The sequence below is a fragment of the Sphingomonas sp. CFBP9019 genome, from assembly GCF_034045155.1.
GTDB lineage: Bacteria > Pseudomonadota > Alphaproteobacteria > Sphingomonadales > Sphingomonadaceae > Sphingomonas > Sphingomonas aerolata.
This window is the reverse complement of sequence record NZ_JAXCWK010000005.1, coordinates 57672-113893: the sequence shown is the minus strand read 5'-3', so window position 1 is coordinate 113893 and position 56222 is coordinate 57672. Positions and strand designations below refer to the sequence as shown.

Genomic DNA, 56222 nt, shown 5'->3' with positions numbered 1-56222 from the left:
CGGCTGCTGGTCGGCGTCGCGGCGCAGGCGGCGATCGCGATCGACAATGCGCAGCTGTTCAAGGCGGTGCAGGAGGTCAACGACACGCTCGAACAGCGCGTGGCGGAGCGGACCGCGGAGCTGACCCAGGCGCACGAGGCGCTGCGCCAGGCGCAGAAGATGGAGACGCTGGGCCAGCTGACCGGGGGTATCGCGCATGATTTCAACAATCTGCTGACGGTGATCCGCGGATCGACCGACCTGTTGCGGCGTCCCGACCTGAGCGCGGATCGGCGCGACCGCTATATCACCGCGATCGCCGACACCGCCGACCGCGCGACCAAGCTGACCAACCAGCTGCTCGCCTTTGCCCGGCGATCGTCGCTGACGCCCGAGGTGCTCGACGTGCGCGCCGTCGTCAGCGGGATGACCGACATGCTGGCGACGCTGTCGGGATCGTTCATCGACATCGCGCTGAGCCTGCCCGACACGCCGTGCCTGACGCATGCGGATGCGAGCCAGCTCGAGACCGCGATCGTCAACCTGGCGGTCAATGCGCGCGACGCGATGGCGGGGCGCGGCGCGCTGCGGATCGTGGTCGGGCGCGCGGCGCGGATCCCGGCGGTGCGCGGCCATGTCGCGCGCGACGGCGATTTCGTCACGATCGGCGTGCACGACACGGGCAGCGGGATCGACCCGGCGCATATCGAGCATATCTTCGAGCCGTTCTTCACGTCGAAGGCGATCGGCCACGGCACCGGGCTGGGGCTGTCGCAGGTGTTCGGCTTCGTGAAGCAGTCGGGCGGCGAGGTGATCGTCGAGAGCACGCCCGGCGCGGGCGCGACGTTCACGCTGTATCTGCCGCATGACCCGACGGGCGTGCCGGCGGGGGTCGGCATCGCGGCGGAGGCGCGCGGCGACGGGCCGTCGCTGCGGATCCTGGTGGTCGAGGACAATGCCGCGGTCGGCGACTTCGCGATGTCCGCGCTCGCCGATCTGGGGCACGCGATCGTGTTCGCGCGCGATGCCGAGGAGGCGCTGGCGATCCTGGCGCGGGAGGTGGACGCGTTCGACGTGATGTTCTCCGACGTGGTGATGCCGGGGATGAACGGCGTCGCGCTGGCGCAATATGTCCGCCGGGACTTTCCCGCGATGCGTGTGCTTCTGACCAGCGGCTATAGCGACGTGATCTCGAAGGACGGCGCGCAGGGTTTTGCGCTGTTGCACAAACCCTATTCGATGGCGGAGCTCGCGCGGGCGCTGCATGCGGTGATGGAGGCGGACCGGCCGCTGGCGGCGGGCGCGTTCTAGAGCGCGGCGCTGTCGGTGAGGCGGTGGACGTCGCCGAGCAGCCGGTCGAAATAGTCGGTGCGCGGCGCGTCGAAGGTGACGATGTAGAGCAGCCCGGCGACGATCGCCGCACGCGCCTCGCCCCGGCGGGGCAGGTCGTCGGCGTCGACATAGGCATAGCCGAAGCGGATCCCGGCATGGCCGAGAAACGGGTCGGGCGCCGCGGTGGTGAGCGTGAAATCCGCAATCCCGCCCGCGCTGCGATAGGTCGATTCGAGCAGTTCGGGGATTTCGGCGAGCAGCATCGCGTCGCTGTACCGGGGCAGCGTCCTGCGGCGCCGGGGTTCGCGCAGCAGCGGCTCGCCGGGTGCGATCCCGCCGAACCAGGTGACCGCGTTGAGCCGTTCGCCGTCGAGCGTCCAGACCTCCGCCTTGCGGCCCGGTCGGGCGGAGAGCTGGTTCCAGTCGCGCGGCGGGGTGACGGTCATCGTGCGGGCGACGCGGACCGGCTTGCCGTGCGCGCGATAGGCGTTGGCGTCGGCGGGCGCGGGCAGGAGCATGAGGAGGGCGGGGAGCAGCGGGCAGCGCATCAGCGGTCCTCCGGGCGGGCGATCAGGGCGGCGATCATGCCCGCATCGCCGGCGGCGGGGTCGAGCGCGAGATAGCGGCGTAGTGCGGCCTGTCCCTCCGCAAGGCGACCGGTCCGGATCAGCGCCAGCCCCAGCCCGCGCTGTGCGGCGGCGAGGCTAGGGTCGAGCGCGGTGGCTTGCGCGTAGAAGTGCGCGGCGTTGACGAGGTCGCGGGGGTTGCCGCGGGCGCGGTACAGGTCGCCGCGCGCGCGCCAGAGCGCTGCAGTCCAGCCGCGCGCGGCACAGGCGGCGATCAGATAGGCGCTGGCGCCGAAATCGTTGAGCTTGATCTGGTCGTCGAGGAACAGCGGCAGCCAGGGCGCGAGCGCGTCGGCATGACGGTCGGCGCCGTCGTCGCGGTCCGCCGCGTCGGGCAAAGCGAGCGTGGTCAGCGTGGCGGCGCGTTCGGCCTCGGGCGGATGCGAGGCGTAGAAGCCGATGCGGTCGAGCCGCGGGCGGTGCGCGCCGCGCGCGACCGCGGAGGCCCCGGCCTCGGCGATCGCGCTCTGCCACAGCTGCGCGGCGGCCTGCGGGCGGAGGCGGCTGGCGTTGAGATAGCCGATTCCGAGCCGGTCGGCCTCGCGCTCCTGATCGCGCGAGAAGCGATAGAGTGCGCCATAGACCGATCGGCCGAGCGTGGCGAAGCGGCGGCGCACATCGGCATCGGGGGCCATTGCGGCGAGCACCGCGCCCCAGCCGAGCAGGTCGGATCCGGTGCGCTGCGCCCGGAACTGTGCAAGCGTGTGGCGGCGTTCGAAATGGCCGAATTCATGCCCGAGCACCGCGCCGAGCTCCGCCTCGCTGCGGGCGCGGAGCAGCAGCCCGCTGAACACGCGCATCGTCCCGTTCGCCGCCATGCTCGCGTTGAACAAAGGCACGCGCAGGACATAGACGCGCACGCCAGCGCATCGCGCCGCGCCGACCGTGTCGCAGAGCGCGCGGCGGACATAGGCGTCGAGCGCGGCGTCGCGGATCAGCAGCGGCGACGACGCGAGTTGGCGCTCATCCTCGTCCGCCTCGGCCCAGGCGCCGATCTCGTCGACGCCGCGCGGCTGATAGGCGCCCGTATAAGGCGGCGGGACGGGCGCGGTGGCGGCGAGCAGGGCGAAGGCGAGTGCGGTGACGGTCATCGGGGGGCGGGGGTGCTGCCGGGGAAATCGGCGAGCAGCTGCTGGACGCGGCGGGCGGCGCCTTCCGGGGTGCGCAGGTCGCCGCCCATCGCGCGGTCGGCGTTGAGCCAGAGCAGGTCGCCCGTCCGCAGATCGACCAGCCCGGCATAGCCCGCATGTTCGCCCGCGCGGAGCGGGATGCCGGGCCCCAGCATCGCGACGATCTGCAGCAGCTTGCGCCCGGTCGAGCCATAGGCGTCGCTGGTGCTGAGGAAGAGCGCGTAATCGGCGTCGCGCGCGCCCGGCAGCCGGGCGATGCCCGGGCCGAGCGTCCAGTCGAACCGTCCGGCCTGCGTCGCCAGCTTCTTGGTCGGCAGCCGGTCGCCGGCGAAGAACTGATAGCGGATCACCGATTGCGAGACCGCGGCGAACAGCGCGGCATAGTCCGCCACGAGCCGCGCCGCATCGCCGTCCGCTACGGGCGCGGGGATCACACGGTTGCCGAGCGCCTGTTGCTGCGCGGCGAGTGCGGTTTCGATGTTGCGGCGGGCCTGGTCGGTCCAGTCGCCATTGGGTTCGAACATCCCGCCGGTCGAGCGTGCGCCGACGCGGATGCTCGGGCGGATCAGGAGGATGGTCCTGCCGCTGCCGGGGGGCAGCGTGAAGCCGGTCTTCTGCGCGCTTCTCTGGCGGGCGGCGGCGGGTGGCGCGGGCGTGAGGGCCAGCAGCATGATCGCCAGACGCGTCGCGAGCCTTGTCCCCATCGACGCCCCCCAGCGCGCTGTCCCGGCGACCGGGCTAGGCCGCGCGCACGGGGGCGACAAGCCGCAGACCGGCCCGCTTTGGACCTAGGCGGACGTACCCACGAAAAAGCCTGTCGCGCGGGGAGCGCGACAGGCTGTTCGATCAGGCGGCGGGCGGGCTCGCCACGGTGATGGGTCGGGGGCTTACTGGCAGGCGAGGCACTCGTCATAATCCTTCGATTCCACGTCGATCTGACGCAGGTCGATGGTGTTGTCCGCCTCGACCCCGCCCGCAAAGCCGGCGCGCTGCACCGACTTCGAGCGGAGATAGTAGAGCGACTTGATGCCGAGCTCCCAGGCGCGGAAGTGGAGCATCAGCAGGTCCCACTTTTCCACGTCGGCGGGGATGAACAGGTTCAGCGACTGCGCCTGGTCGATGTACGGCGTGCGGTCCGCGGCGAGTTCGAGCAGCCAGCGCTGGTCGATCTCGAAGCTGGTCTTGTAGCAGTCCTTTTCCTCGGTCGAGAGGAAGTCGAGATGCTGGACCGAACCGCCCTGTTCGAGGATCGAGTTCCAAACCGCGTCCGAGTTCTTCGACTTCTCGGCGAGCATCTTCTCGAGATACGGGTTCTTGATCGAGAAGCTGCCCGAGAGCGTCTTGTGCGTGTAGATGTTCGCCGGGATCGGCTCGATGCACGCGCTGGTGCCGCCGCAGATGATGCTGATCGACGCGGTCGGCGCGATTGCCATCTTGCAGCTGAACCGCTCCATCGCGCCGACATCGGCGGCGTCGGGGCAGGGCCCGCGCTCGATCGCGAGCTGCATCGAGGCTTCGTTGGCCTGCGCGTTGATGTGCTTGAACATCCGCAGGTTCCACGACTTGGCCATCGCGCCCTCGAACGGGATGCCGCGCGCCTGGAGGAAGCTGTGGAAGCCCATGACGCCGAGGCCGACCGAACGCTCGCGGCCCGCCGAATAGGCGGCGCGTTCCATGCCGGGCTCGTGGCGGTCGATATAGTCCTGCAGCACGTTGTCGAGGAAGCGCATCACGTCCTCGATCAGGCCCTTCTCGTCCTTCCACTGATCCCAGGTTTCGAGGTTCAGCGACGACAGGCAGCAGACCGCGGTCCGCTCGTTGCCGAGGTGATCCTTGCCGGTCGGCAGCGTGATTTCCGAGCACAGGTTCGAGGTCGAAACCTTGAGGCCCAGTTCGCGGTGATGCTTCGGCATCGCCTTGTTCACGTGATCGGCAAAGACGATGTAGGGCTCGCCGGTCTGGAGACGCGTCTCGACAAGCTTCTGGAACAGCGAGCGCGCGTCGACGGTGGCGCGGATCGCCTGGTCCTTCGGGCTGCGCAGATGCCATTCCTCGCCGTTGCGCACCGCCTCCATGAAGGCGTCGGTGATCAGCACGCCGTGGTGGAGGTTCAGCGCCTTGCGGTTGAAGTCGCCCGAGGGTTTGCGGATCTCGAGGAATTCCTCGATCTCGGGATGCGAGACGTCGAGGTACACGGCCGCCGAGCCGCGGCGCAGCGAGCCCTGCGAGATGGCGAGGGTGAGCGAATCCATGACGCGGACGAACGGGATGATGCCGCTGGTCTTGCCGTTGAGGCCGACCGGCTCGCCGATGCCGCGGACATTGCCCCAATAGGTGCCGATGCCGCCGCCGCGCGAGGCGAGCCAGACATTCTCGTTCCAGGTGTCGACGATGCCGCCGAGGCTGTCGGGGACCGAGTTGAGATAGCAGGAGATCGGCAGGCCGCGGCCGGTGCCGCCGTTCGAGAGAACGGGGGTGGCGGGCATGAACCAGAGCTTCGAGATCGCGTCGTAGAGACGCTGCGCATGGCCGGCGTCATCGGCGTACGCAGACGCGACGCGGACGAACAGGTCCTGATAGCTCTCGCCCGGGAGCAGATAGCGGTCCTTGAGCGTCTCCTTGCCGAATTCGGTCAGCAGCGCGTCGCGGCTGTGATCGACCTCGACCGGGTAGATCTGCGCGCGCACGGAATGGCTGTCCTGCGCCTGGCGCGGTGCCTTGGGGGCCTCTGCTGCGGGCGTGTCGAGGGTCTGTTCGATGGTGTCGGTCGTCATGTCGCTATCCCGGCTGCTGTCTCTGAAATCCAAAAGACCGCTCCTAAAATTCTGTAATCGTTCGAATCGGGAGCATATCCCATGCTATCATCGGGCAGATCAAAAGCAGAACAAAAACTGATCGGCAGCGCGTGGTCACGCCTGTCGACAATCAGGGTGGCAGCCCGAGGGGCGCACCATGTTCTACCAGAGATAGGGCCTGCCGCTGTAAGTAGCCCCCAGATACTGTGCCAATCCCGCAGCGGGTGCAAGCCGCTAGTTGGCCCGTTGCGGCCCTGCCCGGGGTCGATGGGGGTATCGCGAGGCGGCGGCGGCGGCGCGACGCGTGGATCTGCGCCGGGTTCGCGATACGCAAGCGGATTTCGCGCCTTTCGAAATATTTTCGAGCGAGCCGCGCGCGCCCGCGGTCAGCCCGCGCGGCGCATCCCGCGGACCAGCGGCGGGGGGCCGAGCCGTTCGATATCGACCGGATGGTCGAAGGCGAGCCCGGCGCGGCCGTCGCGCAGCCAGCGAATCTGCGCGCCGATCATCTGGCCGTCGACGAGCTCGATCGAGACCCCGGCGCCGGTCGGATCGCCGCGGACCATCAGCCCCTCGACCATCGCGCCGCTGGTCGAGATGTCGCGGACGCGGACATCGACGAGCGTATCCTCGACCAGCAGCCGCGCCGAGCGCAGCATCCGCACGCGCGGCGCACGGCTGGTCTTGAACCCGGCGGCGGTCGCCACCCCCGCGGCGGTGGAAAGCTGTTCCATCACCACCTCGTTGAGGACCGGGCGGCCATAGACATAGCCCTGGATATGGCTGCAGCCGAGATCGCGGACCAGCGCGATCTCGTCCTGCAGCTCGACGCCTTCCGCGGTCGTCTCCATGCCGAGCGTGTCGGCGAGCATGACGATCGCCTTGATGATCGCGGCATTGCGGTTGCCGGGCTCGGCCGCGCCCTTCACGAACGACTGGTCGATCTTGATCTTGTCGAACGGCGCGGTGCGTAGATAGCCGAGCGACGAATAGCCGGTGCCGAAATCGTCGAGCGCAAGCCGGACGCCGATTCCTTTCAGCGCCTTGAACATCTGGTCGGACGATGCGCTCTCGTCGAGGAAGACGCCCTCGGTGATCTCGAGCTCGAGCCGGTTGGCGGGCAGCCCGGACTGGGCGAGCGCGCTGGTGACGAGGGCGGGGAGCGCGGGGTTGGCGAACTGGATCGGCGAGACGTTGACCGCAACGCGGACATCGGCGGGCCAGCGCGCGGCGGCGTTGCACGCGGTGCGCAGGACCCAGGTGCCGATCGCCTCGATCAGCCCGCATTCCTCGGCGATCGGGATGAAGTCGGCGGGCGACACGGGGCCGCGCGTCGGGTGGTTCCAGCGGATCAGCGCCTCATAGCCGACGATCCGCGTCGATTTCGTGCTGACGACGGGCTGGTAGCAGAGGTGGAACGCGCCCTCGGTGACCGCGATGCGCAGATCGTCCTCGAGCTGCTTGCGCGATTTCGCCCCCGCCAGCATGTCGTCCGAATAGAAGCGGTGGACGCCGCGGCCATCGGCCTTGGCCGCATAGAGCGCGAGATCGGCATTGCGGATCAGCGTCTCCGAATCCTTGCCGTGCTGCGGCGTGATCGCGATGCCGATCGAACAGCCGATCGAGACCGACGCACCGCTGATGAAATAGGGTTGCGACAGCGCGAGGATGAGCTCGCGCGACAGGGTGCTGAGCGTGTCGCGGTTGTCGACGCCGGGCAGGACGACCTGGAATTCGTCGCCGCCGAGCCGGCCGACCAGCCCTGCGTCACCGACGACGCGCGTGAGGCGCTGCGCGACCTGTTTGAGCAGCAGGTCGCCCGCCTGGTGGCCGAGCGTGTCGTTGACCGCCTTGAACCGGTCGAGATCCATCAGGAACAGCGCGGTCGGGCGGTAGGGCCCGGCCTGCTGCGCAAGCGTCTTGTCGAGCGACAGCCGCATCCGCTGGCGGTTGGCGAGCCCGGTCAGCCCGTCGAACAGCGCGAGGCGGTTGATCTCGGCATCGGCCTTGCGCTTTTCGGTGAGGTCGAAGCCGGTACCGATAAAGCCCTGGAAGCGGCCGATCTCGTCGATCACCGGTCGGCCCGACATCGACCACCAGCGCTCGGGCGCGGGGTCGGCGGCGGCGCAGACGGAATAGTCCGAGAAGGAGGTGCGCGACGACAAATGGAAGGCGAGCGTGCGTTCGGTGCCCGGCGCCTCGCTGTCCATGCGGAACAGGTCGGTGAGGATGCAGCCGACCAGCCCGGACGACGGGTCGCACCCCTCCTCCGGATCCGAGGGCGGGGGGAGCGCGTGCGCCATCTTGGGCGAAATATAGGTGATGCGGCCGCGCCGGTCGGCTTCCCAGAACCAGCCGGGGCCGTAATTCTCGAACTCCGCCATCAGCTTCATCGCGAGCCGGCCCTCGCTCGACTGGTCGGCATGATCGAGCGCGAGCGCATAGTCGATCCGCGCCATCCGGTAGGCGACCGCGGCAAATCCGGCAAAGGCGGCGATCGCGACGACCGGCGCGATCCCCACGCCCGACAGCAAGGTCAGCATCAGCGCCAGGCCGATGCCGAACCCCAGGGTCGCGGCGCGCACGGCGTAAAGCGTGATCGCGGTGACGCTGATCGCGCCGACGATCGCGACCAGCCCGGCGAGCTCGATCGGCCCGCCCGGCAGCTCGACGGTGACCCAGAGCAAGGACAGGAGCACGGCGGAGAGCCCGGCGGCGCAGGTCGCTAGCACCGCGTTGCGGCGATGGATCGGCCATTCGCGCAGCGTCCTGCTGCGCACCGTTGCAAAGGCCGCGCCGGACAGCAGCGCGATCACCCCCGCATGCACCGCCACTGCGGCGATCAGCGCCGGCCGCGCCGCCAGCGAGACGCCGAAGACGATCGCCGCGGCGACCAGATGCGCAATCAGCGCGACCGGCCAGACCGCGCCGACCTTGGCGAGGCGGACATGCTGCGCGGCGCTCCACGCATCCTCGTCGCTTTCGACGAGCCCGAACAGGATGAGGCTCGTGGCGTCGGGATGATCGCGGAGGGGAATGGCGGGGGAGCGCGAGAACATTGCGCAAGCGTACCGCATCAGCGGTTGCGCAATTGCCCTCCGATCATGCTTAACAGATCGTAAGCGCCTGCATTTATCAGATAAATAGCCCGGTCAGCCAATAGGTCGCCGCCCCGATCGCGGCGGCGGCGGGCAGCGTCACCGTCCAGGCGATGATGATGTTGCTGGCGACGTTCCAGCGCACCGCGGACAGGCGTCGCGCGGCACCCACGCCGACGATCGCGCCGGTGATGGTGTGCGTCGACGAGACCGGCACGCCCCAGAAGGTCGCGGCGAACAGCGTGATCGCGCCGCCGGTCTCCGCGCAGAAGCCCTGCGCGGGGGTCAGCCGGGTGATCTTCGACCCCATGGTGTGGACGATCCGCCAGCCGCCCGACAGCGTGCCGAGCGCCATCGCCGCCTGGCAGGACAGCACGACCCAGAAGGGCACGTGGAACTCGCCGCCGAGCAGCCCCTGCGAATAGAGCAGCACCGCGATGATCCCCATCGTCTTCTGCGCATCGTTGCCGCCGTGGCCGAGCGAATAGAGCGCGGCGGAGATCAGCTGGAGCTTGCGGAAGCGCTTGTCGACGCCGAGCGGGGTGAGTTTCAGGCTGGTCCAGGCGACGAGCAGGACGAGCAGCAGCGCGAGCAGCAGGCCGACCGCGGGCGAGACGAAGATCGCGCTGACGGTCTTGATCACGCCGCTCCAGACGATCGCGCCGAAGCCGATCTTGGCGACGCCCGCGCCAAGCAGCCCGCCGATCAGCGCGTGGCTGCTGCTCGAGGGGATGCCGAGCACCCAGGTGATGACGTTCCACGCGATCGCGCCGATCAGCGCGGCGAAGATCACCTGCGCGTCGATCACCTGCGCATGGACGATGCCGGTGCCGACGGTCTGCGCGACGTGGAGGCCGAAGACGGCGAAGGCGATGAAGTTGAAGAATGCCGCCCAGAGCACCGCATATTGGGGTTTCAACACGCGCGTCGAGACGACCGTCGCGATCGAGTTCGCAGCGTCGTGTAGCCCGTTGAGGAAATCGAACAGCAGCGCGATGCCGATCAGGCCGATGAGGACCGGGAGCGAGAGGATCATACGGCTGCCCCGAACGCGGTGTTACCACCCCGGCGAAGGCCGGGGCCCAGCTGGAGAGGTCGCGGTAACGGTGCGCTGCCCTCGGCCATGGCCGTCCCCCAACTGGGCCCCGGCGTTCGCCGGGGGGGTGTCACGGGGGAGGCTTCGGGCCGAAACGACACGTCACGCATGGTCGATGACGAGTCCCTGGATCTCGTTGGCGACGTCTTCGAAGCGGTCGACGATCTTTTCGAGGCTCGAATAGATTTCGCGGCCGATGATGAAGGCCATCGGGTCGGCATGGCTCTTCGACGCGGCGAAGAGCGCGCGCAGGCCGGTGTCGTGGATGTCGTCGGCATGACCCTCGATCTGGATCAGCCGGGCAGTCAGGTCGTGGAGGCGGCCGGCATTGCTGCCGAGCGAGCGGAGCAGCGGGATCGCCTCGGCGGTGATCCGCGCGGCCTCGACGATGATGCCCGCCATGTCGCGCATCTCGGGCGCGAATTCGGTCACCTCGTACAGCGCGATCGCGTTGGCGGTGCCGTTCATCTGGTCGATCGCATCGTCCATCACGCCGATCAGGTCGGTGATCGCGCTGCGGTCGAACGGCGTCACGAACACGCGGCGGACGTCCTGCAGGACCTCGCGCGTGATGTCGTCGGCCTCGTGTTCGCGGCGCACGATCTCGGCGATCTGGCTTTCGATCGAGCCTTCGCCGTGGAGCAGCCGGGCGAGCGCGTCGGCGCCCGCGACGAGCGTCGCGGCATGCGCGTCGAACAGCTCGAAGAACCGCCCCTGCTTGGGCATGAGTGCCTGGAACCAGCCCAGCATCGGAAAACGCCTCCTCATTCGTGACCGCAGCACCGGCAGCACGCGTTGTTCGAACGCCACCGGGATCGGTGGCTTTCGGAATCCTCGGATCAGAGCCTTGAGTTCGGGCTCGTCGACCGCGGCGGCGGCCTTATCAGGCGGAAACCACCGTGTCTCGCGCTGATCCCGCTCGGGCCAGTCGGCGACCTGTTCGACGACCTGCATCGGATAGACGCTGACGATCATCGGCCGGAGACGCCCGCTGCGGCGCCGCTTGTCGTAGCTAAACTTGCCGACCGCGCTGGGGCAGGGGATGCCGCGAATCCCGGCTTCCTCGAACGCTTCCTGCGCGGCGGCCTCGTGCGAGGCGAGGCCGGCAATCGGATTGCCCTTGGGAATCACCCAGCGGCGCGTCTCGCGCGAGGTGATGAGCAGGATCTCGGCGGATCCGTCGGCGGTGATCCGGTAGGGCAGGGCAGCGATCTGACGGATCGGTCGGGTCCTCGGGCAAGGTCAAACCCGATGTCTGACACGCACCGCGCGCGAGCGCCAGACGCTCCGCAAGGGTGGCGTGGCGGATGAACCGCCACGATCCGCAAGGGGATGGCGTGGCGGGGTTACCGCCACGCCGGCTTTGTCAGCGGAACTTGCCGCTGAGCGAGACGCCGATGATCCGCGGTTCGTTGAACACCGCGGCCATGTAGTTCTCGATCACGCCCTTCAGGTTCTTCTCGCCGGTGATGTTGCGCGCGAACACCGCGAGTTCATAGGCGTCGTCGGGCGCGGCATAGCCGATCTTCAGGCCGCCTTCGAAGTTGCCGTTCGCGGTGAACTCCTTGGTCTTGTAGAGCACGAACTGCGTATAGCCCTGGATGTTGAAGTCGCCCGCGATGAACGCGCGACCGCCATTGCCGAGCGGCTGGTCGTAGCGTGCGGTCAGGTCGACATTATACTCCGGCGCATTGGGCAAAGGCTCGCCGTCGATCTTGACGAGGAAGGTCGTGCCGAACGCGCCGGGGACGGGGCGGACCGCCGCGGACGGCGTGCAGACGACCGCGTTGTTGAGCGCGCAGATCTGCACCTCGGTCGTCTTGTCGCGAATCGCGCTGTGGAGCAGGCTGAGCCCGGCGCCGAGCGTGAGGTTGGGAACGGGCTTCCAGTTCGCCTCGGCCTCCATGCCGTATGCCTCGGCCTTGTTGCCGTTGAACAGGATGCCGTTGCCGTTGAGATCGTTGCCGTTGAGCTGGATGTCGTTGACGCGGTAGCCGAACACGGTCGCGTTGAGGCTGAGCGTGTTGTCGAGCAGGCGGGTCTTGATGCCCGTCTCCCACGACAGGATCGTCTCCGAGTTGGCGGTCGAGAAGTCCGAGTTGAACACCGCCGAGCGGCCCTGGATCGTCGGTCCGCGGAAGCCCTGTGCAATGCGCGAGTAGAGGCTGATGTCGGGGCTCGCCTGGTAGAGGAGGCTCGCGTCCCAGCTCGGCTTGGTCGCCTTCAGCGTGACGTCGGTGCGGAAGTTGGCCGGATACTGGCTGACACCGGCGACGGTCTGGACCGGCTTGAGCAGCTGCGTGCGCTTCTTGTCCTCGGTGATGCGGCCGCCGGCAGTGAGCGTCAGCCGGTCCATCAGCTCGTAGCTGATCTGGCCGAAGCCGGCCCAGGAGGTGTTGACGTCGTGGAGGCGGACCCAGTTGTTCGGGTTGCGCTGTGCGGTCGTCAGGAAGAAGGTCCGCTGGTAGAAATCGGTGATGTCGCGCGTGTCGAAATACAGGCCGCCGACCTGCCAGTTGAAGCGGCCGCCCTGCGTGCCCGACAGACGCAGCTCCTGCGACCACTGGTCGAGATCGCGGATCTGGCCCTGCGACTGGCCGAAGCCGTTCGCCAGGCCGCGGACGGGGAAGTTCGCGCCCGCGCCGCCATCGGTGTCGCCGCGGCTGAACCCCGAGGTCGTCTCGTACGCGGTGATCGAGGTCAGCGCGGCAGGACCGAAGTCGTAGGTCGCGCGGACCGAGCCGCCATAGGTGGTGTAGCTCTGCGGATTGTCATTGCCTTCGTCGAGCGCGACGATGTTGCGCGGTTCGACCTGGACGTCGTTCGAGCCCTTCTTCAGCGCGGCGCGGTGGAACAGCGTCGAGGTGCCGTCATACCAGCGCGCATGGCCCGACAGGTCGAGCGAGAAGGCGTTGCCCGGGGTCAGCGCGAGCTGGACGCGGACGTTGCGGTCGTCGAAGCCGCCCATCGCGTTCTTGCGCGGGGTCGCGGTGCTGTCCTGCGTGACGCCGGCATAGACGTTGTCGACATAGTTTTCGCGGTGCTGGAGCAGCGTCGAGACGCGGATCGACAGCAGGTCCTTGATCAGCGGGCCGCCGACGCCCGCGTCGACGCTGACGCTGCCATAGGTGCCGACCGAGGCCGAGGCGCGGCTGTCGAAATCGTTGGTCGGCTTGATCGTGTCGAACTTGATGATGCCTGCGGTCGTGTTGCGGCCGAACAGCGAGCCCTGCGGGCCGCGCAGCACCTCGACCTGGCGGACGTCATAGACCGGGTTCGACTTCAGCACGACATGCTCGAGGATCACGTCGTCCTGGATGATCGTGACCGGCTGCGACGCGCCGAGGTAGAAATCGATGTTGCCGAGACCGCGGATGTAGAAGCGCGGGAAGATGCGGCCGGTGGTCGTCTCGACATAGAGGCCGGGGACGCGGCCCGACAGCGACAGCAGCGTGTCGTCGCCACCCGCCTGGAACGCACGCAACGCATCGCCCGAGGCGACGCCGACCGACAGCGGCACGCGCTGGAGATTCTCCGAGCGGCGTTCGGCGGTGACGACGATCTCGCCGAGGCCGTCTTCAGCGGGGGCGGCAGCAGGGGCGGTGGTCGTGTCCTGGGCGGCGGCGGGCATCGCGGCGAGCAGCAATGTCGCGGGTGCGATGCCGCGCAGGAGCGACGTGGTCAGACGGGTGCGTGTCACGGTGATATTCCCTGGATGATCTTCTTGGTTTTACCGAAGGGACACCCGACGAGCCGCGCGCGCCGATCGCGGCCACCCCCGTGGACCGTGATCGCCGTCGCGCGGCTCATGCTGTCGCAATGCCCCCCGGCGATGCGCTAGGCGCGGATCATGTTGGAAAAATGACAGTCGGCGCATCCGGCTGCCACGGCGTGACTCTGGTCATGACGGCGGCGAAGAGCGGCGAGGCGAGGTAGCGGCCCAGCCAGTCGTGGAGTGCGGGGAGGGGGAGCGTGTCGAACCAGGCGCGATCGGTCTGCGCGAACTGGCGGACGAACGGTAGGATCGCCATGTCGGTCAGCGTGACGCGGGGGCCGGCGAGGTGGCCGGTGGCTGCCAGCCGCGTGTCGAGTTCGGCGAGGATCGCGGTGGCGGCGGCGCGGTGCTCGAGCGGGTCGGTGCCGTGGCGATCGGCATATTTGTAGCGGTCGAGATGATGCTTGAACGCGCCGTCGTTGGTCGCGATCAGATCGGTGTCCTCTCCGGCGAGCCAGTCGAGCGGATCGGCTGTGGCGAGCGCCCAGTGCATGATGGCGAGGCTCTGGTCGATGACGCGGCCGTCGGGGAGGACGAGGACGGGGACGGTGCCCTTTGGGGAGGCCGCGAGCATCGCGGCGGGCTTGTCGCGCAGGACGATTTCGCGGAGCTCGACCGCGATGCCGCTGGCGACGACCGCGCTGCGGGCGCGGATTGCGTAGGGGCAGCGGCGGAAGCTGTAGAGGATGGGGAGCATGGGTTGGGTATAGGGGGCGGGGGGCGGCGCGTCTCCGGGCTGGTTCGCGCGCCGTCGCTCGCGAGGGTTTCTGCTGGCTCCTTGCGCTCGCCCCACCCCGGCGGAGGCCGGGGCCCAGTTGGTAAGGCGGTCGTGACGGCGGGCTGGGGCTGATTACTCCGGTCCTCCCAACTGGGCCCCGGCCTTCGCCGGGGTGGGGTTGGGGGGGGGCTCGCCTCTGTCTACCACCCCGGCGGAGGCCGGGGTCCAGTTGGGTAGGTTTTCGTGGTGGCGGGCGGCGCGGGGTTACTTTGGTCCCCCCCAACTGGGCCCCGGCTTTCGCCGGGGTGGTGCTCCCTTTCTGGGGGGTGGGGAGCGGCCCCCCCGTTACAGCCCGAAGCGGAGCGTCGCGCGGATGTCGCGGCCGGCTAGGGGGGCGAAGTCCTTGAGGAAGCTGGCGTGGCGGCGGGCTTCGACGTCGAACAGGTTGTTCGCGCTGAGCAGGATCGAGGTCTTGCTGTCCTTGCCGAACGGGTTGAAGCCCAAGGTCGCGTTGACCATCGTATAGCCGTTGGTGGTCGTCTCGAATGCGGCGATGCGGTCCTGGTCGAAGACGTGCTCGACCTCGAGCCGGCCGTTGACGCGGTCGCCCTGTGCTTCGATCCCGCCGAGCACGCGCATTGGCGGGATGCGGGGGACGGGGCCGTTGTCGACGATCGTCGCGCGGACATAATCGCCGAGCAGGTCGGCGTTGAGGACATAGCCGCCGATCTGCGCGAGCCGGACCGAGGCATTGGCCTCGAACCCGTAATAGCGCGCATCCGCCTGCTGATACTGGAAGCAGGGCAGGTCGACCTCGCGCCCCGACGGATCGGCGGCGGTCTGGCAGACGCTCTGCGCGACCTGGTTCTCCGAGATATAGTTGGAGAAGTCGTTGTAATAGGCCGACGCGTCGAAGCTGAAGCCGTCGCCATGCGCGTGGAGCGTGCCCTCGATGCCCCAGCTCTTCTCGAGCTTGAAATCGGGGCTGCCGAATTCATAGGCCTGGGTGCCGGCATGGCCGCCGTTCGCGAACAGCTCTTCGGCCGACGGCGCGCGCTCGGTATGCGAGAGGTTGATGCCCAAGCGGACCGCGTCGGTCACGCCGTAGGAGGCGCCGAGCGAGCCCGAGACCGCGTCGAAGCTGCGGCTGCCGCGGAAGAAGCGGAGATCGTCGAGCGGGGTCTTGGCGGAGAGCGACGTCGTCTCGTAGCGCAGCCCGCCCTCGGCCCGGAACGCGCCGGCGCTGTATTGCTGCAGCGTGAAGAGGCCGGTCTGGTTGGTCTCGTTGCGCGGCAGGAAGGCTTCGTCGCCGTTCACGTCGAACAGACGGTTGAAATATTGCACGCCCGACGCGCCCTGCCAGCCGCCGCGATTGGCCTGGACGAGCTCGATCCGGCCTTCGGTGCCGTTGTTGAAGAAGGCGGTGCCGACGCCGCCATCGGGTTCGAGCTCGAAATGGCGATAGGTGGCGTGGCCCGCGCGGACGCGGATCTTGTCGAGGAAGCCGCCGCCGGTGTTGATCTCGCCGCGCAGGTCGACGCGGTTCTGGACGACGTCGAGGCGGGGCGCCTCCTGCTCCTGGCCGACCGCGGTCGCATAGCGGATCGGCACGCCGTAGAGGCTGTCATAATGGCTGTACGACACGCCGAGATTGCCGCCATCGGTGATGATCGACGCGCCGACACCCGCGGTCCAGGTCTCGGACTGGGTGTTGGGCAGCTTGCCGCGGAGCGCGGCGGAGCCGGCGAAGTCGATCGGCTCGTCGGTGTCCTGCGGGAGGCCGACCTGGCTGAGCGCGGCGGCGCGCGCCTGCGACGACAGGATGTTGCCGCCGGTGCGCAGATTGCCCGACTTCAGATAGGAGCCGTCGGCGTGGAGGACGAGGTGCTGGCCGACCGCGACGTCACCCGCGGCGCCGCCCGAGCGCTCGTTCGCGGCCGAGCCGTAGGTGGCGATGCCGTTCACGCGGTAGCCGTTTTCGGGGACGGTGCGCGGGATGCGCGTGTCGATGACGTTGACGACGCCGCCGACCGCGGACGAGCCGAACAGCAGCGCGGAGGGGCCGCGCAGCACCTCGATCCGCTCGGCGAGCAGCGGGTCGATGATGACCGCGTGATCGACCGAGGTGTTCGAGACGTCGATCGAGCCGATCCCGTCGGTCAGCACGCGGATGCGCTCGCCCTGGAAGCCGCGCAGGATCGGGCGCGAGGCGCTGGGGCCGAACGAGGTGGCGGACACGCCGGGCTGGCGCGCGAGCGTCTCGCCGATGGTCGGGCGCAGGTTGCGGGTAAGCTCGGCGCCCGAGAGGATCGAGGTGCCCTGGAGGACGTCGGTCTCGCTCTGGCGGACGGGGGCGGTGACGAGGATCTCGGCGGCCGCGCGCGGGGCGGGGGTGCGGGTCGGGGCTGGGGTTGCGGCAGGCGTATCGGCCGGTGCGCCGGTCGGCGTCGTGTCGGTCTGGGCGGTCGCGGCGGTCGCGGCGAAGACCGCCAGCGCGCTGATCCCGATGAAAGTCTTACGCATAGAAACGCTCCTTGAACCCCGGAGCTGCCGCCTAGCGCGAATGATGTATCATATCAAAGCAGATGTTCGCAGCTGCGGAAAATTGGATGGCTGGTTGTTGCCATGATGCAACATATCATCCGGGGCGGCCGGGCGTCAGGGTTTGTCGTAAGGGGTGAAGTCGGTGAAGCGGCAGGAGGGGGAGGGGATCGACAGGCCGGGTTCGATCAGCCGGAACCGGTCGTTGCGACAGAGCTGGCCGCCATAGATGTCGACGATGATCGTCGACAGCGGGCGCAATTGCGGACAGGGGCCGACCGGGCCGGTGCGCCAGACGCGCTTGCCCGACTGGCGATAGAGGATGGTGGTCGCGTCGAGGATCGTCGGGCCCTGGACCAGGCCGATGCCGATGCAGCGGACCGGCGTGCCGGCGATGCGCCCCGCGAGCGGATCGTCGCGGCCGGCGACGAGCGTCAGTGCGAGCGCGGCGAGGGCAGCGATCCGGCCGGAGCGCGGCATCCTCACCGAACCTTCCGATAGGGGACGAATTCCCCGAAGCTGCAGCTGCCGCTGGGGAAGCGGCTGGCGCGGTCGATCGTGTTGGCGATGTCGCCGCGGCAGAGCTGCCCCGAGGGCGTCCGCGTGATCAGGATGTTGCGGTCGAGATCGCCGCACCCGCCATTGGTCTCGGTCCGGTAGATCGTGCCGTTGTTGACGCGGTAGAGGAAGGTCGAGCCGTAGCTGGTCACCTGCTTCTGGCCGAGGGCGTTGAGGCACAGGGTCGGCTCGCCGGGGGTCAGCCCCTTGAGCGCGGTCGCGAGCTTTCGCTGCGTTTCGGTTTCGCGCTGCGCGATCTGCGCCTGTTCGCGCGGGGTCGCCGTACAGGCGGTGGCCGCGATCGTCAGGCAAAGCAGCGATAAGCGTGTCATGATGCGCATGCGGTTTCCTTCGCGCCCCCAAGAGTACAGCATAGCCTATTCAGCCCTTGAACGCATCCTTTGCCGCGCGCCGCTCGCCGAGCTCGGCGGCCGAGGTCGCGCGGAGAAACGGATTGGTCGCGCGTTCGAGCCCGATCGTCGTCGGCACGGTCGCCTCGCCGCGCGCGCGCGCTGCGTCGACCTCGGCCATCCGGTCGCGGATCGCGGCATTGTCGGGCTCGGCGACCAGCGCGTAGCGGCCGTTCGACTGGGTGTATTCATGGCCGCAATAGACGCGCGTCTCATCGGGCAGTGCGGCGTAGCGTTGCATGTTGGCGAACATGTCGGCGGGCGTGCCCTCGAACAGTCGGCCGCAGCCCATCGCGAACAGCGTGTCGCCGGTGAAGATCACCGCGTCGTCGGCGAAGTGGAAGGCGATATGGCCCTGCGTATGCCCGGGCACGGTCATCACCTGCGCGGCGTGCGCGCCGAGCGTGACGACGTCGCCCTCGGTCACGCTGCGGTCGAGCGTCGGGATCTTCGCGGCCTCCGCGGCGGGGCCGGTGACGGTCGCGCCCTGAGCGCGGATCGCGGCGTTGCCGCCGGTGTGATCGGGATGCCAGTGCGTCGTCCAGACCTGATCGATCCGCCAGCCGCGCGCGGCCGCCGCGGCGATCACCGGATCCGCCTCGCCCGGGTCGAGCGCGACCGTTTTGCCGCTGTCGGGATCGTGGATCAGCCAGGCGTAATTGTCGCTGAGGACGGGCACGCGGACGATATCGAGGGGCATGGCGGAGCTTTCGAAGGCGGTGGCCAGGTGTGGCGCCGTGGTCGGGGGGATGCAAGGATAACGCATGAGCGGCCGGTCGGGATGCGCGTGCGACCGCCGGTCTCGACTTCCTGCGGCGGGCGGGCGTAGGGTGGTGAAAACATTGAGAGGATCCGCAATGAAACTGGCCAGCCTGAAGGACGCAGATCCAGCCCGGGGCCGTGACGGCCGGCTCGTCGTCGTGTCGAATGACCTCGCCTGGTATGCCGATGCGACGCATATCGCGCCGACGCTGCAGGCCGCGCTCGACGACTGGGACCGGCTTGCGCCCGCGCTCGAGAATCTGTCGACCGATCTCGAGCACGAGATGATCCCGATGCGGCGGTTCCACGAGCATGACGCGGCGTCGCCCTTGCCGCGCGCCTATCAGTGGGCGGACGGCTCCGCCTATGTGAACCATGTCGCGCTCGTGCGGCAGGCGCGCGCCGCCGAGATGCCCGACAGCTTCTGGCACGATCCGCTGATGTATCAGGGCGGGTCGGACGGGTTTCTGGGGCCGCGCGACCCGATCCCGCTTTCCGACGAGAGCTGGGGCTGTGACATGGAGGGCGAGGTCGTCGTCGTCACCGGTGACGTGGCGATGGGCGCGAGCCGCGACGAGGCGCTGGCGGCGGTGCGGCTGGTCGGGCTGACCAACGACGTGTCGCTGCGCAACCTGATCCCGGGCGAGCTGGGCAAGGGATTCGGCTTCTTCCAGTCGAAGCCCGCCAGCGCGTTTTCACCGGTGTTCGTGACGCCCGAATCGCTCGGCGACTGGTGGCAGGACGGCAAGCTGCACCGCAAGCTGATGGTCGACCTGAACGGCCAGCCCTTTGGCCGCGCCGAGGCGGGCGAGCACATGACGTTCGATTTCGGCACGCTGATCGCGCATGCCGCCAAGACGCGCAAGCTTGGCGCGGGGACGATCGTCGGGTCGGGCACGGTGTCGAACCGCGGCGCGGATGGCGGACCGGGCAAGCCGATCGCAGACGGCGGGGTCGGCTATTCCTGCCTGGCGGAAGTGCGGACGATCGAGACGATCGCGGGCGGCGCGGCGGTGACCCCGTTCCTGAAAAAGGGTGACACGGTACGGATCTGGGCGGAGGACGACCGGCATCGCCCGATCTTCGGGGTGATCGAGCAGACGGTGGAGTAGCGCGCGAGCCGGCTAGGGGCGCTCGCCATAGGCCTTGCGCTGCGCCGCGGTAGCGCGGTCCCACCAGGCGCGGGCGAGGAGATGTGCGATCCGCTCGCCCGCGCCGGTGCCGTAGCGGACCAGCACCGCCGGCCAGCCGTCATAATGATCGGTCTGCCAGAAGGTCGCGGGGTCGGTGTCGAGCAGGATGTCCTTTTCGTCGAGACCGATATGGAGCACGAAGCTGCCGGGATCGGGCGCTGTGGTGGACGCAAGCGTCTTGCCGCGGAACCTGAGTGCGGGCCGGCCGTAGCTGGTGCCCGGCTCGACACCCGGCAGCGTGCATCCGATCGCGACGACGGCGTCCCAGTCCTGCAGCATGTCGCCCTGCCTCCCCCCGTGTCCGCCCGCGTCCGCAGGCTCATGCTATCGCATTGACCGCATGGCGTTGCACGCCGCCGGTGCGAATGCGGAGTCCGGCAAAACTCCCTCTCGCCAATGCCGTTGAAATTTTATAACAAGGCCGCGAAGAGCGATCCGGCGCGTACGCCGCCGGGCGATGGAGATGGAGTGACGATGGCCAGCGAGCACCCTCGCGCCGATTCGCAGCCGCTGCGCAATCTACCCGGATTGATGCTGCATGTGCCCGAACCGAAGTTTCGACCCGGCGATCCGGTCGATTTCGCCGAAGTCGACGTGCCGCCCGCGGGGCAGGCGCGACGCCCCGATACCGCGGACAAGGCGAGCGATTTCACTGATCTCGCCTATACGCTGGTCCGCGTTCTCGACGATGACGGCAATGCGGTGGGGCCATGGGATCCCAAGCTTTCGCCCGATATGCTGCGGCGTATGCTGCGCAGCATGGCGCTGCTCCGCGCGTTCGACGAGCGCATGTTCCGCGCACAGCGTCAGGGCAAGACGAGCTTCTACATGAAGGCGCTGGGCGAGGAGGCGGTCGCGGTCGCGGCGGCCTATGCGCTCGATTACGAGGACATGTGCTTCCCCTCCTATCGCCAGCAGGGGCTGCTCATCGCACGGGGCTGGAGCCTCGTCGACATGATGAACCAGATCTATTCGAACACCGCGGACCGGCTTGGCGGCAAGCAGCTGCCGATCATGTATTCGGTCAAGGAAGCCGGGTTCTTCTCGATCTCGGGCAACCTCACGACGCAATATCCGCAGGCGGTGGGCTGGGCGATGGCGTCGGCGGCGAAGGGTGACACGCGGATCGCGGCGACCTGGTGCGGCGAGGGATCGACCGCGGAGGGCGACTTCCATTCGGCGTGCACCTTTGCCGCTGTCTACCGCGCGCCGGTGATCTTCAACGTCGTCAACAACCAATGGGCGATTTCGAGCTTTTCGGGGTTCGCGGGCGCGGAGGCAACGACCTTTGCGGCGCGCGCGGTCGGGTACGGGATTGCCGGGCTGCGGGTCGACGGGAACGACGCGCTGGCCGTGTACGCCGCGACGCTCTGGGCGGCCGAGCGTGCGCGGACCAACCAGGGGCCGACGCTGATCGAGCATTTCACCTATCGCGCGGAAGGTCATTCGACCTCGGACGATCCGGGTCAGTATCGCAGCGAGGGCGAGCCCAATGCGTGGCCGCTCGGCGACCCTATCAAGCGGCTGAAGGATCATCTGATCACGATCGGCGAATGGGACGACGAGCGCCACGCGGCGCAGGACAAGGAGCTCGCCGAGCAGGTGAAGGCCGCGCAGAAGGAGGCCGAGAAGAACGGCATCCTCGGCCACGGGCTGCACCAGCCGCTCGAATCGCTGTTCGACGGCGTGTTCGAGGAGCTGCCCTGGCATCTGAAGGAGCAGCGTCAGCAGATGCTCGATGAAGAGACGGCAAGCGGCCGTCCATGGGATCGCAAGGCATGAGCGACATGATCGAGGCACCCGGGTCCGAAGCAGCGGACGGCGGCGAGACCAGCCGGATGAACATGATCCAGGCGATCAACTCCGCCATGGACATCATGATGACGCGCGATCCCGACGTGATCGTGATGGGCGAGGATGTCGGCTATTTCGGCGGCGTGTTCCGCGCAACCGCGGGGTTGCAGGCGAAACACGGCAAGACGCGCGTGTTCGACACGCCGATCACCGAATGCGGGATCATCGGCGTCGCGGTCGGCATGGGCGCATACGGCCTGCGTCCTGTCCCCGAGATCCAGTTCGCGGATTACATCTATCCCGCGCTCGACCAGCTGGTGTCCGAGGCCGCGCGGCTGCGCTATCGCTCGGCGGGCGAGTTCACCTCGCCGATCACGGTGCGATCGCCGTTCGGCGGCGGCATCTTCGGCGGGCAGACTCACAGCCAGAGCCCCGAGGGGCTGTTCACGCACATGTCGGGGATCAAGACGGTCATCCCGTCGACGCCCTATGACGCCAAGGGCCTGCTGATCGCGGCGATCGAGGACAATGACCCGACGCTCTTCTTCGAGCCCAAGCGCATCTATAACGGACCGTTCGACGGCTATTGGGACCGGCCGTCGCAGAACTGGTCGAAGCATCCCGCGGGCGAGGTGCCGACCGGCTACTACAAGATCGAGCTCGGCAAGGCGAAGATCGTCCGGGCGGGCGAGGCGCTGACCATCCTCGCCTACGGCACGATGGTGCATGTCTGCGCGGCGGTGATCGCCGAGACGGGGATCGACGCGGAGATCGTCGACCTGCGCACGCTCGTCCCGCTCGACATCGAGACGATCGAGGCGTCGGTGAAGAAGACCGGGCGCTGCATGATCGTCCACGAGGCGACGCGGACCAGCGGCTTTGGCGCGGAGCTGTCGGCGCTGGTGCAGGAGCGGTGCTTCTACCATCTCGAGGCACCGATCGAGCGCGTAACCGGGTTCGACACGCCCTACCCGCACAGCCTGGAATGGGCCTATTTCCCGGGGCCGGTCCGTATCACCGAGGCCCTCAAGAAGATCATGAAGGACGCATAATGGCTCGCTTTACCTTCAAACTGCCGGATATCGGCGAAGGCATCTCGGAGGCCGAGATCGTCGCATGGCATGTCGCGATCGGCGACCGCGTCGAGGAGGATTCGCCGGTCGCGGACATGATGACCGACAAGGCGACGGTCGAGATGGAGTCGCCCGTATCGGGCGTCGTCGTCGAGCTGGCGGGCGAGGTCGGGGATCAGGTGTCGATCGGTGCCGCGCTGGTGGTGATCGAGACGGATGCGGTCGACGCCGGGGGCGAGGTCGTGGCGGCGCCGTTGACGCCGGCGCAGGCGGAGACGGCCGAGCAGTATGAGGCGGAGAATCCGGGGGTCGAGGAGGTGGTCGAAACGCCGACCGCCACCACCCCGGCGGAGGCCGGAGCCCAGGTGGGGGGCGCCGGTAACGACGCGCAGTCCGTTATTACGTCGACCTCTCCAACTGGGCCCCGGCCTTCGCCGGGGGGGAGTGACGAGCAGGTCGCTGCCGCCAAGGCGCATGCGCTGGCGTCGCCCGCGGTGCGGGCGCGGGCGCGGGATCTGGGGATTGATCTGGCGTCGGTGAAGACCGAGTCGGACCGGGTGCGTCATGCCGATCTCGACGCGTATCTGCGGTACGGCGCGGGTCAGGGCTATCAGGCGCCGGGGGCGAGCCGGGCCCGTGCGGACCAGCCGATCAAGGTCATCGGCATGCGGCGCAAGATCGCCGAGAACATGGCCGCGTCGAAGCGCGCGATCCCGCATTTCACCTATGTCGACGAGATCGACGTCACCGCGCTGGAGGCGATGCGTGCGGATCTGAACGCCAATCGTGGCGGGCGACCCAAGCTGACGATGCTGCCGCTGATGATCGTCGCGATTTGCAAGACGATCCCCGATTTCCCGATGCTCAACGCGCGCTATGACGACGAGGCGGGCGTGGTCACCCGCCACGGCAGCATTCATCTGGGCATGGCGGCGCAGACCGATGCGGGGCTGACCGTGCCCGTGATCCGCGACGCGCAGGATCGCAATGTCTGGCAGCTCGCGACCGAGATCGGCCGTCTCGCCGAGGCGGCGCGCGCGGGCAAGCTCGCGCCGAACGAGATGGGTGGCGGCACGATTACCGTCACCTCGCTCGGGCCGCTCGGCGGGATCGCGACGACGCCGGTGATCAACCGGCCCGAGGTCGCGATCATCGGGCCGAACAAGATCGTCGAACGCCCCGTCTTCAAGGGCGACGAGGTGGTCCGCGCGAAGCTGATGAACCTGTCGATCAGCTGCGACCACCGCGTCGTCGATGGCTGGGACGCGGCGTCCTTCGTCCAGGGGCTGAAAAAGTATCTCGAGACGCCGGTCCTGCTGTTCGCGGACTAAAACGTCAGCGCGGCCGTGGCGGGGTGGGGCGGGTCTTCAACAGCCATGGTCGCGGGCCGCTGGTCGGACGGGGCGTGCCGTCGAGCCGCTTCGCGCTGATCAGCGCGACGCGGTTGAGGATCATCTGACCCTTGAACGCATCGAGCCCGCCGCCGGTCGGCTTGGCGAGGATGCGGCGGACCGTGTCCATGCCGCCGACGACATGGCCGAACGCCGCATAGCCGAGATAGTTCGGGCGCGCGTCCATCGCGGGGGTCGGGCCCACGGTGATGAAGAAATTGCCGCCTGCCGAGCCGGGTTCGCTGCCGCGCGCCATCGAGATCGTCGCGTCGAGATGGCGGATGCCGGTCTGCGTCGTGGTCTCGAGCGGAAAGGCGGGCAGGATGCGCCGCGCATCGGTGCGGATGCCGCCCTGGATGAAGCCGAATTTCGGCGCCTTCTTGCTGCGCGCGGCACGGTAGAAATCGGTCCCGTCGAAGCGGCCGTCATCGACATAGGCGAGGAAGTTCGCGCTGGTCTTGGGCGCGCGGCGCGTGTCGAGCGCGAGTGTGATCGGGCCTTCGGAGGTGGTGAGGCGGACGCGGACGGTGCCGGGTTTCGCGGGGGCCTGTTTCTGGGGGGCGGCCGTGGCCGGGGCGGCCAGCAGCGCTAGCGCCGGGAGGAGGAGGAAACGCATAGGCGGGGCACGACCTTGTCATTTTGAACAGGGGTCGCCCTGTATACCCGCCGTCATCCTGACGAAAGTCAGGATCCAGAGCCAGGAGCGCTGTGGCCCGTTACCCTGGATCCTGACTTTCGTCAGGATGACGGGCGGGGGCGGGGTGGATGGTGCGGAGCGACGGGAGAGGGCGGCGCACCCCCACCACCCCCGTTGCGTCAGACGATCTCGAACAGGCCCGCGGCGCCCATGCCGCCGGCGGTGCACATCGAGACCACGACATAGCGGACACCGCGCTTGCGGCCCTCGATCAGTGCGTGGCCGACGAGGCGCGAGCCGGTCATGCCAAAGGGGTGGCCGACCGCGATCGCGCCGCCATTGACGTTGTACTTTTCGGGATCGATGCCGAGATGGTCGCGGCAATAGAGGCATTGCGACGCGAACGCCTCGTTCAGCTCCCACAGGCCGATGTCCGCGACGGTCAGCCCGGCGCGGTCGAGCAGCTTGGGGATCGCGAAGACCGGGCCGATGCCCATTTCGGCGGGATCGCAGCCGGCGGACTGGAAACCCCGATAGATACCGAGGATCTCCTTGCCCTCGGACTCCGCGGTCCGGCGGTCCATCAGCAGCTGCGCAGACGCGCCGTCGGAGAGCTGGCTGGCATTGCCCGCGGTGACGCTGGTCCCCGGGCTGGAAAAGTCGCCGCCCGGCCAGACCGTCTTCAGCCCGGCGAGCGCCTCCGCGGTGGTGCCCGCGCGGATCCCCTCGTCCTGGGTCAGCGTGACGTGCTCGCTGCCGGTGCGCGCGCCCTGTTTATCGAACAGTGCCTTCTCGACGGTGATCGGCACGATCTCCTCGGCGAACGCGCCGCTCGCGAGGCCGGCGGCGGCGCGCTGCTGGCTCATCGCGGCATAGGCGTCCTGCGCCTCGCGGCTGATGCCATATTTGCGCGCGACGATCTCGGCGGTCTCGATCATCGGGATATAGGCGGCGGGCTCGCGCGCGGTGACGCTCTGGTTGACGTAGCGCGGTGCGTCCTTCGTCACGGTGTAGCTGATCGATTCCATCCCGCCCGCCAGCGCGACATCGGCCTCGTCACAAATGATCGTGCGGGCAGCGAGCGCGACCGCGGTCAGCCCCGAGCCGCATTTGCGGTCGAGCGTGACCGCGGGGACCGATTCGGGCAGGCCACCGGCGAAGAGCGCCATGCGCCCGGCATTGCCGCTCTGCGTCCCCCATTGGTTGCCGACGCCCCAGAACACCTCGTCGATACGTGCAGGGTCGATCCCGGCGCGCTCGACCACCGCGGTCATCACATGCCCGCCGAGCACCGGTGCCTCGGTCGCGTTGAACGCGCCGCGATAGGCTTTGCCGATGGCGGTACGGGCAGTCGAGACGATGGCGGCTTCACGCATGCTTGGACCTTTCGAGGACCGGGTATGGTCAAGCGTCGTCTAGGGATTCGGTCCGGCGTTGGAAAGGGCCCGCCGGGCGAGGCGCGCCTGCCAGAGCATCAGCAGCGGCACGACGAGGATTTCCATGCCGAGCCCGAGCACATGTCCGCGCGACGGCATGCCGACATCGATCAGCGAGACGAGCCGCGCGAGGCCGCCGACCACGATCAGCCCGCCGAGCAGCCGGAAGCGCGGGCCCTTTGTCTCGATATGCGGAATGCAGCTGAGAAAGCCGAGCCCGGTCGCGAAAAAGATGCCCGAAATATAGCGGAAATGGCTGTCGAGATCGCGCGGCACGTCGGCGAGGTGGCCGAACGGGGCGGGGCCGTGGACGATCCCCTGACCGCCGACGAGCAGCGGCAGGAGGCAGGCGAGCGCGACGACGCCCTGCAGCAGGCGCTTTTCGGTGTTCATGTCAGCTTGTCGAGCAGTTCGGGGTTGTCGAGCAGTTCGGGGCGGATGCGGAAGGCGACCAGCGAGATCCGCACCTCGATCATGAAGCTGGCAAAGGCGGCGATCAGCAGGATCATCGCGAGGATGAACGAGACCGCGACATAGGTCCCGAAGTGCAGCTTGGCGAGTTCGGCGATGAACAGCAGCGCGATGACGATACAGGTCATGATCGCGCTCGACACCGCGAGGAAGAGCGAGGCGTTGATGATCGTCATCCGCCGGTCGAGCAGCCGCAACTCCCAGATATGGCGGATGCGTTCGGGCCCCGCGCTGCTGGGATGGAGCTTTTCGAGCTGGCGGGCGCGGTCGATGACGCGCGAGAGGCGACCGGCGAGCACGTTGAGCAGCTGGCCGATGCCCGCGAGCATGAAGACGGGCGCAAGCGACAGCTGGATCGTCTGCGCGATCGTCGAAACGGCGGGAAGGGGTATCATCCTGATCATCATGCGGAATAACCGCGCCGGAGGGAAGCCAATCCCGCCCCCGCCCTGAAGCCCCGCGGCGCCCGGTGCGATCCTGCACTACCTGGTAAGGGATTGCTGCTAGGGGGCGTGCGATGTCGAAGCCGATGCTCCTGTCCGACCGCGTGCCGGTGCCGCCTAGCGCGCAGGCGAGCGTGGTCGAGGGCCTGAGCATCGCGATCGACGCGGTGGCGGCGCGCGCGGTGCCGAGCCACAGGTTCCTGCGCTATGGCTGGTATGCGGCCGCGCTGAGTGCCTATGGCGGCCGCGCGAAGACGCTGGTGGTCGAGGAGGACGGCGTCGCGGCGATCGCGTTGCCGTTCGTCGCGCTCGGCCCGGCGTGGCTGCGGCTCGCGACGGTGCCGGGTTGTTACTGGCCGTTCCGCAGTTTCGGCATGGCGATGGGCGCGAGCGAGGCGGCACGCGCGGCGGCGCTGCGCGGGCTATCCGCGCAGTGCAACGGCCTGCGGATCGGCCCGGTTCAGGACGGCGATCCGGCGGCGGACGCGCTGATCGCGAGCGCGCGGGCCGCGGGCTGGTGCGCGATCGACCGGCACCTCGGCGACGCCTGGGTGCTCGACCTCGCGCCGAGCGTCGATGGCGAGCGCTGGCCGCGCAACTCGACGCTGCGCAAGAACCGCTTTCACGAAAAGCATCTGGCCGAGCATGGCGCGCTCGACTGGCAGGCGCTGGCGGGGGCGGACTGGCCGGCGCGGTTCGCCGATCTGGGGGCGGTCGAGCAGACGAGCTGGGTCGCCAAGGAGACCGATCGCCGCGACATGAAGTTCACGACCGACGGGCATCTCGCCTTCTGGCAGGCGGCGGCGGTCGATCCGGTGCTGGCGGGGATGTTCCGTGCGGCGCTGCTCCGCGTCGACGGCGTGCCCGCCGCCTTCTCGTTCGATATCGATACGGGGGCGCTGATCTATGCGATCGCCAACAGCTACGACCCGCGCTTCGCCAAGCATTCGCCGGGCAAGCTGCTCTACTGGCGCAACCTGGTCGCGGCGATGGCGCGCGGCGCGACCAGGGTCGACTGGGGCGCAGGCGACAGCGGCTACAAGCGGGTGATCGGCGCGGTGGAGGGCGCGCCGATCCGCGACTGGCTGTTGCTCAGGCCCGGGCTGCCCGCGATTGCGGGTCGCGCGCTGGCCGGCTGGTGGCGGCGCAGCGGCGGGCGCTAGTCGCGGATATAGCGGAAATACCAGACCTCATGGCCCTGGCGCCGGGCCTTCCGCTCATAGCGCGTCTCGGGCCAGTCGTCGGGGCGGGTCAGGAAGTCCTGCGGGGTGCGCGCCTGCCAGGTGAAGTCGCGGCGCTGGTCCATGATCATCATCGACCAGCGGCAATAGGTCGGATCGTCGGTGCCGAGCCGGAATTCGGCGCCGGGCTTCAGCTTGGCGGCGATCGTGTCGAGCGGGCCGTGATTGACCATGCGCCGCTTGGCGTGGCGTGCCTTGCGCCAGGGATCGGGGTGGAGGAGGTAGAGCCGGTCGAGGCTGGCATCGGGCAGCCGCTCGATCACCTCGAGCGCGTCGCCCATATAGAGCCGCACATTGGTCAGCCCGCCGTCGCGGATATGGCCGAGCGCGCCGACGACGCCGTTGAGGAACGGTTCGCAGCCGATGAAGCCGACATCCGGATTGGCCAATGCCTGGCCGGCGAGATGTTCGCCCGCGCCGAAGCCGATCTCGACATGCAGCGGGCGGTCGTCGCCGAACAGGGTCGCGGCGTCGACGATCCCCGTCTCGGGAACCGACAGACGCGGAAGCATCTCCTCGACGAGCGCGGACTGGCCCTGGCGAAGCTTGTGGCCCTGGCGACGGCCATAGAGGCGGCGAATGGTGGCGGGATCGTTCATCGCCGCGCGCTCTAGCGGTCGATTGCGCGGGAGCAAAGCACGGAGCGGTCCGTTACAAGGCCGTAATGGCCGAAAACAGCACCACCACGTCGGACACCGGGTCCGCACCCGAGGGGCCCGAGCAGGACGTCGAGGACCTGAAGGCGGCGGACGCGGGCGATCTCCACCGCGCGGTGCGCGAGGCGGGCGAGGACGAACTCGCGCGCCCGGGGGTCTCGCTGTTCTTCTCCGCGCTCGCGGCGGGGCTGGCGATCACCGCGTCGCTGGTCGCCGAAGGCGCGCTCCACGCCGCGCTGCCCGATACGCCGTGGCGCGAGCTGGTCGTGTCGCTCGGCTATCCGGCGGGGTTTCTGGTCGTCATTCTCGGGCGGATGCAATTGTTCACCGAGAGCACGATTAGCGCGATGCTGCCGCTGGTGACCAAGCCGTCGCGCTGGGCGCTGCGGCGGACGCTGCGGCTGTGGGGCATCGTGCTGGGCGCCAACCTGCTCGGCACCGCGCTGACCGCCGCGGCGATCGCGGGCGGTGTGCTTGGCGGGGCGGAGCTGCGCGAGGCGATGATCGCGGTGTCGATGCGGATCACCGAGCTTGGTGCCTGGGCGACGTTCGTCAACGCGATCCCGGCCGGGTTCATGATCGCGATCCTCGCCTGGTCGCTGCCCAATGCGCGCGGCGAGGCGTTCATGGTGATCTTCGCGGTGACCTATGTGGTCGCGATCGGCGGGTTCAGCCATTCGATCGTCGGATCGGACGAGGCGTTCCTGCTGCTGTTCACCGGGCATGTCGACCTGGTCCGGACCTTTGCCGGGCTGTTGCTGCCGGCGATCGCGGGTAATCTCGTCGGTGGTGCGGGGGTGTTCGCGCTGCTGGCGCATGCGCAGGTGCGCGGCGAAATGCGACAGAAGGACCAATGATGACGGGCAAGAGCAAGAGTGCGGCGGCCAAGATCGCCGAGGCCGACCGCAAGGCGACCTACAAGCTGGCCGAGCACCGCGATGCGCCGGTGGTGAAGGCGACCGGCTTTCTCGCCGAGGTTGCCGACCAGCCGCAGCTGATCGCGACGTCGATCGGCACGCTGGTGATCGGGCTGGTCGCGCGGCGGCCCGACCTGATCCGCGGCGGCGCGCGGATGCTCGCCTCGCATCTGGCGGCGACCGCGGCGAAATCGGTGATCAAGCATTCGGTCGACCGGACCCGGCCGGGCCATGCGCTCGACACCGGCAAGGCGCGGTTCGAGACGGGCGACAGCCAGGACCACAAGCAGACGTCCTTCCCGTCGGGCCATACCGCGGGCGCGGTCGCGGTCGCGCGTGCGGCGTCGCGCGACATCGACGGGGCGGCGATGCCGTCGGCGCTGGCGACGGTCGCGGTGGCGGCGGCGCAGCCGGTCAACGGCAAGCATTATCTGTCCGACCTGGTCGTCGGCGCGGCGGTCGGCTGGATCGCCGAGGCGGCGGTCAGCGCGCTGTTCGACCGCGTCGCGCCGGTCGTCGAGCATGTCACTGAAAACAGGGAAAGATCCGCGGATCACGACCCCGCGACGGTACCGAACGGGGCCGAGGGAACCGTTCCGCCTGCGTGACGGTTTGGATGGCCTCACAAGAGGGATTTATACATGAAGACCATCGCTACCGCGCTCATGCTCGCAACGCTGACCATTCCGCTCGCAGCCTGTGGCGGCAAGGGTGACGACAAGCTGGGCAGCCAGGTCGAAGGCGCCGCGGAGAACCGTGCCGACGCGCTCGAGGCGGCTGCCGATAATCTCGAGGATCGCGCCGAGGCGGTTCGCGATCAGGGCGAGAAGCAGGGCGAGGCGGTCGACGACGCGGACGTGAACGCCGCCGCGATGTCGAACGAGCAGAAGGCGGCCCTCGTCAACGGCAGCGCCGCGCTGCGCTAAGTACAATGATGCCGTCCCCGCCGATTCGGGCGGGGGCGGTATCGTCGGCGGCGTCTGGGGCCGACCGACGATGTTGGGGGGGATGCATGATGATCAACCGGCGCCGGCTCGAAACGGGCGGATTCCTGATATTCCTGGTGGTGATCACGATCGCGCTCGTCGTGGTCGTCTGGTCGTACGCCCTGGCGCTGCTATGGGCCGCGCTCGCCGCGATCCTGTTCCAGCCGCTGTTCCAGCGTCTGCTGGAGCGGATGCCGACGCGTCGCAACACCGCCGCCGCGCTGACGCTGCTGATCATCCTGTTCGCGGTCGTCGTGCCGAGCATGATCATCGGCGGGATGATCGTCGACCAGGCGGGCACGGTCTATACCCGCATCCAGAATGGCGAGATCAATTTCGCCGCCTATTTCAACCAGGTGCATGATGCGTTGCCGACGCGCCTGCAGACGCTGCTCGACAAGGCCGGGTTCGATTCGATCGAGCGGATCCAGGCGCGACTGTCGCAGACGATGGGCAACAGCGTGCGGACGATCGCCAGCCAGGCGCTGTCGATCGGGCGCAACGCCGCCGCCTTCCTGCTCGCCTTCGGTATCGCGCTGTACGTGATGTTCTTCCTGCTGCGCGACGGCGAGACGATCGGGCCGAGGATCTGCGACGCGCTGCCGCTCGAGCGGTCGGTCACCGCCGCGCTGGTCGACAAGTTCGTGTCGGTCGTGCGCGCGACGATCAAGGGCACGGTGATCGTCGCGCTGGTCCAGGGCGGGCTGGGTGCGGCGACCTTCTGGATCGTCGGGCTGCCCGCGGCCCTGCTCTGGGGCCTGCTGATGGCGCTGACCTCGCTGCTGCCCGCGCTCGGGCCAGCGATCGTCTGGGTTCCCGTGGCGGTCTATCTGCTCGCGACCACCGCGATCTGGCAGGGACTGGTGGTGATCATCTCGGGCGTCGTCGTGATCGGCATGGCGGACAATATCCTGCGGCCGATCCTGGTCGGGCGCGACACGGGGATTCCCGATTTCGTCGTGCTGGTCACGACGCTGGGCGGGATCGAGCTGATCGGCCTGAGCGGCATCGTCGTCGGGCCGCTGGTCGCGGCGCTGTTCCTGGCGTCGTGGCAGATCCTGACCGAGCAGCGGCATCGGCAGCGTGCGAGCGCGCCGCTGGTCGGCGACGCGGCGGGGACCGACCGGTCGCCACCCGGCTGATCGTTTCCAATCCGGCGTAGCGGACATGAAAAAGCCTCCCCCGGACGGTCCGGGGGAGGCTTTTCTGTATCACCTATCGGGCGAGGTGCGTCAGGCGGTTGCCGCCTTCAGCTTGTCGACCAGGTCGGTGCGCTCCCAGGTGAAGCTGTCACCCTCGGGCTCGCGGCCGAAATGGCCGTACGCCGCGGTCTTCTTGTAGATCGGCGCGTTGAGCTTGAGGTGCTCGCGGATGCCCTTGGGCGTCAGGCGGACGAGCTTGGGCAGGACCGCCTCGAGCTTGGCCTCTTCCACCGTGCCGGTGCCGTGCGTGTCGACATAGACCGACAGCGGCTCGGCGATGCCGATCGCGTAGCTCAGCTGGATCGTGCAGCGGCGGGCGAGCCCGGCGGCGACGACGTTCTTTGCCAGATAGCGCGCGACGTAAGCCGCCGAACGATCGACCTTGGTCGGATCCTTGCCCGAGAACGCGCCGCCGCCATGCGGGGCTGCGCCGCCGTAGGTGTCGACGATGATCTTGCGGCCGGTGACGCCTGCGTCGCCGTCAGGGCCACCGATCTCGAACGCGCCGGTCGGGTTGATGTAGATCGCGGTCTCGTCCGAGATGAAGCCGGCAGGCAGCACGTCGGTGAACACGCCCATGACATAGTCGCGCAGTTCGGCGTACTTGGCCGGATCGGGGTTCTTGCCCTTTTCCGAATAGCCCGGTGCGTGCTGGGTCGAGACGACGAGCGCGGTCGCGCGGACCGGCTTCTCGTTCTCATAGGCGAGCGTCACCTGGCTCTTGGCGTCGGGCTCGAGGAACGGGGCTGCGCCCGAATGGCGATCGGCGGCCATCCGCTCGAGGATCTTGTGGCTGTAGTAGAGCGTCGCGGGCATCAGGCCCGGCGTCTCGTCGGTCGCGTAACCAAACATGATGCCCTGATCGCCGGCACCCTCGTCCTTGTTGCCGCTCTCGTCGACGCCCATCGCGATCTCTGCGGACTGGCCGTGGAGATTGTTCTCGAAGCGGAACTCGTTCCAGTGGAAGCCCGACTGCTCGTAGCCGATTTCCTTGACGGTGTTGCGGACGGCCGCCTCGATCTCGTCGAGTACGCCATCGGCCCACTGGTCGTTCTCGTAGATGCCCTTGCCGCGGATCTCGCCGGCGAGGACGACGAGCTGCGTGGTCGTCAGCGTCTCGCAGGCGATGCGCGCCTCGGGATCCTTGGCGAGGAACAGGTCGACGATCGTGTCGCTGATCTGGTCGGCGACCTTGTCGGGATGGCCTTCGGAGACCGACTCGGAGGTGAAGAGAAAGGACTTGCGCATGAAACCTCTTCGCAAAAGGCCCGGCGGTGGGGTACCGCGGAGCATCATATAAGGAAAGCTTTATATGTCCTTCTAGCGTTCGCGGCGGCGCAGGGCAACGGCCAAGGCGATCATCGCCGCCATGACCAGCCCCGCCGCCAGATTGCCGAGCCGCGCGAACAGCGTCACGGGCAGCGCGGTCGGCATCGGCAGCTCGGCCGCACCCGCGGTCTCGTGCGCGACGGTGGCGAGCAGGCGGCCGTCCGCGGCGATGATCGCGGAGATGCCGGTCGGGGTCGCGCGGACGATCGGCAACCCCTCCTCGATCGCGCGCATCCGTGCCTGGGCGAGATGCTGCGGCGGGCCCCAGCTGCCGAACCAGGCATCGTTCGAGGGGTTGAACAACAGCCGCGGGCGGTGCGCGCGGTCGACCGTCTGCCCTGAGAAGATGATCTCGTAACAGATCTGGATGCCGATCGACCCGAAGCCCGCGAGCGTCAGGTTGCCCGGCCCCTCGCCCGAGGTGAAGTCGATGTCGCCGGGGACGAGCCGCGCGAGCCCGAGCGGTTTCAGCAGCCACGGCATCGGCAGATATTCGCCGTAAGGGACGAGATGCGCCTTGTCGTAGCGGCCGCGCAGCCGCGCCTGTGCGTCGACCGCGAACACCGAATTGGTCGCGCCCGCGATCCGGTCCTCGCGGTCGAACGAGAGCGACGTGCCGCCGGTCAGCAAGATGTCGTCGGGGCCGAGCAGCCGCGCGATCCGGCGGCGCAGATAGAGCGGGCTCGACCAGTCATAGGCGTAGAAGGGATAGCCATCCTCGAGATAGTCGCGCACCACGCCCTCCGGCCAGACGACGAGGCGGGGGGTGGCGCCGGGGGTGCCCGACAGCTTTTCGAGCGCGGACAGCACGCGTTCGCCGTCCGATTCGCTGCGATCCTCCTGGCCGATATCGGGCTGGACGACGCGGACGCGCGGCGCGTTGGCGGGGGCGGCGGGGGCGTCGGTCCACAGCGCCGACAGCGCGGCGAGTGCGAGCAGGGGCACGACGATCGCGGGCATCGCGACGCGGCGACGGCTGAGCATCCACAGCGATCCCGCCGCGACGATCGTCACCCCCGACAGCGCATAGGTGCCGATCCACGCCGACAGCCGCGCGATGCCGATCGCGGGCAGCCACATCACCCCCAGCGGATCCCAGGCATAGCCGGTGAACAGCACGCTGCGCAGCCACTCGGTCGCGATCCACGCGGCGGCGAAGACGAGGATGAAGGCGGGGTCGGGCGTCGCGGTCGCGCGGCGTCCTAACCGCCAGGCGAGGCCCGCGGCGACCATCGGGAAGATCGCGAGATAGAGCGCGAGCCCGACCGCGGCGAAATAGCCGAGCACCGGCGGCATCGCGTCCTGAAAGTCGAACGCGTGCTGGAACCAGTTGTTGTTGACGGTGAAATGCCCGAGCCCGAACAGCCAGCCGCGCCACAGCGCCTGGCGCAGCGTCGGTGCATCGTGGACGAGCGCAAGCCACGCGGCGACTGCGACCAGCGCGAGCGGCCAGAGATCGAGCGGCGCAAACCCCGTCGCGACGATCGCGCCGAGCAGGACGCAGGCGAGCGCGGGGGAGGTGAGGGCGGCGCGGGCGGGAGAGCGGGTCACGCCTGCGCTATGGCGTGGCGGCGGGGGGCGGGCAATATCTGAGGCTGCATCTGACGTGGCGGCGGAGCTGGATGGGGGGCGTTGGGGTTGGTGCGGTGGGCGCTTTCGTTGGCATCGACACCAACTCCTGAATCTACCCCCACACATGACCACCCCGGCGAAGGCCGGGGTCCAGCTGGGAAGGTCGCCCTGACGACGCGCTGTCCTGCGTTACCACCGTTCCCCAATTGGGCCCCGGCCTTCGCCGGGGTGGCGCCATCTCCTTGCGGGCGGCTGGTACTATATCGACAATTAGCATCGTGCAGGCCGCATCCCTTGCACCTCCCCGGCGGAGGCCGGGGCCCAGGTGGGAAGGTCGCTGTGACGACGCACTGTCCATCATTACCGTCGTCCCCCAACTGGGCCCCGGCCTTCGCCGGGGTGGTTGTGGGGTGGTGGGGCGGCGTCCTGGCAACGCACGTCGAGCTGTTTCCCCGCGAAGGCGGGGATCCAGACTGGGCTCCCGCCTTCGCGGGAGAACAGGGGCGCGCCGCTTATGGGGAGCAGGGGCGTGATACTTCGACAAGAGCGGCGGACGCGCGGGGGCATTGCATAGCGGGGGCGGGGTGACGGGAGGGATCATCCGCTCTATCCTGCGGCGCATGACGCTGCGCCCCTTTCATCTCGCCTTTCCCGTCCATGACCTCGCCGCCGCGCGGGCTTTTTACGGGGGGACGCTGGGCTGTCCCGAGGGGCGATCGAGCGACCACTGGATCGACTTCGATCTGTTCGGGCATCAGATCGTCGCGCATCTCGATCCGGCGGCGAAGGCGGTGGCGGTCGAGAATGCGGTCGACGGGCATCAGGTGCCGGTGCCGCATTTCGGCGTCGTGCTGACGATGGACGACTGGACCAGCCTGTCCGAGCGGGTCGCGGCGGCGGGGGTCCGGTTCGGGATCGCGCCGCATGTCCGCTTCAAGGGCGAAGTCGGCGAGCAGGCGACGATGTTCTTTTGCGACCCCAGCGGCAACGCGCTCGAGTTCAAGGCGTTCGCACAGGACGCGATGCTGTTCGCACACTGAGGATCAAAGAATGTCCAATCCCATTTCGGTCGATATCCCCCACAAGCTCGGCAAGGCGGGGGTGCGCTCGCGGCTCGACAGCGGCATCGACACGATCGGGTCGAAGATCCCCGGCGGATCGGTGACCGATCGGCGCTGGGAGGGCGATACGCTGCACTTCACCGTCAGCGCGATGGGGCAGGTGATCGGCAGCAAGGTCACGGTGTTCGAGGACACTGTCCATGCGATCGTCGACCTGCCGGGGCTGCTCGGGTTGTTCGCGGGCAAGGTGCAGGACATGATCCGCAAGGAAGGGCCGAAGCTGCTGCGGTGAGGGTTTGCGCGGCGGCGTTTGCCCTAGGTGGCACCCCGTCGATACCGCCCCGTCCGTCATCCTGACGAAGGTCAGGATCCAGGGTCGCGGGCGGTGTCTTATGCTACTCTGGATCCTGACTTTCGTCAGGATGACGGGGGAGGGGGAGGTGTTCTCATGCCTCCCCGCGCTTACTTCGTGCTGACGCGCCAGATCGTGTTGCCGACATCGTCGGCGACCAGCAGCGCGCCGGCCTTGTCGGTGATGACGCCGACCGGGCGGCCCTGCGCCTCGCCATCCTTGTTGAGGAAGCCGCCGAGCACGTCGACGGGCTTCGCGTTCGCCGCCGGGAAGCCGGTGTCGCCGAACGGGATGTAGACGACCTTGTAGCCCGAGAGCGGCTTGCGGTTCCACGAGCCGTGCTCGCCGACGAACACGCCGTTGGCGAAGCGGTCGCCGAGCTTCGCGTCGCCCGCAAAGGTCAGCCCGAGGGCGGCGACATGCGGTCCGAGCGCATAGTCGGGACGCTTGGCATATTGCTGGAGCGCGGGGTTCTTCGGCTCGACCCGGTCGTCGGGATAGCCGCCCCAATAATACCAGGGCCAGCCGAAGTGATCGCCGAATTCGACCTGGGTCAGATAGTCGGGCGCGAGGTCGGAGCCGAGCATGTCGCGTTCGTTGACGACGGTCCAGAGCTGGCCCGATTTGGGGTTGATCGCCATGCCGTTGGGGTTGCGCAGACCGGCGGCATAGATCCGCCAGTTCTTGTCCTTCGGCCAGACCTGAAGGATGTTGGCGCGATATTTCTCCGCATCCATGCCGTTTTCGGCGATGTTCGACGCCGAGCCGACGCCGACATAGAGCGTCTTGCCGTCGGGGGCGGCGATCACGTTGCGCGCCCAGTGGTTACCACCGCCGTTGAGCGGGATGACACGCTCGGGCTTCGCGGTGATCCGGGTCGCGCCCTCGGTATAGGGCACGCGGACCAGCGCGTCGGTGTTGCCGATATAGAGCTGGCCATCCATCAGCGTCATGCCGAAGGGCGAGTTGAGCCCGGTCATGAAGGCCGAGCGCGTCTCCGCCACGCCGTCGCCGTCCGCGTCGCGCAGCAGCGTGATGCGGTTGGCCGAGGGCACGCCCGCGCCCGCGCGGCCCATCAGGAAGTTCATCACGGTCGTGACGATGCCGGGACCTTTACGCGGTGGCGAATTGGTCTCGGCGACCAGCACGTCGCCATTGGGCAGGCGGTAGAGCCAGCGCGGATGATCCAGCCCGGTCGCGAACGGCTGGACCTTCATCCCCGCCGCCGCGGTCGGCATCGCGCCCTGGGGCCAGCCGACCGCCTTGGCGACGCCGATCGTCGGCAGCATCTGGATCCGCGGCGCGGTGATGTCGGGCCGCTTGCCGGTGACCTGGTTGACGTCGAGCCGGGCGGTATCGGGCCAGGCGAGCCAGGTGAACCCGGCGATCCCGACCAGGATGATCAGCCCGAGCACGATGAGGATGTGTTTGCGCATGCAGGAGAGTTAGGCGGGAGTGCGGGCGGGGGCAATGGCGTGATTGCGGTTGGCGGTGGAGCGCAATGCTTCGTCATTCCCGCGGAGGCGGGAATCCAGAGGGGCAGGGTCTGCGTGCTGTCGGAAGGTCAGCCGGTATGGGTTCCCGCCTTCGCGGGAATGACGTGCGGGGGGGGGCGGGGCGTGTCGGCCGACGCACCGCCCCCTTCGTGTCAGTCGTCGTCCTCTACCAGCACGACCGGGGGGTGGAGGCGGAGGCGGTTGACGCGGCGTTCGTCGGCTTCGGTGACTTCGAGCTTCCAGCCGCTCGGATGATCGACGCACTCGCCGATCTGCGGGACATGGCCTGCGAGCAAGGCGGCGAGGCCACCCAGCGTGTCGATATCGCCATCGACCTCGGCGAGCCGCGGGTCGATCAGTTCGGCGGCATCCTCGAGCTCGGCGCGCGCGTCGACGTCCCAGGCGCCGCCGTCGATCGGCGTCATCAGGACCTGTGGCGCGTCGTCATGCTCGTCCTCGATATCGCCGACGATCTCCTCGATCAGGTCCTCGAACGTGACGAGGCCCTCGGTGCCCGAATATTCGTCGAGCACGATCGTCAGATGGACGTGCTTCTGGCGCATGTCGGCGAGCAGATCGAGCGCGCCGCGCGACATCGGCGCGTAGAGCGGCTCGCGGATCAGCCCGGCGAGCGTCGTCGGATGCTCGGCGCCGGTCGCGAGGATCGTGAAGACGTCCTTGATATGGACCATGCCGATGATCGTATCGAGATTGTCGCGGTACACCGGCAGGCGGCTGTGGCCGGCCTCGGCGAACAGCTTGACGAGGTCGGCGAACGACGTCTCCTCCTCGACCGCGATGATGTCGGCGCGCGGCACGCCGACATCACCTGCGTCCCGCTCGCTGAAATGCAGCAGATTGCGGACCATCTGGCGCTCGAGCGGGGTGAGATCGCCCTTGGCATCGGGGGCGGGATCGCCCTCGTGCCGGTCGATCGCATCCTCGAGCTGATCGCGCAGCGATTCGTCGGGGGCACCGAAGATCAGGCCTTTCAGCCCGCGCCAGATACTGTCGGTACTATCGCCGTTTCCGGCATTGGGGCCATCGGCCATCGTGGTCGTCAGTCCTCTGTGATGAGATAGGGATCGTGGAGCCCGAGCGCGGCGAGCGCGTCGCGCTCGATCTGCTCCATACCCTCCGCCTCGTCGTCGTCCATATGGTCATAGCCTAGCAGATGCAGCGTGCCGTGCACCATCAGATGCATCGCATGATCCTCGACCGAGATGCCGCGCTCCGCGGCTTCCGCGACGCAGACGCCGTGCGCGAGGATGATGTCGCCGAGCAGCACCTCGCCATCGTCCGAATTCTGCGCGATCGTCTCGAGCAGATCGGCCTGTACCATCGGGAAGGACAGGACGTTGGTCGGCTTGTCCTTCTGGCGATACTGTTTGTTGAGCGTGTGGACCTCGTCGTCGGACGCGAGCCGGAACGAGATCTCGACCGTGGCGGCGCCGGTCAGCAGCTGGCCGTGCGGCGTGCGTTCGATCGCCGCGGTCGCGGCGCGCTTAGCGAGGCCGTCCCAGTCCTGGTCGGGCCAGGGAGCCTCCGAAGAGAGCGCGATTTCGAGCATGCGGGTCCTTCCGGCGGAAACGTCAGGACGAAATCATTACACAGGTGGCAAAGTTCCGCACCCCTTGTGGTATGCGGACGGCCCGGCGGCTATCCCGGCATGTCCGGAATAGCCGCGCAGGGATCAGGCGTCGCTGCCTTCATAGGCTTCGACGACGCGGCCGACGATCGGGTGGCGGACGACGTCGCCGACGGTGAAGCGGCACATCGAGATGCTATCGACCCCCTCCAGACGGCGGACCGCATCGGCCAGACCCGAGGCGGCGACGCCGCCGGGGATGTCGACCTGCTTGGGATCGCCGCAGATCACCATCCGGCTGTTCTGGCCGAAGCGGGTGAGGAACATCTTCATCTGCGCCGGCGTGGTATTCTGCGCCTCGTCGAGGATCACGAACGCGTCGGCCAGCGTGCGGCCGCGCATGAAGGCGATTGGTGCGACCTCGATCTCGCCGCTCGCGATGCGGCGTTCGACCTGCTCGGCGGGGAGGCAGTCGTAGAGTGCATCGTACAAGGGACGGAGATAGGGATCGACCTTCTCCTTCATGTCGCCGGGGAGGAAGCCCAGCCGCTCGCCCGCCTCGACCGCGGGGCGCGACAGGATCAGCCGCTGGACGCTGCCGGTGATGAGCTGCTGGACCGCCTGTGCGACCGCGACATAGGTCTTGCCGGTGCCTGCCGGCCCGAGCGCGAAGATCATGTCGTTGCTGGTCAGCTCGCGCATGTAGTGCGCCTGTGCCGGCGTGCGCGGGACGATCGTCTTCTTGCGCGTGCGGATCATGATCGGGGGGGCAGCGCCGCCGCCGGCATCGGCGCGGATGATGCCTTCAAGCACGGGTTCGTCGGCCATCGCGATCGACGCGTCGACGAGGCCGGTGTCGACATCCTCGCCGCGCTGGATCCGGGCATAGAGATCGTGGAGCACGTCGCGCGCCTTGGCGACCTGTTCCGCGGTGCCCTCCAGACCAATCTTGTTGCCGCGCGCGGTGATGTACACACCGAGGCGGTTTTCGAGCGCTACCAGATTCTGGTCGTACTGGCCGAAGAGCCGGACGAGGAGTTGGGGCTTGTCGAACAGCAGTTCGACTCGGGCGCGGTCACCGGACTGGGCGGGAACGGGTTTACGGCTCATGCGGTCCTTTCGGGGGCAGACGTGTCGGATCGGTGATTGGGTATGGTCGGGCCGGCATGCATCACGCCTGGGATGGCGTTTGACCAGAGATGAGCATGGGAGCCCGCGCGTTCAAGCGGCGCCGGGGCGCCTGGCTGGCGATGATTCGAGTCGCGTGGGCGAAGCTGCATCGGGGGAGAGTGTGGCAGGGGATTCGGGTGGGGAACAGCGGTAGTTTTGGTGCGGTGTGCGAAGGCTGGGGGGGCGTTGCCTGAAAGCCTCAGCGGGTGGGGCGAGGCGCGCGAGTCCCACGATCACCATACCACCCCGGCGCAGGCCGGGGCCCAGTTGGGAAGGTCGATGTAACGGAGGATCGTCCGTCGTTATGCCCGTCCCCCAACTGGGCCCCGGCCTTCGCCGGGGTGGTGGTAAAAGGTGGGGCGGTTTCAGGCGGCCTGCGCGATGCGTTCCACGCCGGTGAGCGAATTGGGGCCGGCCGCCGCGAGCGTTACCTCCACCAGGTCGCCGATCGCATGGTCGCCGATCAGGTGGACCGACTGCAGCCAGGGGGACTTGCCGATCAGCTGGCCGGGGAGCTTGCCGGGGCGCTCGAGCAGCACGGTGCAGGTCCGGCCGACGGTGGCGGCGTTGAACGCGTGCTGGTCGCGGTTTAGCGCGGCCTGGAGGCGCTGGAGACGCTCGTCCATCACCGTCTCGGGCACTTGTTCGGTAATCGCGGCGGCGGGGGTGCCGGGGCGCGGGCTGTATTTGAAACTGTAGGCCTGCGCATAGCCGACCGCGTCGACGAGGCTCAGCGTGTCCTCGAACTCGGCATCGGTCTCGCCGGGGAAGCCGACGATGAAGTCGCCCGACAGCGCGATGTCGGGGCGCACCGCGCGGACCCGGTCGAGCAGGCGGAGATAGGAATCGCGGGTGTGGCTGCGGTTCATCGCCTTCAGCACGCGGTCGCTGCCCGCCTGGACGGGAAGGTGGAGGAACGGCATCAGGCTCTCGACGTCGCGGTGCGCGTCGATCAGGCCCTGTGTCATGTCGTTGGGGTGGCTGGTCGTGTAGCGGATCCGCGCGAGGCCGGGGATGCGGTCGAGGTCGCGGATCAGGTCGTGGAGGCCGCGCTCGTTCTCGGACCAGGCGTTGACGTTCTGGCCGAGCAGCGTGATCTCGCGCGCACCGGCGTCAACCAGCGCCTTCGCCTCGTCGACGATCGCCGCGAACGGCCGGCTGATCTCGGCGCCGCGGGTGTAGGGGACGACGCAATAGGTGCAGAACTTGTCGCAGCCTTCCTGCACGGTCAGGAAGGCCGAGGGCGCGACCTTGCGGCGCGTCGGGAGCGCGCCGAACTTCGACAGCAGCGGCATGTCGGTGTCGAGCGACGGCGTGCCCGCCGCGGCTTTTGCGACGAGGTCGGGGAGGTTGTGATAGGCCTGCGGGCCGACGACGACGTCGACCTTGGCGCGGGTGAAGATCTCCTGCCCCTCGGCCTGCGCGACGCAGCCGGCGACCGCGATCATCGGCGTCTTGCCGTTCTTGCGCAGCTGGTCCTTGCGCAGCCGGCCGATGTCCGAATAGACTTTTTCGGTCGCGCGCTCGCGGATGTGGCAGGTGTTGAGCACGACGATGTCGGCATCGACCGCATCGGCCTGGGTCAGCCCGTCGGCGGCCATCAGTTCGGCCATGCGCTCGCCGTCATAGACGTTCATCTGGCAGCCGAACGACTTGACGTGATAGGTCTTGGGTTTCGAGGTCATGCGCGCGCCGTACCAAATTTGTGTGCGTGGGGGGAGGGGCGTCTTCGGGGGCCGGCGATCGGTGGTGCCACGACATCAACTAACTGCACCTCCCCGGCGGAGGCCGGGGTCCAGTTGGGGGACGTTGCTGACTTAGGGCAGTGCCTCGTTACTGCGACCTTTCCAACTGGGCCCCGGCCTTCGCCGGGGTGGTGTTGGGTTTGGGTGAGGGGGCGGTACCCTACTGCACCGCCCCGGCGGAGGCCGGGGTCCAGTTGGGGGACGTTGCTGACTGAGGGCAGCGCTTCGTTACTCCGGCCTTGCCAACTGGGCCCCGGCCTTCGCCGGGGTGGTGTTGGGGGCGGGGTGAGGGCAACGCGCTCCCCCTTACAGAATAGTCAGAGGGCTTCGATGCGGCGGCGGGCTTCGGTGGCGATGGCTTTGCGGTCGCCGTGGTCGGCGGGGGCGAAGGGTTCGGCGAAGTGCAAGGTCGCGACGAAGCTGCCGCGGCGTTTCAGGACGCGGGCGGCGTGGTGCTGGCCGGGTTCGTCGCCGACCCAGGCGAGCTCGTGCGTGGCGGAGCCATAGTCGATGCGGACCGGCTGGACGCGGACGCCGGGCGGGGGCGGGTCGAGCGCGGCGAGCAGCGCGGCCTTGAAGGGGAGGAGCGTGACACCGTCGCCGGTCGTGCCCTCGGGGAAGAGCGTGACGGGCCAGTCGCGTGCGAGCGTGTCGCGGAGCTGCGCGATCTGGGCGGTCACCGCCATGCGATCGGCGCGGCTGACGAAGATGGTGGCGTTCAGCGTGCAGAGCCAGCCGACCAGCGGCGCCCGGCGAAGCTCGGCCTTGGCGATGAAGGCGGTGCCGGTCGCGCCCGACAGCAGCAGGATGTCGATCCAGCTGAGATGATTGGCGACGAACACCACGTCATGCCGCAGCGGCGTGCCGACGATCCGTCGCCGCGCGCCGACGATCCGGCCGACCAGCCCGAGAAAGCGCGGCGGCCAGGGCGATCGCCGGCCGAACAGCCGCCACAGCCCGTGGACCGGCAGCGCGAGCAGCAGCGCGATCAGCAGTGCCGCGAGCCGCGCGACGAGACGCAGGCGCCCGATCGGATCAGTCCTTGCGGGTCAGCGCGACGCCGTAGAGTTCCATGCGGTGATCGACGAGGCGGAAGCCGAGCTTCTCGGCGATCGCCTTTTGCAGCTGTTCGAGCTCGGGATCGACGAATTCGATCACCTTGCCGCTCTCGACGTCGATCAGATGGTCGTGATGCGCCTCGGGCGCGGGTTCGTAGCGCGCGCGGCCGTCGCCGAAATCGTGACGGTCGAGGATGCCCGCCTCCTCGAACAGCCGCACGGTGCGATAGACGGTCGCGATCGAGATGCCGGGGTCGATCGCCGAGGCGCGCTCATAGACCTTCTCGACATCGGGATGATCATCCGCTTCGGACAGGACGCGCGCGATGACGCGGCGCTGCTCGGTAATGCGCAGGCCCTTCTCGTTACAGAGGGCTTCCAGATCGATCTTGCGCGGCATGTGTCATTCCCTTGGTAAACCTCCATGTAGGCGGTTAACGCTGTTGCGAAAAGGGATAGTGACTCGCAATAAGCCTCAGCTGCCGATCGCGCGCGAATAGGTGTGCGCGTCATGCGCCACCCCCGACCGGCCACGGTAATAGGCGCGGCGTTCGCCGACCTTGGCGAACCCATGCGCGGTGTAGAGTTCGACCGCCTCATTGCCCGCGCGGACCTCGAGATGCAGCGTGGCGACGTTCGCAGCGATGCAGTCGGCGATCACCGCGCCGACCAGCGCGGTGCCGATGCCGCGGCGGCGCGCATCGGTCGCGACCGCGATCAGCAGCAGCTCCGCCTCGTCGAGCACGGTCCGCGTCATCGCGAAGCCCGCGGGGCGATCGTCGACAAAGGCGAGGACGAGCTGGATGCCGGGCAGCGCGAGCACGCCGAGGCACTGGGTCCGCGTCCATGCCTCGCCGTAGGCGGGGTCGAACGCGTCGCCCATCAGCGCATCGACGATCGCGAGGTCGCGCGCGTCGCCCGCGCGCAGCACGACCGCGGACGCTGCGTCTTCGTCGGAGGGCGGGGGCACGGCGCGGGTCGCCATCAGCGCGGCACCGCCGGACGGGCCGCGGCGGGCTTCGCATCGGGCGCGCGGCCGTAGATCGGGACGGGCGGCAGCGCGGTGAGTGTCTCGGGCAACAGGATCGCGGCGCCCGCATCGGGCAGCGCCTCGGTCAGGTCGAGATCATCGGCGAGTGCGGCAAGCCAGCGCACGCCATTGCCGACCGCGCGCCGCCCCGCCAGCGCCGCGAGCGCCGCGTCGGGCTTCAGCGACACCATGTCGGTGCGCGGCGACAGATCGGCGGCAAAGCACTGCATGAAGACCTCGCCATGCCCGCCCTCTAAAACTACTGCAATATCATCGGTTAAGCGATCGTCGAATCCCGCCGCGGCGACCAAAGGCAGCGACGAGAAGCCGGTGACCGTCGCCGACCAGCCGAGCGCGAGGCCGCGCGCGGCGGCGATGCCGACGCGGACGCCGGTGAAGCTGCCGGGGCCGACATCAACGAGGATGCGGTCGGCGCGGCCGCCGCCGGGCAGCGCGGCGATCATCGGCACGAGCCGTTCGGCATGGCCGCGCCCGACGACGTCATGCGTCCGCGCGACGATCACGCCGTCATCAGCGAGCGCGACCGAACAGGCGGCGGTGGACGTCTCTATGATCAGCGTGCGCATATCTTTAGTCCCTCTCCCCTCCGGGAAGAGGGCGTCATGTCAGGCGATGCTGTTGAACTTCGCGAAGTCGGGGCGTGGCGACCTGGCGAAGATCGTCGCGGGGTCGCCATAGCCGAGCGTCGCGATGAAATTGGTGCGGACCGCAGGCGTGTCGGCGAAGAACGCGGCATCGACCTTGTCCGCGTCGAACCCCGACATCGGCCCGGTATCGAGCCCGAGCATCCGCGCGGCGATGATGAAATAGGCGCCCTGCAGCGTCGAATTGCGGAACGCGGATGCCGCGCGCAGTTCGGCGCTGCCCGTGAACCAGGACTTCGCATCGGCGTGCGGGAACAGCTCGGGTAGATGCTCGTGGAAGTCAGTGTCCATGCCGATGATCACCGAGACGGGGGCGTTCAGGATCTTGGGCTGGTTCTGCGCGCTGCACGCGTCGGCAAGCTTCTGCTTGGACTCGTCGCTGACGCACCAGACCAGCCGCGCGGGCAGCTGGTTGGCGGACGTCGGACCCCATTTCATCAGGTCCCAGATCGCATGCAGATCGGCCGTCGCGACCGGGCGATCGGTATAGCCGTTATAGCTGCGCGCCTCGCGGAAGATCGCGTCGAGCACGGCGTCGGGCTGCGGACCGCGCGGGGTCATCAGACGGCGCGCACTTCGGTGACTTCGGGGACGTAGTATTTCAGCAGCTGCTCGATGCCGTTCTTGAGCGTCGCGCTCGACGAGGGGCAGCCGGCGCACGCGCCTTGGAGCTGGAGGAACACCTTGCCCTTGTCGAAGCCGCGATAGACGATGTCGCCGCCGTCATTGGCGACCGCGGGGCGGACGCGCGTCTCGATCAGGTCACGGATCTGCGCGACGATATCGGCATCGGCGGGGTCGTCGGTCAGCACGGTATCGTCGGACGGCACCGAGAAGCCTGCGCTCGCGGGGCGGAACAGCGGCATCGCGGCGGAGAAGTGGTCGAGCATGATCGCCAGCACGTCGGGCTTCAGATCCGACCAGGCGACGCCGGGCGCGGCGGTCACCGAGACGAAGTCGCGCCCGAAGAACACGCCGGTCACGTCGCCGAGCCGGAAGATCGCATCGGCGAGCGAACTCGCCTCGGCCTCCTCGGGGGTGGCGAAGTCGCGGGTGCCGGACTCCATGACGGTGCGTCCCGGCAGGAACTTCAACGTCGCGGGGTTCGGGGTGGATTCCGTTTCGATCAGCATGGGGTGCATGTGGCGACGGGGGGCGGAGGGATCAAGCAAACTCTTCCTTGGCACCGGCATAGCGTTTGAGCGGCCGGATGCCGTCAGACGTCGAGCTGTTTCACCGCGGCGTTCCAGTCGCCGATGTTGCGGACCGCGTCCTGGACGAAGGCGGAGCGGCGGACGACGTTCAGGAAGGCGTCGGCGATCCACTTGCCCGGATTGCGCAGCGGGCGCTCGAACTGGATGAGCAGGACGACGCGCGTGCCGCTCGTGTCGTTCCAGACCGCGTGGTCGTAGGTGTCGTCGAACACCAGCGTCTCGCCCTCCGACCAGCGCACGGTGCGGTCGTGGACGCGCATCCGGACGTCGCCGTCGCGCGGCACGATCAGGCCGAGGTGACAGGTGATCAGCCCCTTGGTCACGCCGCGATGCTCGGGGATGTGCGTGCCCGGCGCGAGGATCGAGAAGAAGGCGCTGTTGAGCCCCGGGATCTGCGCGACGAGATCGCGCGTGCGCGGGCAGCGCACCAGATTCTCGTCGATCGGATAGCCATAGCCCCAGAGGAAGAACGAGCGCCACTTGTTGATCTCGGCGATCGCGCGGTGATCGGGCGAGATCGTCGCGAGGCTGGGCGAGGCCTCGCCGCGCAAGGCGACCGCGACCGCCTCGTCACGGATATCGCGCCAATGCTCGCGCAGCAGCTGCGTCCAGGCGAAGTCGCGGACGTCGAGCACCGGGTCGTTCGAGACGAGCGACGAACTTGCGATCAGCCGGTCGAACACGCCGCGCAGATGCTTGCCGACGCGGATGATCAGCGGCCGGCCGGGTTCCGCCGCGAGCGGCGCGCCGGGCCGGGGCGCGCCCGAAATGACGGTCAGATCGGGGGTGCGGTGGGGGGTGCTGCGGTGATCACGACCAGAATTTCGCCACATTGCCGGACCCGTCGCGGTCCCGGTCTTCGCCCTGACTTCGGCTTGCATTCGCACTCCACTCTTCGTCGTTCGCTCGTACCGCGCGCCCGTATCCGCGCTTGCAGGTGATTGAGATAGCGCGGCTATGGGACGAAATGATGGCGCGGCGCGCGCGACGGGCACGGCGCTGGCGGTCGGCGGCCGGGGGCGCTACAGGACGGCATGGCGTTTACCCCCCGCGCGCTCGGCGCTCCCGTCTTCCTGTCGCTCGTGCTGTGCCTGGCGATCCCTGCCATCGGCCAATCGGGGACGCGGCCCGCGTCCCGCGCCAAGCCGCCCGCGGCGGCACCTGCGGCACCCGTCCAGCCGCAGACCGTGGCGATGCCCGGCGAGGCGCCGACGCTGCCGGGGCTGCCCGGAATCGACACCACCGCGTGGCTGTACAAGGGCAGCGATCTCACCCGCGACCCTGAGTGGAAGTTCGGCACGCTGCCCAACGGGCTGCGCTTTGCCGTGCGCAAGAACGGCGTCCCGCCGGGCCAGGTGTCGGTCCGCGTCCGCGTCGACGCCGGGTCGCTCAACGAGAGCGATGCCGAGCGCGGCTATGCACATTTCATCGAGCATCTGTCGTTCCGCGGCTCGAAATACGTCCCCGACGGCGAGGCCAAGCGCGTCTGGCAGCGGTTCGGCGCGACGTTCGGATCGGACACCAATGCGCAGACCACGCCCGTCTCGACGACCTACAAGCTCGACCTGCCCTCGGCGAGCGAGGCGGGGCTCGACGACAGCCTGAAGATCCTGTCGGGGATGATGGAGCAGCCGGTGCTGACCGATGCGACGGTCACCGCTGAGCGCCCGGTGGTGCTCGCCGAACAGCGCGAGCAGCCCGGACCCCAGGTGCGGATCGGCGATGCGATCCGATCGACCTTCTTCGCCGGCCAGCCGCTCGCGGACCGGTCGCCGATCGGCAGCATCAAGACGCTCGAGGCGGCGACCGGCGCGAGCATCAAGGCGTTCCACGATCGCTGGTACCGGCCCGAGAACACCGTCGTCATCATTTCGGGCGACATGGACCCGGCGCTGTTCGGACGGCTGATCGTCAAGAACTTCGCCGACTGGAAGCCGGTCGGCGCGTTCACCGCGGCGCCCGATTTCGGCAAGCCCGATCCCGCCGCCCCCGCCGCACAGGCGATCGCCGAGCCGTCGCTGCCCGCGGTCGTCACGCTCGGCGTGGTCCGGCCCTGGGTGTACAAGGACGACACCGCGATCATGAACCAGACGCGGCTGGTCGACGTGCTGGCGACGCGGCTGATCAGCCGGCGGCTCGAGACGCGCGCGCGCGCCGGTGGCAGCTATCTCCAGGCGGGGGTGTCGATCGACGACGTGTCGCGGTCGGCGAACCTGACCAGCGTCAACATCGTGCCGATCGGGACCGACTGGGAAGCGGCGCTGAAGGACGTACGCGCGGTGATCGCCGACGCGCAGACCAACGCGCCAAGCCAGGCCGAGGTCGACCGCGAATATGCCGATTTCGACACGATCATGCGCACCCAGGTCGAGACCGCACGGGTCGAGGCAGGCGCGCGCCAGGCCGACGACATGGTCGGGGCGCTCGACATCCGCGAGACGGTCGCGGGGCCCGAGACATCGTACAAGATCCTGCAGGACGCCAAGGCGAAGGGCATGTTCACCCCCGCCACGCTGCTCGCGGCGTCGAAGCGGATCTTCGAGGGGAGCGCGACGCGCGTGCTGGTCAACACGATCACGCCTGATCCGGCGGCGCCGGCCAAGCTCGAGACCGCGCTGAAGGCCGATGTCTCGGGTCTCGCGGGGCTGCGTCGCCAGCAGAATGCGGTGACGTTCGCGGCGCTGCCGCCGCTCGGCAAGCCCGGCGTCGTGGCGTCGCGCGAAAAGATCGCCGCGTTCGACATGGAGCAGGTGACCTATGCCAATGGCACCCGCCTGCTGCTGTTCCCCAATACGGGCGAGACCGGCCGCGTCTATGTCCGCGTCCGGTTCGGGCGCGGTTACAGCGCGATCCCGGCGAACAAGCCGAGTCCGGCCTGGGCGGGCGACCTCGCGCTGGTCGCTGGCGGGATCGGCAAGCTCGACCAGGGCGATCTCGATCAGCTGACCGCCGGGCGTCGCATCGGCCTCGACTTCGGGATCGACGACGATGCGTTCACGCTGGGCGCGCTGACCTCGCCTGCGGATTATGCCGACCAGCTGACGCTGATGGCCGCCAAGCTCGCCTTCCCGGCATGGGACGCAGCCCCGGTCGCGCGCGCGCGGGTCGCGGCGCTGGCGGCGTTCGCGGGCTATGAATCGTCGCCCGACGGCGTGCTGTCGCGCGATCTGGAGAAGCTGTTGCGCGCGGGCGATCCGCGCTGGGGCACGCCGTCGCGCGAGTCGGTCGAGGCGCTCAACGCCAAGGACTTCCGCAAGTTCTGGGAGCCGCTGCTCAAGACCGGGCCGATCGAGGTGTCGGTGTTCGGCGACGTGAAGAGCGAGGAGGCGATCGCCGCGGTCGCCAAGAGCTTCGGTGCGATCGCCGCGCGCTCCGCGTCGACCGCGGTGGCGGCGCTGGTGCGCTTCCCCGCGCATGTCGCGACCCCGGTGATGCGCACGCATACCGGCCCGCAGAACCAGGCGGCGGCGGTCATCGCCTGGCCGACCGGCGGCGGGATCGAGGCGATCACCGAGAGCCGTCGCCTCGACGTGCTCGCGCAGGTGTTCGCCGACCGGCTGTTCGAGCGGCTTCGCCAGGCGGCGGGCGCGAGCTACAGCCCGAACGTTCAGAGCCAGTGGCCGACCGGGATGAACAGCGGCGGTCGCCTCGTCGCGATCGGCCAGGTCGCGCCGGAAAAGGTCGCGTTCTTCTTCGAGACCGCGCGCAAGATCGCCGCCGAGCTGGTCTCGACGCCGATCGCGGATGACGAGCTGCAGCGGATCAAGCGGCCGATGGGGCAGTACATCATGCGCGCCTCGACCGGGAACCAGTTCTGGATGCAGCAGCTCGGCGGGGCGACCTATGACCCGCGGCGGATCGACGCGACCAAGCGGATCGCCGAGGATCTGGTGTCGACGACGCCCGCCGACCTGCAGGCGGTCGCGGCGAAATATCTGCGCCCCGACCGCGACTGGACGATGGCGGTGGTGCCCGCCGCGGCGCCCAAGCCAGCGGCGAAATAAGCGGACCGGGAGGGCGCGTGCCGGTCGGTGCGCGCCCTTCGCCGAAGAAAATTTCCTCGCGCAACGTCGGGCGGCGGGGATCGATCCGCACCACCGGATCGATCGTCATGCTGCGGGCGTTTGAGCCTGATTCATACCCGGGAGTGTATTGATGAAGAAGACGTGGTTAGCGCTGGCGGTTGCCGGCGGGTTGGGCGTGTCCGCCTGTTCGGGCGCGCCGTCGACGGATGCGGTCGACAACAATGCTATGGGCACTGCGGGCGTATCGCTGCGCAATCTGGGCGAAACCGAAGTCGCAGCGCCAGCGCCGCCCGCGCTAACGGTCAAGGGGGACCTGATCCCGACCCCGTCGGATACCGCCTCGCGCTATTTCCTGCTGCGCGAGCGCCGGGCGATCGGCGGCACGGTGATCGCGATCATCCGCCAGGAACATGCCGGCCGCGTCGCCTATGCCCGCACCGAAGTCGATTGCGAGCGTCGCCTGTTCCATGTGCTGGGCGTCGCGCCGCGCCGTTCGCTGGTCGAGACGAGCATCGCCTATGACGGTCCGTTGCGCCCGATCGCCGGGCTGCCGTTGCGCGAGGAGCTGGCGACCTATGTGTGCAAGCGCAGCAACCTTCCGCTCGGCGCAGCATGAGCAGGTGGGGGCCCCAATATGGCCCCCCCCCATTCGTCAGCCCTTGAGGTAGAGCGCGTCGAGCCGGTCGCCGTACGCCTGGCGGATGACGTGGCGGCGGATCTTGAGGCTGGGCGTCAGCTGTTCGTTCTCGATCGTGAACGGCCCGTCCGCCAGCACGAAGCGGCGGACGCGTTCGGTGACGGTCAGGTCCTTGTTCACGCGCTCGATCGCGTGACCCAGCGCGGTCCGGAACTCGCTGTTCTCGGCCAGCCGGCTGAAATTGCACGCATCGCCGTTCGACGCGCACCATTGCTGCGTCCATTCGGGATCGGGCACGATCAGCGCGACCATATAGGGGCGCTTGTCGCCGGCGATCATCGCCTGGACGATCTCGGGCTGGAGCGTCAGCATCCCCTCGATCTTCTGCGGGGCGACATTGTCGCCCTTGTCGTTGATGATCAGGTCCTTCTTGCGGTCGGTGATGCGGATGCGACCCTGCGCGTCGATCTCGCCGACGTCGCCGGTGTGCAGCCATCCGTCCTTCAGCACCTTCGCGGTCTCGGCGTCGTTGCGCCAATAGCCGTGCATGACGAGCTCGCCGCGGACCAGGATCTCGCCATCCTCGGCGATCCGCACCTCGGTATCCTTGAGCGGCGGGCCGACCGAATCCATCCGCACGCCCGCCTTGGGGCGGTTGCACGAGATGACGGGCGCGGCCTCGGTCTGGCCATAGCCCTGGAGGAAGGTGAGGCCGATCGATTCGAAGAACAGCCCGACCTCCGGATTGAGCGGCGCGCCGCCCGAGATCATCGCCTTCAGCCGGCCGCCGAACTTCTTGGCGATCTTCGGCTTGAACAGCGTCGCGACGGCGGCCTGCGCCGGCCGGTCGATCAGGCGGAGCTTGCCGGCATAGCGCCTGGCGCCGATGTCGAGCGCGCGGGCGAGCAGATAGGCCGACGCGCCGCCCTGTTTCTCGATCGTCTTCGAGATGCGCGTGCGCAGCACCTCGAACAGGCGGGGGACGACGAACATGATCGTCGGGCGCGTTTCCTCGATGTTCGCGGCGAGCTTTTCGAGGCCTTCGGCATAATAGATCTGCCCGCCCAAGGAGATCGGGAAATGCTGGCCGCCGGTATGTTCATAGGCGTGGCTCAAGGGGAGGAACGACAGGAAGACCTCGTCGTCCCAGCCGAAATCCTCCGAGATGACGGCGGCGCAGCCCGCGCAATTGTGCAGGATCGCGCCGTGATGCTGCATCACGCCGCGCGGGGCACCGCCGGTGCCCGAGGTGTATATGATGCAGGCGAGATCGTCGCGGGCGAAGGTCGCGCGCGCCGCCGCGGTCTCGGGCTTCGTCGGGTGCGCGGCGATCAGCGCGTGCCAGTTGTGGAAATCGATCGCGGCGGGGACGCGCATGTCCTCGAGCCCGATCACGATCTGCGCCTGGTTCGAGCGCAGGACGGCGGGGAGCAGCGTTTTCGCCAGCTTTGCGGTCGAGACGATGATCGCGCAGGCGCCCGCATTCTCGATGATGTGGAGGTGATCGCGTTCGGTGTTGGTGACATAGGTCGGCACCGTCACGCAGCCCGCCGCCATGATCGCGAGGTCGCTGAGGCACCATTCGGGGCGATTCTCGCTGACCAGCATCACCCGGTCGCCGCGTTTGAGCCCGATCGCGGTGAGGGCCGTGGCGAGGCTCGCCACCTGTCGCGCGGCGTCGGCCCAGCTGGTCGCCACCCAGGCGCCGCTCTGCTTGGTCCAGAGGAACGGCGAGTCGCCCCTCTCCGCGGCGCGCGCGAAGAACATGGTGACGAGGTTGGGGAAGGGTTCGAGCTGGCGGGGCATGGTCTCTCCTGGGGCGCTCTTGCGAACTGTGTCCCCTCGCGGGGCCGCTCGGTCTTTGGTGCGGTATAGTCTGCTAACGGTCCGTCGTCATTCCCGCGGAGGCGGGAACCCATATTGGCTGACCGGCCTGTGGGATCACCGACGTCAGCGCCTATGGATCCCCGCCTGCGCGGGGATGACGACAAAGGGGCGGGGCATGCTATTCCGGCGCGCGTTGCAGCGCACCGACGCGCTGGATCTGGGTCACGGTGCCGTCCTGCGCGATTCCGACGCCTTCGCTGCGCGGATCCGCCGCGCCGACCCAGCGGCCGTTCACCCGCTCGACCGCGTTCGCCTTCAGGCCGAGCGCGGTGACCTGCACCGTCTCGCCCAGTGCCTCGAGCGCGGGGATCATCGCCTCGCGCTCGGTGCCCTTCTCGACCGCGGCGACATGGCCGGGCGCGTAGATCAGGCCGAGCGCGATCGAATCCTGGGCGGACAGTTTCCAGTCGACGACGCCGATGATCGCCTTCGCGACCTGCGCGATGATCGTCGAGCCGCCCGCCGCGCCGACCGCGAGCCTGACCTTGCCGTCAGGGCCGTAGACGATCGTCGGTGACATCGAGCTGCGCGGGCGCTTGCCGCCCTCGACGCGGTTGGCGACGAGATAGCCGCCCTTTTCGGGGACGGTGTCGAAGTCAGTGAGCTGGTTGTTGAGCACGGTGCCGTCGACGGTCAGCCCCGAGCCGAAATAGCCCTCGACCGTGGTCGTCACCTCGACGACGTTGCCGCGCGCATCGGCGACCGCGAGGTCGGTGGTGCCGGGGACTTCGCTGACCGGCGCGGACTGCCGGGCCGGGGCGCCGGGGGGCGAGCCGGCGCTGACGCTGGCCATCGTCGTGGTTGGCTGGATCAGCGCCGAGCGCGTGGCGATATAGGCGGGGTCGAGCATGCCCTTGACCGGCACCGACACGAAATCGGGATCGCCGACATAGAGGTCGCGGTCGGCATAGGCGAGCCGCGAGCTTTCGGCGAACAGGTGCCACGCCTGCGGACTGTCCTTGCCGAGCCTGGCCATGTCGAAGCGTTCGAGCTGTTTCAGGATCATCAGCACGGTGATGCCCCCCGAGGAGGGCGGGCCCATGCCGCAGATGCGGTGGACGCGGTAGGTGATGCAGACCGGCGGGCGGGTCTTCGCGTCATAGCTGGCGAGGTCGCCGGTCGTCATCTTCGACGGGTTGCGCGCAGCGGTGTTGACCGTGGTGACGATCTTCTGCGCCTCGGGCCCGACATAGAAGCTGTCGGCGCCGCGCGCGGCGATCCGCTGGAGCAATGCGGCCTGGGCAGGGTTCCTGATCATCGCGCCGATCGCGACGGGCGATCCGTCGGGGGCGGAGAAGAGCGTGCGCGTTTCAGGCGTGATGTGGCCGCCATACGCCTTCATCCCGTTGACGAGCCGCGGCGACGCCTTGAAGCCATTGGTCGCAAGCCGGATCGCGGGGTCGAACAGCCGCGCCCAGGGGAGCCTGCCCGAGGCCCGGTGCGCGAGCGCCATGCCGCGCAGCGCGCCGGGGACGCCGACGCTGCGACCACCGGGAACCGCGTCGCGGTGGCTGAGCGGGGTGCCGTCGGCGGCATAGAACCAGCGCGGATCGGCGGCGGCGGGGGCCTTTTCGCGCGCGTCGATCGTGCTGAGCCCGCCATTCGCCGCATGGCTGACCCAGAAGCTGCCGCCGCCGATCCCCGAGCTTTGCGGTTCGACGACGTTGAGCGCGAGCATCGTCGCGATCGCCGCATCGGTCGCGCTGCCGCCCGCGCGCAGGATCTCGACACCCGCGGCGGCGGCGCGGGGGTCGGCGGCGCTGACCATGCCCTGGTCCTTCGCCGGGGCGGGGGTGGGGGCGGTCCGGCGGGCTTCGGCGGTGGCGGTGGGGAGGAGGAGGGCGAGCGCGAGGAGGGGAGTCTTCATCGCGTGCGAACCTAGCGCGGATCGGGTGGGTGGCAAGGCGTCCGCCGCAAACTCGCCGTCATCCCAGCTTTTGCCGGGATGACGAAATGTGTCAGCGGGCGTCGACGCCGATCGCGTCGGCGATCGTGGCGAAGCCGTCGCGGGTGATCAGCGCGTCGAGCTCGCGCAGCATCCGTGCGGGGAGGCCGGGGCCTTCATACACCAGAGCGGTGTAGAGCTGGACGAGGCTCGCGCCCGCGCGGAGGCGGGCATAGGCTTCCGCGCCGCTGCCGATGCCGCCGACCGAGATCAGCGGGATCGCGGCGCCGGTGGCCTTGCGGAAGTCGGCGAGGCGCTGGCGGGCGAGCGGGGCGAGCGGGGCGCCCGACAGGCCGCCGGTTTCCGTCGCGTTCGCCGAGCGCAGGCCGGGGCGGCCGATCGTCGTGTTGTTGACGATCAGCGCGTCGATCCGGTTGTCGATCGCGGCGCGGGCGATGTCGTCGATATCCGCGGGCTCTAGGTCGGGCGCGACCTTGAGGAAGATCGGCGTGGTGCCCTTGGCGGCGGTGCAGGCGGCGAGCAGGTCGCGCAGCGCTGCGCCATGCTGCAGATCGCGCAGGCCCGGCGTGTTGGGCGAGCTGATGTTGATCGTGATGTAATCGGCGTGCGGCGCGGCGCGGGTGACGCCGTGGACGTAATCCGCGGTGCGATCGCTCGCATCCTTGTTCGCGCCGACATTGATGCCGAGCACGCCCTTGCCGCGCGCATGGGCTTTCGCACGGTCGAGCGCCGCGTCGAGGCCGCCATTGTTGAAGCCGAGGCGGTTGATCACCGCGCGGTCTTCGGGGAGACGGAAGATGCGCGGCTTCGGGTTGCCGGGCTGGGGCAGGGGGGTGAGCGTGCCGATCTCGACACTGCCGAACCCGAGCCCGAAGAACCCGTCGATCGCGCGACCGTCCTTGTCGACGCCGGCGGCGAGGCCGACCGGGTTGGGGAAGGCGATCCCCGCCACGCTGGTCGCAAGCCGCGGGACGGATGGCGCGAGCGGCGTGCCCGCCTTGCCCCATGCGGCGAGCGCGGCGATCGTCAGGCCATGCGCGCGTTCGGCGTCGAGGCGGAAGAGAAGCGGGTGGTAGAAGGCCATGCGCGCTCTTACCCAGATCGGCTGGGGCGGCCAAACCCTTCTTCCGTCATTCCCGCGAAGGCGGGAATCCATTCGTCCGCAGGCGCAAAAGACAGAGTGGATTTCCGCCTCCGCGGGAATGACGAAGTGGACCCAGTTGCGAG

At 68.6% G+C, this 56222-nt stretch carries 50 protein-coding genes (1 of these 50 only partly in view); 14 read left to right on the top strand and 36 right to left on the bottom strand.

Annotated features, from left to right (window positions below):
• On the top strand, nucleotides 1–1290 hold the 3' portion of the coding sequence (locus tag SOM18_RS15605; RefSeq protein WP_320481948.1) for an ATP-binding protein. It extends 942 nt beyond the left edge of the window; the window shows 1290 of its 2232 coding nt (coding positions 943–2232); its start codon lies beyond the left edge, outside the window; its stop codon occupies nucleotides 1288–1290.
• On the opposite strand, the gene SOM18_RS15600 is transcribed toward SOM18_RS15605, so the two are convergent.
• The 13 genes from SOM18_RS15600 to gloB form a co-directional block, all read right to left on the bottom strand.
• Nucleotides 1287–1859 (bottom strand): hypothetical protein, encoded by a 573-nt coding sequence (locus SOM18_RS15600; RefSeq protein ID WP_320481947.1) that lies wholly within the window; start codon nucleotides 1857–1859, stop codon nucleotides 1287–1289. The two genes, SOM18_RS15605 and SOM18_RS15600, sit on opposite strands and share 4 nt — an antisense overlap.
• On the bottom strand, nucleotides 1859–3028 hold the full coding sequence (locus SOM18_RS15595; RefSeq protein WP_320481946.1) for a M48 family metalloprotease: 1170 nt from the start codon (nucleotides 3026–3028) through the stop codon (nucleotides 1859–1861). Before SOM18_RS15595 ends, SOM18_RS15600 begins: the two co-directional genes overlap by 1 nt.
• Complete coding sequence (locus SOM18_RS15590; RefSeq protein WP_320481945.1) at nucleotides 3025–3771, bottom strand: hypothetical protein; 747 nt, start codon at nucleotides 3769–3771, stop codon at nucleotides 3025–3027. The genes SOM18_RS15595 and SOM18_RS15590 overlap by 4 nt, the downstream gene beginning before the upstream one ends.
• Nucleotides 3772–3954: 183 nt before the next feature.
• Nucleotides 3955–5841, bottom strand: a complete 1887-nt coding sequence (locus SOM18_RS15585) for a ribonucleoside-diphosphate reductase subunit alpha (protein ID WP_409349135.1) — start codon at nucleotides 5839–5841, stop codon at nucleotides 3955–3957.
• A 407-nt stretch (nucleotides 5842–6248) separates the two neighbouring features.
• Nucleotides 6249–8921 carry an EAL domain-containing protein gene (locus SOM18_RS15580; protein ID WP_042466592.1) on the bottom strand — a complete coding sequence of 891 codons (2673 nt, stop codon included), beginning with the start codon at nucleotides 8919–8921 and terminating at the stop codon, nucleotides 6249–6251.
• Between the two features lie 76 nt (nucleotides 8922–8997).
• Entirely contained in the window at nucleotides 8998–9996 is a 999-nt protein-coding gene (locus tag SOM18_RS15575) for an inorganic phosphate transporter (RefSeq protein ID WP_031394897.1), read from the bottom strand.
• Between the two features lie 162 nt (nucleotides 9997–10158).
• Nucleotides 10159–11277 carry a DUF47 family protein gene (locus SOM18_RS15570; protein ID WP_031439632.1) on the bottom strand — a complete coding sequence of 373 codons (1119 nt, stop codon included), beginning with the start codon at nucleotides 11275–11277 and terminating at the stop codon, nucleotides 10159–10161.
• 145 nt (nucleotides 11278–11422) lie between these two features.
• Entirely contained in the window at nucleotides 11423–13687 is a 2265-nt protein-coding gene (locus tag SOM18_RS15565; RefSeq protein ID WP_320482066.1) for a TonB-dependent receptor, read from the bottom strand.
• 217 nt (nucleotides 13688–13904) lie between these two features.
• A complete protein-coding gene (locus SOM18_RS15560; protein ID WP_031439634.1) occupies nucleotides 13905–14528 on the bottom strand; it encodes a glutathione S-transferase in 624 nt (207 codons plus the stop codon).
• A gap of 366 nt (nucleotides 14529–14894) precedes the next feature.
• On the bottom strand, nucleotides 14895–17072 hold the full coding sequence (locus SOM18_RS15555; RefSeq protein WP_031439635.1) for a TonB-dependent receptor: 2178 nt from the start codon (nucleotides 17070–17072) through the stop codon (nucleotides 14895–14897).
• Between the two features lie 135 nt (nucleotides 17073–17207).
• Nucleotides 17208–17570, bottom strand: coding sequence for a hypothetical protein (locus SOM18_RS15550; RefSeq protein WP_042466593.1), 363 nt, complete (start codon nucleotides 17568–17570; stop codon nucleotides 17208–17210).
• Between the two features lie 2 nt (nucleotides 17571–17572).
• Nucleotides 17573–17989: a hypothetical protein gene (locus tag SOM18_RS15545; RefSeq protein ID WP_052380848.1), complete on the bottom strand. Its 417-nt coding sequence runs from the start codon at nucleotides 17987–17989 to the stop codon at nucleotides 17573–17575.
• Between the two features lie 40 nt (nucleotides 17990–18029).
• Entirely contained in the window at nucleotides 18030–18758 is a 729-nt protein-coding gene (gene gloB / locus SOM18_RS15540; protein WP_320481944.1) for a hydroxyacylglutathione hydrolase, read from the bottom strand.
• Between the two features lie 157 nt (nucleotides 18759–18915).
• Here gloB and SOM18_RS15535 point away from each other — a divergent pair, with 157 nt between their 5' ends.
• Nucleotides 18916–19932: a fumarylacetoacetate hydrolase family protein gene (locus tag SOM18_RS15535; RefSeq protein WP_031440521.1), complete on the top strand. Its 1017-nt coding sequence runs from the start codon at nucleotides 18916–18918 to the stop codon at nucleotides 19930–19932.
• A 12-nt stretch (nucleotides 19933–19944) separates the two neighbouring features.
• On the opposite strand, the gene SOM18_RS15530 is transcribed toward SOM18_RS15535, so the two are convergent.
• Entirely contained in the window at nucleotides 19945–20292 is a 348-nt protein-coding gene (locus tag SOM18_RS15530; RefSeq protein WP_031440522.1) for an MmcQ/YjbR family DNA-binding protein, read from the bottom strand.
• A 195-nt stretch (nucleotides 20293–20487) separates the two neighbouring features.
• On the opposite strand from SOM18_RS15530, the gene SOM18_RS15525 reads away from it, so the two are divergent.
• Genes SOM18_RS15525 through SOM18_RS15515 form a run of 3 tightly spaced genes read left to right on the top strand, consistent with a single transcriptional unit; the run spans nucleotide 20488 to nucleotide 24211 of the window.
• Entirely contained in the window at nucleotides 20488–21795 is a 1308-nt protein-coding gene (locus tag SOM18_RS15525; RefSeq protein ID WP_031440523.1) for a thiamine pyrophosphate-dependent enzyme, read from the top strand.
• 56 nt (nucleotides 21796–21851) lie between these two features.
• Nucleotides 21852–22859, top strand: coding sequence for an alpha-ketoacid dehydrogenase subunit beta (locus SOM18_RS15520; RefSeq protein WP_031394420.1), 1008 nt, complete (start codon nucleotides 21852–21854; stop codon nucleotides 22857–22859).
• Nucleotides 22859–24211, top strand: coding sequence for a dihydrolipoamide acetyltransferase family protein (locus SOM18_RS15515; RefSeq protein ID WP_320481943.1), 1353 nt, complete (start codon nucleotides 22859–22861; stop codon nucleotides 24209–24211). The genes SOM18_RS15520 and SOM18_RS15515 overlap by 1 nt, the downstream gene beginning before the upstream one ends.
• A 4-nt stretch (nucleotides 24212–24215) precedes the next feature.
• Here SOM18_RS15515 and SOM18_RS15510 read toward each other — a convergent pair whose 3' ends face one another.
• The 4 genes from SOM18_RS15510 to SOM18_RS15495 form a co-directional block, all read right to left on the bottom strand.
• Nucleotides 24216–24887 carry a peptidylprolyl isomerase gene (locus SOM18_RS15510; RefSeq protein WP_320481942.1) on the bottom strand — a complete coding sequence of 224 codons (672 nt, stop codon included), beginning with the start codon at nucleotides 24885–24887 and terminating at the stop codon, nucleotides 24216–24218.
• Between the two features lie 200 nt (nucleotides 24888–25087).
• Complete coding sequence (locus tag SOM18_RS15505; protein WP_031440527.1) at nucleotides 25088–26284, bottom strand: thiolase family protein; 1197 nt, start codon at nucleotides 26282–26284, stop codon at nucleotides 25088–25090.
• 39 nt (nucleotides 26285–26323) lie between these two features.
• A complete protein-coding gene (locus tag SOM18_RS15500) occupies nucleotides 26324–26737 on the bottom strand; it encodes a DUF4345 domain-containing protein (protein WP_031440528.1) in 414 nt (137 codons plus the stop codon).
• Nucleotides 26734–27210 carry a DUF2721 domain-containing protein gene (locus tag SOM18_RS15495; protein ID WP_031440529.1) on the bottom strand — a complete coding sequence of 159 codons (477 nt, stop codon included), beginning with the start codon at nucleotides 27208–27210 and terminating at the stop codon, nucleotides 26734–26736. Before SOM18_RS15495 ends, SOM18_RS15500 begins: the two co-directional genes overlap by 4 nt.
• A gap of 122 nt (nucleotides 27211–27332) precedes the next feature.
• Between SOM18_RS15495 and SOM18_RS15490 the strand changes: the two genes are divergently transcribed.
• Complete coding sequence (locus tag SOM18_RS15490) at nucleotides 27333–28421, top strand: GNAT family N-acetyltransferase (RefSeq protein WP_031438947.1); 1089 nt, start codon at nucleotides 27333–27335, stop codon at nucleotides 28419–28421.
• On the opposite strand, the gene trmB is transcribed toward SOM18_RS15490, so the two are convergent.
• Complete coding sequence (gene trmB / locus SOM18_RS15485; protein ID WP_031438946.1) at nucleotides 28418–29098, bottom strand: tRNA (guanosine(46)-N7)-methyltransferase TrmB; 681 nt, start codon at nucleotides 29096–29098, stop codon at nucleotides 28418–28420. The genes SOM18_RS15490 and trmB overlap by 4 nt on opposite strands.
• A 65-nt stretch (nucleotides 29099–29163) precedes the next feature.
• On the opposite strand from trmB, the gene SOM18_RS15480 reads away from it, so the two are divergent.
• From SOM18_RS15480 to SOM18_RS15465, 4 genes are all read left to right on the top strand, one after another.
• The gene (locus tag SOM18_RS15480; RefSeq protein ID WP_320481941.1) at nucleotides 29164–30012 is read left to right on the top strand and encodes a formate/nitrite transporter family protein; all 849 of its coding nucleotides are present in this window, start codon (nucleotides 29164–29166) and stop codon (nucleotides 30010–30012) included.
• Nucleotides 30012–30680, top strand: a complete 669-nt coding sequence (locus SOM18_RS15475) for a phosphatase PAP2 family protein (RefSeq protein WP_160172584.1) — start codon at nucleotides 30012–30014, stop codon at nucleotides 30678–30680. The genes SOM18_RS15480 and SOM18_RS15475 overlap by 1 nt, the downstream gene beginning before the upstream one ends.
• Before the next feature lie 33 nt (nucleotides 30681–30713).
• A complete protein-coding gene (locus tag SOM18_RS15470) occupies nucleotides 30714–30998 on the top strand; it encodes a hypothetical protein (protein WP_042466252.1) in 285 nt (94 codons plus the stop codon).
• Between the two features lie 89 nt (nucleotides 30999–31087).
• On the top strand, nucleotides 31088–32200 hold the full coding sequence (locus SOM18_RS15465; protein WP_031438942.1) for an AI-2E family transporter: 1113 nt from the start codon (nucleotides 31088–31090) through the stop codon (nucleotides 32198–32200).
• A gap of 90 nt (nucleotides 32201–32290) precedes the next feature.
• Here SOM18_RS15465 and metK read toward each other — a convergent pair whose 3' ends face one another.
• Together metK and lnt are read right to left on the bottom strand one after the other, a co-directional pair.
• Nucleotides 32291–33508, bottom strand: a complete 1218-nt coding sequence (metK, locus tag SOM18_RS15460) for a methionine adenosyltransferase (RefSeq protein WP_031438941.1) — start codon at nucleotides 33506–33508, stop codon at nucleotides 32291–32293.
• A 72-nt stretch (nucleotides 33509–33580) separates the two neighbouring features.
• A complete protein-coding gene (lnt, locus tag SOM18_RS15455) occupies nucleotides 33581–35140 on the bottom strand; it encodes an apolipoprotein N-acyltransferase (protein ID WP_042466251.1) in 1560 nt (519 codons plus the stop codon).
• A gap of 641 nt (nucleotides 35141–35781) precedes the next feature.
• On the opposite strand from lnt, the gene SOM18_RS15450 reads away from it, so the two are divergent.
• Both SOM18_RS15450 and SOM18_RS15445 read left to right on the top strand, forming a co-directional pair.
• Nucleotides 35782–36201, top strand: a complete 420-nt coding sequence (locus SOM18_RS15450; RefSeq protein WP_031438939.1) for a VOC family protein — start codon at nucleotides 35782–35784, stop codon at nucleotides 36199–36201.
• A 10-nt stretch (nucleotides 36202–36211) separates the two neighbouring features.
• Nucleotides 36212–36514, top strand: coding sequence for a polyhydroxyalkanoic acid system family protein (locus tag SOM18_RS15445; protein WP_031438938.1), 303 nt, complete (start codon nucleotides 36212–36214; stop codon nucleotides 36512–36514).
• 170 nt (nucleotides 36515–36684) lie between these two features.
• On the opposite strand, the gene SOM18_RS15440 is transcribed toward SOM18_RS15445, so the two are convergent.
• From SOM18_RS15440 to SOM18_RS15385, 12 genes are all read right to left on the bottom strand, one after another.
• A complete protein-coding gene (locus tag SOM18_RS15440; protein WP_031438937.1) occupies nucleotides 36685–38010 on the bottom strand; it encodes a PQQ-dependent sugar dehydrogenase in 1326 nt (441 codons plus the stop codon).
• Between the two features lie 212 nt (nucleotides 38011–38222).
• Entirely contained in the window at nucleotides 38223–39122 is a 900-nt protein-coding gene (locus SOM18_RS15435) for a hemolysin family protein (protein WP_031393856.1), read from the bottom strand.
• Between the two features lie 8 nt (nucleotides 39123–39130).
• On the bottom strand, nucleotides 39131–39640 hold the full coding sequence (gene ybeY / locus SOM18_RS15430; protein ID WP_031438936.1) for an rRNA maturation RNase YbeY: 510 nt from the start codon (nucleotides 39638–39640) through the stop codon (nucleotides 39131–39133).
• A 123-nt stretch (nucleotides 39641–39763) separates the two neighbouring features.
• Entirely contained in the window at nucleotides 39764–40768 is a 1005-nt protein-coding gene (locus tag SOM18_RS15425) for a PhoH family protein (protein ID WP_031438935.1), read from the bottom strand.
• A gap of 425 nt (nucleotides 40769–41193) precedes the next feature.
• Nucleotides 41194–42513, bottom strand: a complete 1320-nt coding sequence (miaB, locus tag SOM18_RS15420) for a tRNA (N6-isopentenyl adenosine(37)-C2)-methylthiotransferase MiaB (RefSeq protein ID WP_031438934.1) — start codon at nucleotides 42511–42513, stop codon at nucleotides 41194–41196.
• 377 nt (nucleotides 42514–42890) lie between these two features.
• Complete coding sequence (locus SOM18_RS15415; RefSeq protein ID WP_235188231.1) at nucleotides 42891–43415, bottom strand: lysophospholipid acyltransferase family protein; 525 nt, start codon at nucleotides 43413–43415, stop codon at nucleotides 42891–42893.
• Between the two features lie 193 nt (nucleotides 43416–43608).
• Nucleotides 43609–44031 (bottom strand): Fur family transcriptional regulator, encoded by a 423-nt coding sequence (locus tag SOM18_RS15410; RefSeq protein ID WP_031394622.1) that lies wholly within the window; start codon nucleotides 44029–44031, stop codon nucleotides 43609–43611.
• A 75-nt stretch (nucleotides 44032–44106) separates the two neighbouring features.
• Nucleotides 44107–44616, bottom strand: a complete 510-nt coding sequence (locus SOM18_RS15405) for a GNAT family N-acetyltransferase (RefSeq protein ID WP_042466253.1) — start codon at nucleotides 44614–44616, stop codon at nucleotides 44107–44109.
• Entirely contained in the window at nucleotides 44616–45248 is a 633-nt protein-coding gene (gene tsaB, locus SOM18_RS15400) for a tRNA (adenosine(37)-N6)-threonylcarbamoyltransferase complex dimerization subunit type 1 TsaB (protein WP_320481940.1), read from the bottom strand. The genes SOM18_RS15405 and tsaB overlap by 1 nt, the downstream gene beginning before the upstream one ends.
• Nucleotides 45249–45287: 39 nt before the next feature.
• The gene (locus tag SOM18_RS15395; RefSeq protein ID WP_031440804.1) at nucleotides 45288–45887 is read right to left on the bottom strand and encodes a malonic semialdehyde reductase; all 600 of its coding nucleotides are present in this window, start codon (nucleotides 45885–45887) and stop codon (nucleotides 45288–45290) included.
• Nucleotides 45887–46459 (bottom strand): NifU family protein, encoded by a 573-nt coding sequence (locus SOM18_RS15390; RefSeq protein WP_031396534.1) that lies wholly within the window; start codon nucleotides 46457–46459, stop codon nucleotides 45887–45889. The genes SOM18_RS15395 and SOM18_RS15390 overlap by 1 nt, the downstream gene beginning before the upstream one ends.
• An 83-nt stretch (nucleotides 46460–46542) precedes the next feature.
• On the bottom strand, nucleotides 46543–47373 hold the full coding sequence (locus SOM18_RS15385; protein ID WP_320481939.1) for an aspartyl/asparaginyl beta-hydroxylase domain-containing protein: 831 nt from the start codon (nucleotides 47371–47373) through the stop codon (nucleotides 46543–46545).
• Nucleotides 47374–47574: 201 nt separating this feature from the next.
• Here SOM18_RS15385 and SOM18_RS15380 point away from each other — a divergent pair, with 201 nt between their 5' ends.
• On the top strand, nucleotides 47575–50544 hold the full coding sequence (locus SOM18_RS15380; RefSeq protein WP_320481938.1) for a M16 family metallopeptidase: 2970 nt from the start codon (nucleotides 47575–47577) through the stop codon (nucleotides 50542–50544).
• A 151-nt stretch (nucleotides 50545–50695) separates the two neighbouring features.
• The gene (locus tag SOM18_RS15375) at nucleotides 50696–51181 is read left to right on the top strand and encodes a hypothetical protein (protein WP_031441295.1); all 486 of its coding nucleotides are present in this window, start codon (nucleotides 50696–50698) and stop codon (nucleotides 51179–51181) included.
• 36 nt (nucleotides 51182–51217) lie between these two features.
• Here SOM18_RS15375 and SOM18_RS15370 read toward each other — a convergent pair whose 3' ends face one another.
• The 3 genes from SOM18_RS15370 to SOM18_RS15360 form a co-directional block, all read right to left on the bottom strand.
• On the bottom strand, nucleotides 51218–53008 hold the full coding sequence (locus SOM18_RS15370; protein WP_320481937.1) for a long-chain fatty acid--CoA ligase: 1791 nt from the start codon (nucleotides 53006–53008) through the stop codon (nucleotides 51218–51220).
• Nucleotides 53009–53207: 199 nt separating this feature from the next.
• Nucleotides 53208–54956, bottom strand: a complete 1749-nt coding sequence (gene ggt / locus SOM18_RS15365; RefSeq protein ID WP_320481936.1) for a gamma-glutamyltransferase — start codon at nucleotides 54954–54956, stop codon at nucleotides 53208–53210.
• Nucleotides 54957–55047: 91 nt separating this feature from the next.
• A complete protein-coding gene (locus SOM18_RS15360; protein WP_031441061.1) occupies nucleotides 55048–56079 on the bottom strand; it encodes a quinone-dependent dihydroorotate dehydrogenase in 1032 nt (343 codons plus the stop codon).
• Nucleotides 56080–56222: the final 143 nt, after the last annotated feature.

What these genes read in the sequence shown, in the direction of transcription:
- SOM18_RS15600 (WP_320481947.1), bottom strand. Translation starts at nt 1,859, where the DNA reads ATGCGCTGCCCGCTGCTCCCCGCCCTCCTCATGCTCCTGCCCGCGCCC.
- SOM18_RS15595 (WP_320481946.1), bottom strand. Translation starts at nt 3,028, where the DNA reads ATGACCGTCACCGCACTCGCCTTCGCCCTGCTCGCCGCCACCGCGCCC.
- SOM18_RS15590 (WP_320481945.1), bottom strand. Translation starts at nt 3,771, where the DNA reads ATGGGGACAAGGCTCGCGACGCGTCTGGCGATCATGCTGCTGGCCCTC.
- SOM18_RS15585 (WP_409349135.1), bottom strand. Translation starts at nt 5,841, where the DNA reads ATGACGACCGACACCATCGAACAGACCCTCGACACGCCCGCAGCAGAG.
- SOM18_RS15580 (WP_042466592.1), bottom strand. Translation starts at nt 8,921, where the DNA reads ATGTTCTCGCGCTCCCCCGCCATTCCCCTCCGCGATCATCCCGACGCC.
- SOM18_RS15575 (WP_031394897.1), bottom strand. Translation starts at nt 9,996, where the DNA reads ATGATCCTCTCGCTCCCGGTCCTCATCGGCCTGATCGGCATCGCGCTG.
- SOM18_RS15565 (WP_320482066.1), bottom strand. Translation starts at nt 13,687, where the DNA reads ATGCCCGCCGCCGCCCAGGACACGACCACCGCCCCTGCTGCCGCCCCC.
- SOM18_RS15560 (WP_031439634.1), bottom strand. Translation starts at nt 14,528, where the DNA reads ATGCTCCCCATCCTCTACAGCTTCCGCCGCTGCCCCTACGCAATCCGC.
- SOM18_RS15555 (WP_031439635.1), bottom strand. Translation starts at nt 17,072, where the DNA reads ATGCGTAAGACTTTCATCGGGATCAGCGCGCTGGCGGTCTTCGCCGCG.
- SOM18_RS15550 (WP_042466593.1), bottom strand. Translation starts at nt 17,570, where the DNA reads ATGCCGCGCTCCGGCCGGATCGCTGCCCTCGCCGCGCTCGCACTGACG.
- SOM18_RS15545 (WP_052380848.1), bottom strand. Translation starts at nt 17,989, where the DNA reads ATGCGCATCATGACACGCTTATCGCTGCTTTGCCTGACGATCGCGGCC.
- gloB (WP_320481944.1), bottom strand. Translation starts at nt 18,758, where the DNA reads ATGCCCCTCGATATCGTCCGCGTGCCCGTCCTCAGCGACAATTACGCC.
- SOM18_RS15535 (WP_031440521.1), top strand. Translation starts at nt 18,916, where the DNA reads ATGAAACTGGCCAGCCTGAAGGACGCAGATCCAGCCCGGGGCCGTGAC.
- SOM18_RS15530 (WP_031440522.1), bottom strand. Translation starts at nt 20,292, where the DNA reads ATGCTGCAGGACTGGGACGCCGTCGTCGCGATCGGATGCACGCTGCCG.
- SOM18_RS15525 (WP_031440523.1), top strand. Translation starts at nt 20,488, where the DNA reads ATGGCCAGCGAGCACCCTCGCGCCGATTCGCAGCCGCTGCGCAATCTA.
- SOM18_RS15520 (WP_031394420.1), top strand. Translation starts at nt 21,852, where the DNA reads ATGAACATGATCCAGGCGATCAACTCCGCCATGGACATCATGATGACG.
- SOM18_RS15515 (WP_320481943.1), top strand. Translation starts at nt 22,859, where the DNA reads ATGGCTCGCTTTACCTTCAAACTGCCGGATATCGGCGAAGGCATCTCG.
- SOM18_RS15510 (WP_320481942.1), bottom strand. Translation starts at nt 24,887, where the DNA reads ATGCGTTTCCTCCTCCTCCCGGCGCTAGCGCTGCTGGCCGCCCCGGCC.
- SOM18_RS15505 (WP_031440527.1), bottom strand. Translation starts at nt 26,284, where the DNA reads ATGCGTGAAGCCGCCATCGTCTCGACTGCCCGTACCGCCATCGGCAAA.
- SOM18_RS15500 (WP_031440528.1), bottom strand. Translation starts at nt 26,737, where the DNA reads ATGAACACCGAAAAGCGCCTGCTGCAGGGCGTCGTCGCGCTCGCCTGC.
- SOM18_RS15495 (WP_031440529.1), bottom strand. Translation starts at nt 27,210, where the DNA reads ATGATACCCCTTCCCGCCGTTTCGACGATCGCGCAGACGATCCAGCTG.
- SOM18_RS15490 (WP_031438947.1), top strand. Translation starts at nt 27,333, where the DNA reads ATGTCGAAGCCGATGCTCCTGTCCGACCGCGTGCCGGTGCCGCCTAGC.
- trmB (WP_031438946.1), bottom strand. Translation starts at nt 29,098, where the DNA reads ATGAACGATCCCGCCACCATTCGCCGCCTCTATGGCCGTCGCCAGGGC.
- SOM18_RS15480 (WP_320481941.1), top strand. Translation starts at nt 29,164, where the DNA reads ATGGCCGAAAACAGCACCACCACGTCGGACACCGGGTCCGCACCCGAG.
- SOM18_RS15475 (WP_160172584.1), top strand. Translation starts at nt 30,012, where the DNA reads ATGACGGGCAAGAGCAAGAGTGCGGCGGCCAAGATCGCCGAGGCCGAC.
- SOM18_RS15470 (WP_042466252.1), top strand. Translation starts at nt 30,714, where the DNA reads ATGAAGACCATCGCTACCGCGCTCATGCTCGCAACGCTGACCATTCCG.
- SOM18_RS15465 (WP_031438942.1), top strand. Translation starts at nt 31,088, where the DNA reads ATGATCAACCGGCGCCGGCTCGAAACGGGCGGATTCCTGATATTCCTG.
- metK (WP_031438941.1), bottom strand. Translation starts at nt 33,508, where the DNA reads ATGCGCAAGTCCTTTCTCTTCACCTCCGAGTCGGTCTCCGAAGGCCAT.
- SOM18_RS15450 (WP_031438939.1), top strand. Translation starts at nt 35,782, where the DNA reads ATGACGCTGCGCCCCTTTCATCTCGCCTTTCCCGTCCATGACCTCGCC.
- SOM18_RS15445 (WP_031438938.1), top strand. Translation starts at nt 36,212, where the DNA reads ATGTCCAATCCCATTTCGGTCGATATCCCCCACAAGCTCGGCAAGGCG.
- SOM18_RS15440 (WP_031438937.1), bottom strand. Translation starts at nt 38,010, where the DNA reads ATGCGCAAACACATCCTCATCGTGCTCGGGCTGATCATCCTGGTCGGG.
- SOM18_RS15435 (WP_031393856.1), bottom strand. Translation starts at nt 39,122, where the DNA reads ATGGCCGATGGCCCCAATGCCGGAAACGGCGATAGTACCGACAGTATC.
- ybeY (WP_031438936.1), bottom strand. Translation starts at nt 39,640, where the DNA reads ATGCTCGAAATCGCGCTCTCTTCGGAGGCTCCCTGGCCCGACCAGGAC.
- SOM18_RS15425 (WP_031438935.1), bottom strand. Translation starts at nt 40,768, where the DNA reads ATGAGCCGTAAACCCGTTCCCGCCCAGTCCGGTGACCGCGCCCGAGTC.
- miaB (WP_031438934.1), bottom strand. Translation starts at nt 42,513, where the DNA reads ATGACCTCGAAACCCAAGACCTATCACGTCAAGTCGTTCGGCTGCCAG.
- SOM18_RS15410 (WP_031394622.1), bottom strand. Translation starts at nt 44,031, where the DNA reads ATGCCGCGCAAGATCGATCTGGAAGCCCTCTGTAACGAGAAGGGCCTG.
- SOM18_RS15405 (WP_042466253.1), bottom strand. Translation starts at nt 44,616, where the DNA reads ATGGCGACCCGCGCCGTGCCCCCGCCCTCCGACGAAGACGCAGCGTCC.
- tsaB (WP_320481940.1), bottom strand. Translation starts at nt 45,248, where the DNA reads ATGCGCACGCTGATCATAGAGACGTCCACCGCCGCCTGTTCGGTCGCG.
- SOM18_RS15395 (WP_031440804.1), bottom strand. Translation starts at nt 45,887, where the DNA reads ATGACCCCGCGCGGTCCGCAGCCCGACGCCGTGCTCGACGCGATCTTC.
- SOM18_RS15390 (WP_031396534.1), bottom strand. Translation starts at nt 46,459, where the DNA reads ATGCTGATCGAAACGGAATCCACCCCGAACCCCGCGACGTTGAAGTTC.
- SOM18_RS15385 (WP_320481939.1), bottom strand. Translation starts at nt 47,373, where the DNA reads ATGTGGCGAAATTCTGGTCGTGATCACCGCAGCACCCCCCACCGCACC.
- SOM18_RS15380 (WP_320481938.1), top strand. Translation starts at nt 47,575, where the DNA reads ATGGCGTTTACCCCCCGCGCGCTCGGCGCTCCCGTCTTCCTGTCGCTC.
- SOM18_RS15375 (WP_031441295.1), top strand. Translation starts at nt 50,696, where the DNA reads ATGAAGAAGACGTGGTTAGCGCTGGCGGTTGCCGGCGGGTTGGGCGTG.
- SOM18_RS15370 (WP_320481937.1), bottom strand. Translation starts at nt 53,008, where the DNA reads ATGCCCCGCCAGCTCGAACCCTTCCCCAACCTCGTCACCATGTTCTTC.
- ggt (WP_320481936.1), bottom strand. Translation starts at nt 54,956, where the DNA reads ATGAAGACTCCCCTCCTCGCGCTCGCCCTCCTCCTCCCCACCGCCACC.
- SOM18_RS15360 (WP_031441061.1), bottom strand. Translation starts at nt 56,079, where the DNA reads ATGGCCTTCTACCACCCGCTTCTCTTCCGCCTCGACGCCGAACGCGCG.